The sequence below is a fragment of the Burkholderia sp. BCC0405 genome (assembly GCF_902833075.1).
GTDB lineage: Bacteria > Pseudomonadota > Gammaproteobacteria > Burkholderiales > Burkholderiaceae > Burkholderia.
This window is the reverse complement of the sequence record NZ_CADFEO010000020.1, coordinates 1-55525: the sequence shown is the minus strand read 5'-3', so window position 1 is coordinate 55525 and position 55525 is coordinate 1. Positions and strand designations below refer to the sequence as shown.

At 67.1% G+C, this 55525-nt stretch carries 53 protein-coding genes, 1 tRNA gene and 2 pseudogenes (1 of these 56 cut by a window edge); 35 read left to right on the top strand and 21 right to left on the bottom strand.

All coding sequences use genetic code 11. The features are described from left to right. Positions 1 to 222 carry the end of a response regulator transcription factor gene (locus tag HWX36_RS27900; RefSeq protein WP_006401494.1) on the top strand. The gene continues 471 nt to the left of window position 1, outside the view, so only the last 222 of its 693 coding nucleotides appear in the window; its start codon lies beyond the left edge, outside the window; its stop codon occupies positions 220 to 222. Between the two features lie 118 nt (positions 223 to 340). Further along, positions 341 to 1825, top strand: coding sequence for a sensor histidine kinase (locus HWX36_RS27895; protein WP_175956626.1), 1485 nt, complete (start codon positions 341 to 343; stop codon positions 1823 to 1825). A gap of 128 nt (positions 1826 to 1953) precedes the next feature. On the opposite strand, the gene HWX36_RS27890 is transcribed toward HWX36_RS27895, so the two are convergent. The 7 genes and pseudogenes from HWX36_RS27890 to mnmC all read right to left on the bottom strand — a co-directional run bounded on the left by HWX36_RS27890 (position 1954) and on the right by mnmC (position 10849). Further along, positions 1954 to 2484 carry an SET domain-containing protein-lysine N-methyltransferase gene (locus HWX36_RS27890; RefSeq protein WP_175956624.1) on the bottom strand — a complete coding sequence of 177 codons (531 nt, stop codon included), beginning with the start codon at positions 2482 to 2484 and terminating at the stop codon, positions 1954 to 1956. Between the two features lie 180 nt (positions 2485 to 2664). Further along, complete coding sequence (locus HWX36_RS27885) at positions 2665 to 3777, bottom strand: NADH:flavin oxidoreductase/NADH oxidase (RefSeq protein ID WP_175956614.1); 1113 nt, start codon at positions 3775 to 3777, stop codon at positions 2665 to 2667. Between the two features lie 224 nt (positions 3778 to 4001). Then, positions 4002 to 4711, bottom strand: a pseudogene (locus HWX36_RS27880) (glutamine amidotransferase). A gap of 28 nt (positions 4712 to 4739) precedes the next feature. Further along, positions 4740 to 5378: a MarR family winged helix-turn-helix transcriptional regulator gene (locus HWX36_RS27875; protein WP_043184842.1), complete on the bottom strand. Its 639-nt coding sequence runs from the start codon at positions 5376 to 5378 to the stop codon at positions 4740 to 4742. A 508-nt stretch (positions 5379 to 5886) separates the two neighbouring features. Beyond that, positions 5887 to 7002: a YbdK family carboxylate-amine ligase gene (locus tag HWX36_RS27870; RefSeq protein WP_021160413.1), complete on the bottom strand. Its 1116-nt coding sequence runs from the start codon at positions 7000 to 7002 to the stop codon at positions 5887 to 5889. A gap of 14 nt (positions 7003 to 7016) precedes the next feature. Beyond that, on the bottom strand, positions 7017 to 8231 hold the full coding sequence (locus HWX36_RS27865; protein ID WP_175956611.1) for a cation:proton antiporter: 1215 nt from the start codon (positions 8229 to 8231) through the stop codon (positions 7017 to 7019). Positions 8232 to 8902: 671 nt separating this feature from the next. After that, complete coding sequence (gene mnmC, locus HWX36_RS27860) at positions 8903 to 10849, bottom strand: bifunctional tRNA (5-methylaminomethyl-2-thiouridine)(34)-methyltransferase MnmD/FAD-dependent 5-carboxymethylaminomethyl-2-thiouridine(34) oxidoreductase MnmC (protein ID WP_175956609.1); 1947 nt, start codon at positions 10847 to 10849, stop codon at positions 8903 to 8905. A gap of 388 nt (positions 10850 to 11237) precedes the next feature. Here mnmC and HWX36_RS27855 point away from each other — a divergent pair, with 388 nt between their 5' ends. Continuing rightward, positions 11238 to 11516 carry an HU family DNA-binding protein gene (locus HWX36_RS27855; RefSeq protein ID WP_006401505.1) on the top strand — a complete coding sequence of 93 codons (279 nt, stop codon included), beginning with the start codon at positions 11238 to 11240 and terminating at the stop codon, positions 11514 to 11516. A gap of 118 nt (positions 11517 to 11634) precedes the next feature. On the opposite strand, the gene HWX36_RS27850 is transcribed toward HWX36_RS27855, so the two are convergent. Continuing rightward, the gene (locus HWX36_RS27850) at positions 11635 to 12960 is read right to left on the bottom strand and encodes a GTP-binding protein (protein WP_175956607.1); all 1326 of its coding nucleotides are present in this window, start codon (positions 12958 to 12960) and stop codon (positions 11635 to 11637) included. Between the two features lie 159 nt (positions 12961 to 13119). After that, positions 13120 to 13569, bottom strand: coding sequence for a lytic transglycosylase domain-containing protein (locus HWX36_RS27845; protein WP_175956606.1), 450 nt, complete (start codon positions 13567 to 13569; stop codon positions 13120 to 13122). A 367-nt stretch (positions 13570 to 13936) separates the two neighbouring features. On the opposite strand from HWX36_RS27845, the gene gspD reads away from it, so the two are divergent. The 3 genes from gspD to gspF are packed head-to-tail and all read left to right on the top strand — an operon-like array spanning position 13937 to position 19000. Next, the gene (gene gspD / locus HWX36_RS27840; RefSeq protein WP_175956604.1) at positions 13937 to 16282 is read left to right on the top strand and encodes a type II secretion system secretin GspD; all 2346 of its coding nucleotides are present in this window, start codon (positions 13937 to 13939) and stop codon (positions 16280 to 16282) included. Between the two features lie 5 nt (positions 16283 to 16287). Next, positions 16288 to 17778: a type II secretion system ATPase GspE gene (gene gspE / locus HWX36_RS27835; protein WP_347879233.1), complete on the top strand. Its 1491-nt coding sequence runs from the start codon at positions 16288 to 16290 to the stop codon at positions 17776 to 17778. A gap of 4 nt (positions 17779 to 17782) precedes the next feature. After that, a complete protein-coding gene (gspF, locus tag HWX36_RS27830) occupies positions 17783 to 19000 on the top strand; it encodes a type II secretion system inner membrane protein GspF (RefSeq protein ID WP_059531287.1) in 1218 nt (405 codons plus the stop codon). Between the two features lie 35 nt (positions 19001 to 19035). On the opposite strand, the gene HWX36_RS27825 is transcribed toward gspF, so the two are convergent. Next, positions 19036 to 19446, bottom strand: coding sequence for a general secretion pathway protein GspC (locus HWX36_RS27825; protein ID WP_175956600.1), 411 nt, complete (start codon positions 19444 to 19446; stop codon positions 19036 to 19038). 175 nt (positions 19447 to 19621) lie between these two features. Between HWX36_RS27825 and gspG the strand changes: the two genes are divergently transcribed. The 8 genes and pseudogenes from gspG to HWX36_RS27785 all read left to right on the top strand — a co-directional run bounded on the left by gspG (position 19622) and on the right by HWX36_RS27785 (position 25688). Then, positions 19622 to 20074, top strand: a complete 453-nt coding sequence (gspG, locus tag HWX36_RS27820; protein WP_175956598.1) for a type II secretion system major pseudopilin GspG — start codon at positions 19622 to 19624, stop codon at positions 20072 to 20074. A 39-nt stretch (positions 20075 to 20113) separates the two neighbouring features. Then, positions 20114 to 20683: a GspH/FimT family pseudopilin gene (locus HWX36_RS27815; RefSeq protein WP_175956596.1), complete on the top strand. Its 570-nt coding sequence runs from the start codon at positions 20114 to 20116 to the stop codon at positions 20681 to 20683. A gap of 116 nt (positions 20684 to 20799) precedes the next feature. Beyond that, positions 20800 to 21168, top strand: a pseudogene (gene gspI / locus HWX36_RS27810) (type II secretion system minor pseudopilin GspI); the annotation flags it as partial. Then, on the top strand, positions 21146 to 21835 hold the full coding sequence (locus tag HWX36_RS27805) for a prepilin-type N-terminal cleavage/methylation domain-containing protein (RefSeq protein ID WP_175956594.1): 690 nt from the start codon (positions 21146 to 21148) through the stop codon (positions 21833 to 21835). The pseudogene gspI and the gene HWX36_RS27805, both read left to right, overlap by 23 nt. Before the next feature lie 2 nt (positions 21836 to 21837). Next, complete coding sequence (gene gspK, locus HWX36_RS27800; protein WP_175956592.1) at positions 21838 to 22977, top strand: type II secretion system minor pseudopilin GspK; 1140 nt, start codon at positions 21838 to 21840, stop codon at positions 22975 to 22977. A 26-nt stretch (positions 22978 to 23003) separates the two neighbouring features. After that, on the top strand, positions 23004 to 24365 hold the full coding sequence (gspL, locus tag HWX36_RS27795; RefSeq protein WP_175956590.1) for a type II secretion system protein GspL: 1362 nt from the start codon (positions 23004 to 23006) through the stop codon (positions 24363 to 24365). After that, positions 24362 to 24868, top strand: coding sequence for a type II secretion system protein M (locus HWX36_RS27790; RefSeq protein ID WP_175956588.1), 507 nt, complete (start codon positions 24362 to 24364; stop codon positions 24866 to 24868). The genes gspL and HWX36_RS27790 overlap by 4 nt, the downstream gene beginning before the upstream one ends. Positions 24869 to 24899: 31 nt before the next feature. Next, positions 24900 to 25688, top strand: coding sequence for a type II secretion system protein N (locus HWX36_RS27785; protein ID WP_175956586.1), 789 nt, complete (start codon positions 24900 to 24902; stop codon positions 25686 to 25688). A 22-nt stretch (positions 25689 to 25710) separates the two neighbouring features. Here HWX36_RS27785 and HWX36_RS27780 read toward each other — a convergent pair whose 3' ends face one another. Continuing rightward, positions 25711 to 27261 (bottom strand): efflux transporter outer membrane subunit, encoded by a 1551-nt coding sequence (locus HWX36_RS27780; RefSeq protein ID WP_175956584.1) that lies wholly within the window; start codon positions 27259 to 27261, stop codon positions 25711 to 25713. 263 nt (positions 27262 to 27524) lie between these two features. Beyond that, positions 27525 to 27809, bottom strand: a complete 285-nt coding sequence (locus HWX36_RS27775) for a multidrug ABC transporter ATPase (protein ID WP_011350474.1) — start codon at positions 27807 to 27809, stop codon at positions 27525 to 27527. Between the two features lie 174 nt (positions 27810 to 27983). Here HWX36_RS27775 and HWX36_RS27770 point away from each other — a divergent pair, with 174 nt between their 5' ends. Beyond that, entirely contained in the window at positions 27984 to 28475 is a 492-nt protein-coding gene (locus HWX36_RS27770) for a MarR family transcriptional regulator (protein WP_175956582.1), read from the top strand. Between the two features lie 168 nt (positions 28476 to 28643). Next, positions 28644 to 30206: a DHA2 family efflux MFS transporter permease subunit gene (locus HWX36_RS27765; protein WP_175956580.1), complete on the top strand. Its 1563-nt coding sequence runs from the start codon at positions 28644 to 28646 to the stop codon at positions 30204 to 30206. Positions 30207 to 30266: 60 nt separating this feature from the next. Here the strand turns inward: HWX36_RS27765 and HWX36_RS27760 are convergent, their stop codons facing one another. Continuing rightward, positions 30267 to 31193, bottom strand: a complete 927-nt coding sequence (locus tag HWX36_RS27760) for a LysR family transcriptional regulator (RefSeq protein WP_175956578.1) — start codon at positions 31191 to 31193, stop codon at positions 30267 to 30269. 140 nt (positions 31194 to 31333) lie between these two features. On the opposite strand from HWX36_RS27760, the gene HWX36_RS27755 reads away from it, so the two are divergent. From HWX36_RS27755 to HWX36_RS27705, 11 genes are all read left to right on the top strand, one after another. After that, positions 31334 to 31810, top strand: coding sequence for a CidA/LrgA family protein (locus tag HWX36_RS27755; RefSeq protein ID WP_175956576.1), 477 nt, complete (start codon positions 31334 to 31336; stop codon positions 31808 to 31810). Positions 31811 to 31823: 13 nt separating this feature from the next. Next, positions 31824 to 32546, top strand: a complete 723-nt coding sequence (locus tag HWX36_RS27750) for an LrgB family protein (RefSeq protein ID WP_175956574.1) — start codon at positions 31824 to 31826, stop codon at positions 32544 to 32546. 188 nt (positions 32547 to 32734) lie between these two features. Then, positions 32735 to 33271: a flagellar basal body-associated protein FliL gene (fliL, locus tag HWX36_RS27745; protein WP_175956572.1), complete on the top strand. Its 537-nt coding sequence runs from the start codon at positions 32735 to 32737 to the stop codon at positions 33269 to 33271. Between the two features lie 22 nt (positions 33272 to 33293). Then, complete coding sequence (gene fliM, locus HWX36_RS27740; protein WP_175956570.1) at positions 33294 to 34292, top strand: flagellar motor switch protein FliM; 999 nt, start codon at positions 33294 to 33296, stop codon at positions 34290 to 34292. Further along, on the top strand, positions 34285 to 34776 hold the full coding sequence (gene fliN / locus HWX36_RS27735; protein ID WP_175956568.1) for a flagellar motor switch protein FliN: 492 nt from the start codon (positions 34285 to 34287) through the stop codon (positions 34774 to 34776). Before fliM ends, fliN begins: the two co-directional genes overlap by 8 nt. After that, positions 34773 to 35348 carry a flagellar biosynthetic protein FliO gene (gene fliO / locus HWX36_RS27730; RefSeq protein ID WP_175956566.1) on the top strand — a complete coding sequence of 192 codons (576 nt, stop codon included), beginning with the start codon at positions 34773 to 34775 and terminating at the stop codon, positions 35346 to 35348. Before fliN ends, fliO begins: the two co-directional genes overlap by 4 nt. A 36-nt stretch (positions 35349 to 35384) precedes the next feature. Continuing rightward, complete coding sequence (gene fliP / locus HWX36_RS27725; RefSeq protein ID WP_175956564.1) at positions 35385 to 36146, top strand: flagellar type III secretion system pore protein FliP; 762 nt, start codon at positions 35385 to 35387, stop codon at positions 36144 to 36146. 19 nt (positions 36147 to 36165) lie between these two features. Then, positions 36166 to 36438, top strand: coding sequence for a flagellar biosynthesis protein FliQ (gene fliQ / locus HWX36_RS27720; protein WP_006491272.1), 273 nt, complete (start codon positions 36166 to 36168; stop codon positions 36436 to 36438). A gap of 23 nt (positions 36439 to 36461) precedes the next feature. Continuing rightward, entirely contained in the window at positions 36462 to 37244 is a 783-nt protein-coding gene (gene fliR, locus HWX36_RS27715) for a flagellar biosynthetic protein FliR (RefSeq protein ID WP_175956562.1), read from the top strand. 326 nt (positions 37245 to 37570) lie between these two features. Then, on the top strand, positions 37571 to 39589 hold the full coding sequence (locus HWX36_RS27710; protein WP_175956560.1) for a site-specific DNA-methyltransferase: 2019 nt from the start codon (positions 37571 to 37573) through the stop codon (positions 39587 to 39589). After that, positions 39589 to 42615: a DEAD/DEAH box helicase family protein gene (locus tag HWX36_RS27705; RefSeq protein ID WP_175956558.1), complete on the top strand. Its 3027-nt coding sequence runs from the start codon at positions 39589 to 39591 to the stop codon at positions 42613 to 42615. The genes HWX36_RS27710 and HWX36_RS27705 overlap by 1 nt, the downstream gene beginning before the upstream one ends. A gap of 90 nt (positions 42616 to 42705) precedes the next feature. Here HWX36_RS27705 and HWX36_RS27700 read toward each other — a convergent pair whose 3' ends face one another. The 4 genes from HWX36_RS27700 to egtB all read right to left on the bottom strand — a co-directional run bounded on the left by HWX36_RS27700 (position 42706) and on the right by egtB (position 45812). Then, positions 42706 to 42960 (bottom strand): hypothetical protein, encoded by a 255-nt coding sequence (locus HWX36_RS27700; protein WP_175956556.1) that lies wholly within the window; start codon positions 42958 to 42960, stop codon positions 42706 to 42708. A gap of 42 nt (positions 42961 to 43002) precedes the next feature. After that, positions 43003 to 43290 carry a hypothetical protein gene (locus tag HWX36_RS27695; RefSeq protein WP_175956554.1) on the bottom strand — a complete coding sequence of 96 codons (288 nt, stop codon included), beginning with the start codon at positions 43288 to 43290 and terminating at the stop codon, positions 43003 to 43005. 301 nt (positions 43291 to 43591) lie between these two features. Continuing rightward, positions 43592 to 44605, bottom strand: a complete 1014-nt coding sequence (gene egtD, locus HWX36_RS27690) for an L-histidine N(alpha)-methyltransferase (RefSeq protein ID WP_175956552.1) — start codon at positions 44603 to 44605, stop codon at positions 43592 to 43594. Further along, positions 44589 to 45812: an ergothioneine biosynthesis protein EgtB gene (gene egtB, locus HWX36_RS27685; RefSeq protein ID WP_175956550.1), complete on the bottom strand. Its 1224-nt coding sequence runs from the start codon at positions 45810 to 45812 to the stop codon at positions 44589 to 44591. The genes egtD and egtB overlap by 17 nt, the downstream gene beginning before the upstream one ends. Positions 45813 to 46361: 549 nt before the next feature. On the opposite strand from egtB, the gene HWX36_RS27680 reads away from it, so the two are divergent. After that, positions 46362 to 46838, top strand: coding sequence for a carboxymuconolactone decarboxylase family protein (locus tag HWX36_RS27680; RefSeq protein WP_175956548.1), 477 nt, complete (start codon positions 46362 to 46364; stop codon positions 46836 to 46838). Further along, the gene (locus HWX36_RS27675; protein ID WP_175956546.1) at positions 46838 to 47719 is read left to right on the top strand and encodes a sigma-70 family RNA polymerase sigma factor; all 882 of its coding nucleotides are present in this window, start codon (positions 46838 to 46840) and stop codon (positions 47717 to 47719) included. Before HWX36_RS27680 ends, HWX36_RS27675 begins: the two co-directional genes overlap by 1 nt. 78 nt (positions 47720 to 47797) lie before the next feature. Here HWX36_RS27675 and HWX36_RS27670 read toward each other — a convergent pair whose 3' ends face one another. Together HWX36_RS27670 and HWX36_RS27665 are read right to left on the bottom strand one after the other, a co-directional pair. Beyond that, positions 47798 to 48322, bottom strand: a complete 525-nt coding sequence (locus HWX36_RS27670; protein WP_175956753.1) for a DUF2628 domain-containing protein — start codon at positions 48320 to 48322, stop codon at positions 47798 to 47800. Positions 48323 to 48630: 308 nt separating this feature from the next. Beyond that, a tRNA-Val gene (locus HWX36_RS27665) sits at positions 48631 to 48707 on the bottom strand. A 596-nt stretch (positions 48708 to 49303) separates the two neighbouring features. On the opposite strand from HWX36_RS27665, the gene HWX36_RS27660 reads away from it, so the two are divergent. From HWX36_RS27660 to HWX36_RS27645, 4 genes are all read left to right on the top strand, one after another. Further along, a complete protein-coding gene (locus tag HWX36_RS27660) occupies positions 49304 to 49564 on the top strand; it encodes a hypothetical protein (protein ID WP_175956544.1) in 261 nt (86 codons plus the stop codon). A 31-nt stretch (positions 49565 to 49595) separates the two neighbouring features. Beyond that, positions 49596 to 49925 carry a hypothetical protein gene (locus HWX36_RS27655; protein WP_175956542.1) on the top strand — a complete coding sequence of 110 codons (330 nt, stop codon included), beginning with the start codon at positions 49596 to 49598 and terminating at the stop codon, positions 49923 to 49925. Between the two features lie 18 nt (positions 49926 to 49943). Then, positions 49944 to 50201: an Imm74 family immunity protein gene (locus HWX36_RS27650; protein WP_175956540.1), complete on the top strand. Its 258-nt coding sequence runs from the start codon at positions 49944 to 49946 to the stop codon at positions 50199 to 50201. Between the two features lie 81 nt (positions 50202 to 50282). Next, positions 50283 to 50999, top strand: coding sequence for a hypothetical protein (locus HWX36_RS27645; protein WP_175956538.1), 717 nt, complete (start codon positions 50283 to 50285; stop codon positions 50997 to 50999). Positions 51000 to 51962: 963 nt separating this feature from the next. Here the strand turns inward: HWX36_RS27645 and HWX36_RS27640 are convergent. Both HWX36_RS27640 and HWX36_RS27635 read right to left on the bottom strand, forming a co-directional pair. Further along, on the bottom strand, positions 51963 to 52721 hold the full coding sequence (locus HWX36_RS27640) for an anti-sigma factor (protein ID WP_175956536.1): 759 nt from the start codon (positions 52719 to 52721) through the stop codon (positions 51963 to 51965). Continuing rightward, the gene (locus HWX36_RS27635) at positions 52718 to 53239 is read right to left on the bottom strand and encodes a sigma-70 family RNA polymerase sigma factor (protein WP_175956534.1); all 522 of its coding nucleotides are present in this window, start codon (positions 53237 to 53239) and stop codon (positions 52718 to 52720) included. Before HWX36_RS27635 ends, HWX36_RS27640 begins: the two co-directional genes overlap by 4 nt. A gap of 156 nt (positions 53240 to 53395) precedes the next feature. Between HWX36_RS27635 and HWX36_RS27630 the strand changes: the two genes are divergently transcribed. Then, on the top strand, positions 53396 to 54490 hold the full coding sequence (locus HWX36_RS27630; RefSeq protein ID WP_175956532.1) for a catalase family peroxidase: 1095 nt from the start codon (positions 53396 to 53398) through the stop codon (positions 54488 to 54490). Continuing rightward, a complete protein-coding gene (locus HWX36_RS27625; protein WP_175956531.1) occupies positions 54490 to 55020 on the top strand; it encodes a cytochrome b in 531 nt (176 codons plus the stop codon). Before HWX36_RS27630 ends, HWX36_RS27625 begins: the two co-directional genes overlap by 1 nt. The last annotated feature ends 505 nt before the right edge of the window (positions 55021 to 55525 follow it).

The following is a 55525-nucleotide window of genomic DNA, read 5'->3' as shown; positions in this document are numbered from 1 at the left end:
TTCGCGGTGCTCGAGATGCTGCTGCTGCGCCACGGCCGCGTCGTCAGCAAGGCCCAGCTGCAGGATCACCTCACGCACTTCGGCGGCGATCTCGGCGACACCGCGATCGAAGTCTACGTGCACCGCGTGCGCAAGAAACTCGAGCAGTGCCGTGTCGAAATCGTCACGGTGCGCGGCTTCGGCTACCTGCTGCAGGAAATCCGCCAGACGGCGAGCGTCTGAGCGGCATCGCACGCCGGGCGGCCGCGCGCCGCCCGCGTGTGCGCGCTGCTCCGCGTCGCCGCCCGGCGCAAGACCGCGCCGCTCCCCGTGAGCGGCGCTTATCCATTTGCCCGTCGAAATGTCTCCTGATCCGGCTGTAACCACCAGCCTGCGCCGCTCGCTGCTTCGGCGTCTCGCCGCCCCGCTGTCGATGCTCGCGCTGATGAGCGGCCTGATCGCCTACTGGCTCGCGTGGCAATACACGCAGCACGTGATCGACCGCTCGCTCGCCGATCTCGCGACCGCGATCTCCAAACAGATCCAGATTGCCGGCCCCGACGCGCCGTTCACGGTGCCGCCGCTCGCGCAGGCGATGTTCTCCGATCCCGCCGAGGCGCTGATCTACCGGATCAGCGACGGCGAGCAGGAACTCGCCGGCGATCCGAAGCTGCCGCTGCAGGGCATCAACGTGCGCCGCATGCATCACGCATACGTGTTCGAGGCCGAATACGACAACCGTGCGGTGCGGGTTGCGCAGGTGCGCGTCGACGACGTCGACGGCGGCAAGCCGATGGTCGTGGAGGTCGCGCAGCCGGTGCGGCACCGCTACCGGATCGCGGCCGAATTCCTCGTCGCGATCATGATGCCGCTGCTGTTGCTGCTGCTCGCGGGCTGGGGCATCGTGTGGCGCGTCGTGAACCAGCAGCTCGGCCCGCTCACGCACCTGGCCGATTCGCTGAACCGGCAGACCCACACGTCGCTGGAACCGGTCGACGAAACCGAGGTGCCGCTGGAAATCCGGCCGCTGACGAGCGCGATGAACGCGCTGCTCGGCCGCCTGAAGACCGCGCTCGACGCGCAGCGCAAATTTATCGCCGATGCAGCGCACCAGTTGCGCACGCCGCTCACGGCCGTGAAGCTGCACGCCGAGCAGGCGGCCGTCGCGCGCGACCCGCACCAGACCTACGCTGCCGTGCGCGAGCTGCGCGCGGCGGCCGACCGCGCGGTGCGGCTGTCGAATCAGTTGCTGTCGCTCGCCCGTGCGGAACCGGGCGAACAGGCCGCGCGGTTCGTCGACGTCGACCTCGCGGCGATGGCGTTCGAGACGGGTGCCGAATGGGTACCGCGCGCCCTTGCGTCGCACGTCGACCTCGGCTTCCAGCGCACCGACGATCCCGGTGACGACGGGAAGCTGATCGTGCGCGGGAATCCCGTGCTGTTGCGCGAGGTGATTGCGAACCTGCTCGACAATGCACTGAAGTACGTACCGCTCGCGCGGCCGGACGGCGCACGGATCACGGTAAACGTCGCGCGCGGCGCACTCGAGGACGGCCAGCCGGCCGCCGAGATCGTCGTCGAGGACAATGGCCCCGGCGTGCCCGCCAACCAGCAGGCCGACCTGTTCAAGCGCTTCTTCCGCGGCGACGCGCAAAGCGGCAACGGTGTCGAGACGGGCGCCGGGCTCGGCCTCGCGATCGTGCACGACATCATCGCGATGCACGGCGGCACCGTCTCGTACGAGGATGCATCGGAAGGCGGCTCGCGCTTCGTGGTGAGGGTGCCGCTGACCGCGCGCACCGAGAAGCCGGCCAGCGAAACACCGGCCGCCGCGTCGACGCACTGAGTGGCTCGCGGCGGGCGGCCGCCGCTCGGGCCGCGCGCCGGATGAGGAAGGCGGGAAGCACGGCCGCGCGATGCGGCGGCCTTCTGCTGAAACGGCTGGCGGCAGCGCACGATGGGCCGCCGCCTGCGTCACTTCTTGCTTTTCTTGTCCTTCGACCGGGACTCGGACTTGCCGTCCTTCTTGTTCTTCTTCTTTTTCTTCTTCGCGCTGTCGTCGGGCGTCGCGAGCAGCGTGCCGCGGCACGACGCCGCGCCGCAATGGCACGCGTATTCGCGCTTGAGCGACTTCGTCAGCTTCGCATCGATCACGAGGCCGTAGTCGTAGAACAACTCTTCTTCCGGCCCGATGTCGCGCAGCGCGTGGATGTACACGCGGCCTTTGACTTCCTCGGCTTCGCAGTTCGGCGCGCACGAGTGGTTGATCCAGCGCGCGCTGTTGCCGTCGATCTTGCCGTCGATCACCCCACCCTCGTCCAGTGCGAAGTAGAACGTATGGTTCGGTTCGCTCGGGTCGTGCGGGTGGCGGCGCAGCGCCTCCTTCCACGAAATTCGTTCGCCCTTGTATTCCACTACGCGCTCGCCGGCCTTGATCGGCGCCACGGCGAACACGCCCTTGCCGTGTACTCCCGAGCGGCGCACCGCGATCCTGCGTGAACTCATCGAACGAATCCTTGTGAAGACGACTTGAATGGAATGCAGCCGCGATCGCGGCCTGGCGTCGCGCCAAACGAAAACGCGGCACCGGTCGGTGCCGCGTCGGGGCATGCGGCGGATTACCCGCATCCTACACGTTCACGATTGCTTCGTTCAACATCACGCTCAATATTGCGCGCGCGGCGCTCAACGCTGGCCGAATGCGATGTCGCCGAACAACGCCTTGTGCTCGCGCGGCTGCGAGCGCCAGTATTGCGGCGGCGCCGTCACCTGCGCGCCGAGCTCGGCCGCCGCGTGCCACGGCCAGCGCGGGTCGTACAGCATCGCACGCGCCATCGCGATGAAATCGGCATCGCCGGCCTCGATCAGCCGGTTCGCATGCGCGGGCTCGTTGATCAGGCCGACGGCGATCGTCGGCATGCCGACCGCGCGCTTCACGGCCTGCGCGAACGGTACCTGGTAGCCGGGCGACAGCGGAATCTTCTGCAACGGCGACACACCGCCGGACGACACGTCGATCCAGTCACAGCCGCGGCGCTTCAGTTCGTGCGCGAACGCGATCGTATCGTCGAGCTCCCAGCCGCCTTCGACCCAGTCGGTCGCGGACACGCGCACGCCGACCGGCCGGTCTTCGGGAAACGCCGCGCGCACGATCTCGAAGATCTCCAGCGGAAAGCGCATGCGATTTTCGCGCGAGCCGCCGTATTCGTCCGTGCGCCGGTTCGCGAGCGGCGACAGGAACTGGTGCAGCAGGTAGCCGTGTGCCGCGTGCACCTCGATCGCATCGATGCCGAGCCGTGCCGCCCGCTTCGCCGCGGCCGCGAACGCTTCGCGGATCCGGTTGAGGCCCGCGGCATCGAGGGCGAGCGGCGGCGTCTCGCCATCCTTGTGCGGCACGGCCGACGGCGCATGCGGCAACCAGCCGCCGTCGGCGACGGACACGAGCTGACCGCCCTGCCAGGGCACGTTGCTCGACGCCTTGCGCCCCGCGTGCGACAACTGCATCGCGACGCGGACCGGCGAATGCTTGCGGATCGCGGCCAACACGGGCTTGAGCGCGGCTTCGGTCACGTCGTCCCAGAGGCCGAGGTCGCCATGCGTGATGCGCCCGTCGGGTTCCACGGCGGTCGCCTCGATGCAGAGCAGCCCCGCGCCCGACAATGCGAGATGGCCAAGGTGAATCATGTGCCAGTCGGTCGCCTCGCCGCGTTCGGCCGAGTACTGGCACATCGGGGAGATCACGATACGGTTCGGAAGGGTCACGCCGCGCAGCGTGAACGGGGAAAACAGCGCAGTCATGGAGGCCGCTCGCCAGGAAGGGAAAGAGCGAACGAGCGTAGCACGCAGGCCGCAAGCGTGCTGACGGCGCACCCGGCAGTAAGCGGATGGTCAGGTGCGGCCGGCAGTGGGTTGCCGGCGATGCGGGAAAGGTGGCAAACAGCGCGCATACGGCGATGCGCCGGCCTGCAACGGATGCGGGCCGGGCAACCCGTTCGCGGCGAACGGCAGCGTCGCTGACGGCGTCAGAGTCCGACGCTGTCGAGCCACTCCGCGAACATGCGCCGCGCGGCCGCTTCGAGCCCGGGGCCGTACTGGGCGGTATCGGCGCGCAACTGGCGCGCGTCGATGCCGGGCGTCGCCGCGATTTCGCCGGCGTTCGCGATCAGCCACGGTTCGAAGCGGTCGGTGCGAATTTCCGGATGGCATTGCAGCGCCAGCACATGCCGGCCCCATGCGAATGCCTGGTGACGGCAGGCCGGTGTCGACGCGAGATGAATCGCCCCGCCCGGCAGGTCGAACGTGTCGCCATGCCAGTGCAGCATCGACGTCGCCGCGCCATCGAGATGGCGCAGCGGCGATGCGCGCCGGCATCGGTGAGCGTCAGCGGCGCCCAGCCGAGTTCGTGCTGCGCGGCCGGATAGACACGCGCACCGAGCGCCCTGGCGATGAACTGCGAGCCGAGGCAGATCCCGAGGATCGGCAGCCCGGCGTCGATGCGCTTGCGCACGAGCGCCGCGAGCGGCGCGATCGTCGGATACTGCGCATCGTCGTACACGCTGAGCGGCCCGCCGAGCACGACGAGGAGCGACGGCTCGAGCACGTCGAGCACCTCGACCCGCGACGACCCGACGTCGACGTAGCGCACCCGCCGGCCTCGTTCGCCGAGCACCTGCTCGAAGCTCCCGAGATCCTCGAAATGCACGTGGCGGATCGCCACGACTTCAGCGTTCATCATCGGCCTCCCGGTCGATCGACGGACGTCAGCCTGCGAAAATCTTCCAGGTCTTCTTCTGCGTCGCCGCGTCGGCTTCTTCCTGCACGGAGCAGTCGAGACGCAGATCGCTGTCGGACATCGAGATATCGAGCGCCGCGCAGTGATGCACGGTCTTCTTCGACAGCTTGCCCGGCTGGAAGTGGGCGCACGTCACGCACATGCGCTGCGGCGGCGTCGCACCGGCCACCTGCAGTTCGCGCAGCGTCTTCAGCAGCGCGCGATACAGCGCGCCCTGCTCGTCCGCGCCGAGCTTGCCGACCGCTTTCGTCAGGAATTCAGGCCATTGCAGCGCCTTCTTCGCGGCCGTCCGGCCGCGAGCCGACAGGCGCACGGCCAGGGCGCGGCCGTCGTCCAGCGCACGGCGCTTCTCGACGAGACCCTTGGTCTCGAGCGTGCTCACCGCATCGCTCGTGGTCGCTGCGGTCAGCTGCGTCTCGCGCGCGATCTCGCCGAGCCGCATCGGGCCCTTGCGCTGCAGCAGCAGCACGAGAATCTCGCCCTGCGTCGGCGTGAGGCCCGCGCCTTCCGCCCAATCCCATGCCTGGCTTCGCATGGCCGTACTCAACCGCAGCAGGCTGTGGGTCACACGTCCCGAAGCCTGGTTCCCGTAAACGCCTTCGCTCATAGTCTTTTCGCTTTGCCGCCGCCCGGTTTGCCGAGCGGCCGTAGTGTGGAGATCGAATGTCTATCTCAAAACAGACACGCTCTTGCGAGTGCATCAGCACGGCCGTCGCGAGGGCACACGCGGCGGTCGCGTTCGCGGCGACCGGTAAGACACGCATCGTTCCGGTGTCCGCAAAGCCGACATTCTAAGCGAGAGCGGAAAATCGCACAGCTAAGTTATCCCCTTCATTCTGTGGAAAATCACTGGATAACCAAAATTTTTCGTTGTGCCTGCAATGCCGGACACCCGCCGAACGGTGCATGCGAACATTTTCCTGTTCGGATCGGCCATCGGGCCAAGCGCAATGATCCACCGGGTTATCCCGCGCACAGATCGTTGACTTTGCAGCGGAATATCAGGTTATCCACAGATTTTCAGGACAACCGGCAACGATTTCGGCCGCAATCGGGGCCGCCGGTCGTTCAGTGAATCGCGACTCGGTCGAGCCCGTAATCTGCAAAACATTTTTTCACTCGCGCCAACGTAAGCACTGCTGGCGGACCGTTTCATTGAGCGATTTTTCCTGTTTGAAAACGGTTCTCAACCACGATGCGTCGTTCACGCGCGCCTGGGCGAGCGCGCCGATCTCGTCGAGTGCCGCGCGCGAACCGAGCGCGGCCGCATGCGGCGCGATCCGGTCGAGCGTGTCGAGGATGTCTTCGGCGATCGTGCGGCGCTCACCCGTCTGAGGATTCACGCAGGTGCCCTCGAGCCCGAAGCGGCACGCCTCGAAGCGGTTGAACGTGTAGACGAGGTAGTCGTCCTCGGACAGCTTCAGCGGCCGGTCGGTCAGCAGGTAGCGCGCGAGCGTCTGGATGTAGCAGGCGATCGCCGCCGCACGGTCGACCGACAGCGGCGTGTCCATCACGCGCACCTCGATCGTCCCGTAGCCCGGTTTCGGCCGGATGTCCCAGTAGAAATCCTTCATCGAGTTGACGACACCGGTGTTCACCATCTTCGTGAAGTACTCCTCGAAGCTGTCCCAGGTCAGCACGAACGGCGCGCGGCCCGACAGCGGGAACGCGAACACCGAATTCAGGCGTGCCGAATGGAAGCCGGTGTCGACGTTCTGCACGAACGGCGACGACGCGGACAGCGCGATGAAGTGCGGAATGAAGCGCGACATCGAGTGCAGCAGGAACAGCGCGCTGTCCGGATCGGGGCAGCCGATGTGCACGTGCTGGCCGAACACGGTGAACTGCTTGGCGAGATAGCCGTACAGCTCGGAGATGTACTGGAAGCGCGGGGCATCGTAGATCTGCCGGTCGCTCCATTGCTGGAACGCATGCGTGCCGCCGCCGGCCAGCCCGACGTTGAGCTGGTCGGCCGCCTTCACGAGCACGTCGCGGATCGCGTGCAGCTCGCTCACCGCCTGCTCGTGCGAATGGCAGATGCCGGTCGACAGCTCGATCATGCTTTCGGTGATTTCGGGCGTGATGTTGCCCGGAAAGGTCTCGCCCTGGATCAGGCGCATCAGGTCGGATGCCGCTTTGGTCAGGTCGTAGTTGTGCGTGTTGACGACCTGGATCTCCAGTTCGACGCCGAACGTAAACGGTTCGGAATTGACGAAGGTTTCGAGTGCCATGGCAGGTTCCGGAATCAGTTGCTGTCGCTGCGCTCACCGACCGCCGACAGGCAGCGGTACACGATGAACGGGCTGACGAGCTGCAGGATCACGATCGTGCACATCACGATCGCGCGCAGGTGCGGGTCGAAATTCGGATAGAGCTGGTAGGTGTCGTCGACGAGCAGGTACGACAGCGCGGACATCGGCGTAAGCGCAATGCCGAGCGCGATGCCCTGTTTCATCCCGATGCCGCTCGGCTTCGCGAACGCGACGACGCCGGTCAGCTTCGCGACGAGCCGCGTGACGATCAGCACGATCGCGAGCAGCCCGCCGAGCGCGATGTCGCCCCACGTGAACGACGTGAGCGTCAGCACGAACAGGACCACCGTCAGCAGCCAGCCGGCCGTGCCGAAGTGCTCGGGCCACAGCTGCGGACGCGCTTCGAGGTTCTTCACGATGATGCCCGCGAGCAGCAGCGTGAGCAGCGTCGACAGCTTCAGCGCCTGGGCCACCGCGATCGCCAGCATCACGAGCCCGAACAGCGCGACGAACGAATGCTCGTCGCGCATCGTCGACGTCATGTGGCGGAACAGGAAATTGCACGAACGCGCGACGAGGTACGCGACGATGAACGAGCCGGCGATCAGGTAGAGCGGCTGCAGGATCGTCGCGAAAACGTTGCCGTACGCCTCCTGGTGGAGCCAGCTCGTCACGAGCTTGGTCAGCACGATCGCGTACACGCTGTTGAGCGCGGTGAGCGTGATGAGACGCTGCGACACCTGCCCTTCCGCGCGCAGTTCGGTCTTGAGCTGGATCACCATCGACGGCGACGTCGCGATCGCGATTGCCGCCAGCACCACCGCGACCATCCCCGACACGCCGAGCGCAAGCATCACGAACAGCACGAGCACGAACGTCAGCGTGGCTTCGGCGAGGCTCGACGCGATGAGCCACGGATTGCGCCGGATCCAGCGCAGGTCGAGGCGGCTGCCGAGCTCGAACAGCAAGAGGCCCAGCGCGACGTCGATCAGCAGTCGCGACGTTTCGTCGGTGCTTGCATCGATCACGCCGAATCCGAACGACCCGGCGACGAGACCGATCACCGCATAACCGGTGATGCGAGGCAGACGCCATGCGCGATAGCAAAGCTCGCCACACAGGCCGGCCGCAAACAGCGCGAGCCCGGCCCAGAACACGGCATCCGGCGTAAGCGGCCAGTTGGGCAGGAATGAGAACGCCGACTTCATCGTGGTGACTTCTCCTTTGGAAGCGACCGCCAGCGACACGGGGTCAAGCGTCAGAAATGGATGCGCGCCGGCTGGGTATCGCCCCGAATGTGATTGTTGTGTCGACGACGGCGGGACATGGGATCCGCCTTTTCCGCCACAGGGCGGAAAGTCGTTCAGGTTGCCGATCTGGATTGTCGGCCTGGTGTGTGAACGGACTGCGCAGTCTCGAAGATTCAGATTCGAAATCGTGCCGACCGTTCCATTGAAGCATGTCCGGCGCCTGGCCGGATGAACGCGAAGGAAACCGATTGTGCCACAGCTTTTTCGGTCTGGAACCCATTGAATCGACTCGCGGCGCTGTGCGGCACCGCAGCCCTTTGGTTTCAAAGGTTTACCTGTATATATACGTAGTAGAAGTTAACAAAGGACGCACAGTTCTGTGGATAACTTCGGTTTACGTTGACGTATCAAGGTGTTGCAGAACCCATAACCCGTTGCACAGACTGTTCGCGCACAGCGGTTTGAGTTGAGCAACTTTCGGGCCGACTCACAGCTGTGCCGAGTTGCCCAGTTTACGTCCACTGTGATTACACACGAAGTGCGCGCGGATTTCGCGCGGTTATCCACAGTGCCGCGTGGATAACCTTGCGCAAAAAAGTCGGGAAACTGTGAGCGGATCGAGTGAGCGATCAGCCGGCCTGGCCGACGCGGCGTGCGCGCAACGCGCGGATCAGGAAGCGTGCGGGGTCGACGGCATCGGCGAGTTCGCGCTCGAGCGGCCACGGCTCGCCTTCGAGTTGCGAGGCAATCAGTTCGGCGCCGAGCGCGGCCCATACGAGTCCGCGCGAGCCGAAGCCGAATGCGCCGTAGAGCCCGGGCATGCGCGGCAGGTCGCGCGCCTGCGCACCGCGCAGTGCGCGTGCATGGGCGACGGCGCCCGCTTCGTCCGCGAGCGGGCCGAGCAGCGGCAGGCGGTCGCCGACGACCCAGCGGAACGCGACGCGGCCGCGCAGTGTGCCGGTGTCCGGCAGGTCGCCGATCAGGCCCGGCAGCAGATGCCGCACGCGCTCGAGGTTTTCGAGGTGGCCGGCCGCGCGCAGCGCGGGATCGATGTCGTCGGGTTCGAACGTCGCGCCGATCAGCAGCGCGCCGTCGTCGAGCGGCACCGCGTAACCGTCGCCGATCGTCGGGCACGGCAGCGGTGCCGTGCTGCCGGCTGGCAGCAACGTGAGCTGGCCGCGCACCGGCTGCAGCGCGACATGCTGCAGCCCGGCGAGACGCGCGGCGTCGCCGGCATTCGCGAGCACGACGACGGGCGCGTCGGCCAGCGTGCCGCCCGTATCGTCGAGTGCATGCCATGCGTCGCCCCGACGTTCGAGTTTTGCAACGCGGGTGGATGCGAGCAAGCGCACGCGCTCGCCGGCCGCCGCATATTGGGCCGCGCAAAGGCCGGCCGGCCAGACGGCGCCGCCGTGCGGAAACAGCAGGCCGCCCTGCGCGACCGGCAGGTTCAGATGAGCGCGCGCGGCATCGACGTCGAGCAACGACACGTAGTCGGACGGCGCACCGAACGCATCGAAGGCATCGCGCATCCGTTCGAAGTCGTCGGCCGATTCGGCGAGATGGATCATCCCGTGCGTGCTGCGCGCGAATGCATGGCCGGCGCGTTCGAGTGCGCGCCAGCGCGCGATCGCATGCAGGAAGCCGCTGCGCGTGAGCCGGCTCGCGACGTTGTCGTCGCGTGTCATCAATGGATGGAATACGCCGGCCGGATTGCCCGACGCTTCGCTCGCGATGCGGTCGTGCCGCTCGATCAGCGTGACTTCCCAGCCGCGCGCGGCCAGGCGTTCGACGACCGCGCACCCTGCCAGGCCTGCGCCGATCACGATCGCGCGACGCGTCGCGACAGGCAAGGCGAGCGGCGGCTCGTGCCGGCGCGCGCGCCAGCGCGGCGCATATTCGCCGACGAGCAGATCGTCGGCCTCGCGAGACGTGAAACCCGATGTGTCGAGCGCGTGTTTCAACGCGTCCGAATGCGCATGCGCTGCAAACGTTGCGTGTTCGCCGGCGATTTTCGAGAGCGCACGGACCACGCCGGTCGACTGGAGATCCGCGTCGCTCGATGATGTGAGGCCGTCGAGACAGAACGCGTCGGCGCGCGCAACGATCCTGCCCAGCATGTCGATCGCATCGCCGAACGCGAGCGTGAGCACCACGCGCCCTTCGTCGAATTCGAGCCGGTGCAGCCCTGGCACAAGCATCGGCCACGCGTCGGCAAGGGCATCGACTTCCGCCGATATGGTTGTGTCAGCAACGATATGCGAAGCTGCGCGGCGCAGGTCGTCGCGCGCAAACGGATGCGGTTCGACTGCGACAAAATGCAGCCGCTCGCAGCGCGCGGGATCGTCGCGCCACGCGGCCCAGGCCGCGAGGAAGCTGCCGCCCGCGCCGAATCCGGTCGCCACGATCGTGAACGTGCGGCGGCCCTGCCAGCGCGCCGGCAGCCCGTTGCCCGCGACGAACACGCGATGCGCAAGTGCGCCTGATGCGCTGCGCTGGAGATCGCCGAACTCGGGCGAGACGAGCGTGCCGTCGTCGCGAAGCGCGAGCGTGGCGGGAACAAGTCGGTCGGTCATGCGAAACAAAAAACGTGGCAGCCAAGCCTGGCAAGGGATTGCGCGGGGCCGTCCGACCGGTCGTTGGAAAAAGCCAACGGCGCGGCGCACGGGCGGACCGCGCTGCGTATCCTGTCCGGTTGGCGCGGGTCAAAAAACGGGCAGTCGGTGATTCATTCGGCGAAATACCGATGAAAATCTTTGAAACCCTTGTCGTTATTGGGTTTGCGCTGCGCTATCATAGCAACGCCGTACCGCGGGGTGGCCGCCGGCTAACCGGAGGGCGCGTCGCGCGGGCCAGGATTCGGCGCTGTGTCGTCGGAGTCTGACTCTCGACGGCACGGTTCGCGCACGTATAATCGGCGCGTTCGCGCTGTTCGTGTCAACCTAACCTGATAAAGGAACCTTAATGAACAAACAGGAACTGATCGACGCCGTCGCCGCCCAAACGGGCGCCAGCAAGGCTCAAACCGGCGAAACGCTGGACACGCTGCTCGAAGTCATCAAGAAGGCCGTGTCGAAGGGTGATGCGGTTCAGCTGATCGGCTTCGGCAGCTTCGGTTCGGGCAAGCGCGCAGCACGTACGGGCCGCAACCCGAAGACCGGCGAAACCATCAAGATCCCGGCAGCCAAGACGGTCAAGTTCACGGCTGGCAAGGCGTTCAAGGACGCCGTCAACAAGCGTTAAACCAGCGCCTGTTCCAAGAAAAACCCGCCTTTCGGCGGGTTTTTTGTTGGGCGCGCGCGGCATTTTCGCCACAGTCCGCGCCCCTCTTGCAAGATTTAACGGTTGTTTTTACAACGCGTTACGCATGCACGATCTGCGTGTCGCCGTGATCGTCGTCGTCGTGCGAATCGACATCCCACGCCGGGAACGGATCGTCGAACGCCTGCCATCCGGCCGCGCCGAGCGCGAATTCCGCATCGGTCAGCAGGCACGCGTCGAGCTTCGCGCGCCATGCCTTCGCGTCGAGCGCGATGCCGATCAGCACGAGTTCCTGCCGGCGGTCGCCCACCGCGCGATCGTCGAGATCGCCGTGCCATTCGGCGCGGATTTCGCCGAGCAGCTCGTCGTCGTCCGGCCACTCCGCGCGATCCTGCGCCGCCCACCAGAGCCCCGCCGGGCCATGCCGGCATACGCCGCCCGCCTGCGACAGCGAACCCGCGATGTCGTTTCGCGTCGCGAGCCAGAAGAAGCCCTTGCTGCGCAGCACGCCCGGCCACTCCTGGTGCAGCAGCGCCCAGAGTCGAGCCGGATGAAACGGCCGGCGTGCACGGTAAACAAAATTGCCGATGCCGAATTCGTCGGCTTCGCTGTGCACATGCGCATGATGTTCGTCATGGCCGTCCGGGTCGTCGCGATGCGCGTGATCGTGATCGTGATCGTGATCGAGCGACGCGAGCCAGCCCGGTGCGTTCGCGGCCTCGTCGAAATCGAAGCGGCCCGTGTTCAGCACTTCGTCGAGCGGCACGTTGCCGAACGTCGACACAACCTGGTGCGCGCGCGGATTGAGTCGCGCAAGAATGTGCTGCAGGCGTGCAAGGTCGTCCGCGTCGACGAGGTCGGCCTTGTTGATCACCAGCACGTCGCAGAACTCGATCTGCTCGATCAGCAGCTCGACGAGCGTGCGGTCGTCCTCTTCCGATGCGGCGATGCCGCGCGCCGCGAGCGCATCGTCCGAGCCGTAGTCGCGCAGGAAGTTGTACGCGTCGACCACGGTGACGAGCGTGTCAAGCTGCGCGACCTTCGACAGCGACGTGCCGTCGTCGTCGACGAACGTGAAGGTTTCGGCGATCGGCATCGGCTCCGCGATTCCGGTCGATTCGATCAAGATCGCGTCGAAGCGGCCTTCGGACGCGAGCGTGCGGATCTCGACGAGCAGGTCGTCGCGCAGCGTGCAGCAGATGCAGCCGTTCGACATCTCGACGAGGCGTTCCTCGACGTGCGACAGCGCCTGTGCGTCGCGCACGAGCGATGCGTCGATGTTGACCGCCGCGAGATCGTTGACGATCACGGCGACTTTCAGGCCCGCGCGGTTCGCGAGGATGTGATTGAGCAGCGTGGTCTTGCCGGCGCCGAGGAAGCCGGACAGCACGGTGACGGGCAACGGCTGGTTCATTGCCGGATTCATAGCGATATGCACCAACGGAAAGATTGAAAAAGCGGCCGCGACGCCCTTCCGGGGCGCGATCGTCCCGCGGGCGGGCGAAATTGCGGCGTGAGATCCGCATTGTGCATCAAACGCGCGCCGGCCGGCCGGTACGGCGTCAGGCCGCGCTGCGGCGCCGCGTCATTGCGCGGGCGGCAGCAGCTTCCACTGGGTCAGGATGCCGGCGATCTGCCGCGCGTACTTGTCGCGCAGCGACGGAGTTTCCGAATGATAGGCGCCGACGGCCTGCCACGTGTTGCCGTAGCGGTTCATCTTCTGCTTGAGATGCCACGCGGCGATGTACACGTTCTTGCACGGCTCCATCAGCGTATCGCGGCCGATCCCGTAGCGCGACAGCGTCGGCAGGTGGATCGAATTGATCTGCATCAGGCCGTAGTCGACCGAGCCGTTGGTGTTCTTGTTCAGCGCGCCGGGCCGGTTGCGCGACTCCTGCCACGCGATCGCGCGCAGGATCAGCGGATTGACCTGCTGATATTTGGCCGCTTCGTCGAAACAGTCAGCGCGAGCGTTCGCGCTGGCGAAACACACGCCGGCGGCGATCAACGCGATCGAAACGAACCGTCTGTTCATGGTGCGAAATCGACAAGAAAATACGTGAGGGTGGGGAAAACCCGCGCCTGTTATTCGTGCGACAAGAATCATGCCGCACGTATCATACCGACAGTCCGTCAGCTTGAGACATACAGGAATACGGCAGCCCGGTTATACCGCATTTCCGTGTCGATTCATCGTGAAATGGCGGCGATGGTCGGCATGCCGGGGATAGCACGGAATATTACATATTCCATACGGTTCGCCGGATACATGTCGTATGTGAGACAGTCTTCGGATCAATGTGATATTTCGGACATGAAAAACTGCTAATGTCGCCTCTTTCGGACTTGGATCCCAGCACTACCGCCGGAAGTGGCCTGAGCCGGCATCGACCCATTCATCCATGACAAGAAATCGCTTCGTTATGCGGCGCGTCGCCACGACCCTGATCGTCGCCGGCGTCATCGTCTCGCAGGCCGCCTACGCTCAGGTCACGCTCAATTTCGTGAATGCGGATATCGACCAGGTCGCCAAGGCGATCGGCGCCGCAACCGGCAAGACCATCATCGTCGACCCTCGTGTGAAGGGGCAGCTCAACCTCGTGGCCGAACGGCCGGTGCCGGAAGACCAGGCGCTGAAGACGCTGCAGTCTGCGCTGCGCATGCAGGGCTTCGCGCTCGTGCAGGATCACGGCGTGCTGAAGGTCGTGCCCGAGGCCGACGCGAAACTGCAGGGCGTGCCGACCTATGTCGGCAATGTGCCGCAGGCGCGCGGCGACCAGGTGATCACGCAGGTGTTCGAGCTGCACAATGAATCGGCGAACAACCTGCTGCCCGTGCTGCGGCCGCTGATCTCGCCGAACAACACGGTCACTGCCTATCCGGCGAACAACACGATCATCGTGACCGACTACGCGGACAACGTGCGGCGCATCGCGCAGATCATCGCCGGCGTGGACAGCGCCGCGGGCGCGCAGGTGCAGGTCGTTCCGCTGCGCAACGCGAACGCGATCGATCTCGCCGCGCAGCTGCAGAAAATGCTCGACCCGGGCGCGATCGGCAACAGTGATGCGACGCTGAAGGTGTCGGTCACGGCCGACCCGCGGACCAACTCGCTGCTGCTGCGCGCGTCGAGCGCGTCGCGCCTCGCGGCCGCCAAGCGGCTCGTGCAGCAGCTCGATGCGCCGAGCGGGGTGCCCGGCAACATGCACGTCGTACCGTTGCGCAACGCCGATGCGGTGACGCTCGCGAAGACGCTGCGCGGGATGCTCGGCAAGGGCAGCGGCAGCGACAGCGGCTCGTCGGCGTCCTCCAACGATGCGAACAGCTTCAACCAGAACGGCGGCTCGTCGTCGAGCGGCAACTTCTCGACCGGCACGTCCGGCACCCCGCCGCTGCCGTCGGGCGGCCTCGGCGGCTCGTCGTCCTCGTCGGGATACGGCGGCTCGTCGGGCAGCGGCGGCGGTCTCGGCACCGCCGGCCTGCTCGGCGGCGACAAGGACAAGGGCGATGACAACCAGCCCGGCGGGATGATCCAGGCCGACGCGGCGACCAACTCGCTGATCATCACCGCGTCCGATCCGGTTTACCGGAACCTGCGCTCGGTGATCGACCAGCTCGACGCGCGGCGCGCGCAGGTCTACATCGAAGCGCTGATCGTCGAGCTGAACTCGACGACGCAGGGCAACCTCGGCATCCAGTGGCAGGTGGCGAGCGGCCAGTTTCTCGGCGGTACGAACCTGAACCCCGGGCTGGGCCTGGGCAACAGCATCGTCAACCTGACGGCGGGCGGCTTGACCAACGCCGCCGGCGGGGTCACCGGCGGCGGGCTGGCCAACAATCTCGGGGCGCTGAGTCAGGGGCTCAACATCGGCTGGCTGCACAACATGTTCGGCGTGCAGGGGCTCGGTGCGCTGCTGCAATACTTCTCCGGCGTGAGTGACGCGAACGTGCTGTCGACGCCGAACCTGGTCACGCTCGACAACGAGGAAGCGAAGATCGTGGTCGGCGAGAACGTGCCGATCGCAACCGGTTCGTATTCGAACCTGACGAGCGGCACGACGAGCAATGCGTTCAACACCTACGACCGGCGCGACGTCGGCCTGACGCTGCACGTGAAGCCTCAGATCACCGAAGGCGGGATCCTGAAGCTGCAGCTCTACACCGAGGATTCGGCGGTCGTCGCCGGCACCACGAGCGCGCAGACCGGCCCGACCTTCACGAAGCGCTCGATCCAGTCGACGATCCTGGCCGACAACGGCGAGATCATCGTGCTCGGCGGCCTGATGCAGGACAACTACCAGGTGTCGAACAGCAAGGTGCCGCTGCTCGGCGACATTCCGTGGATCGGCCAGCTGTTCCGGTCGGAATCGAAGCAGCGCCAGAAAACCAACCTGATGGTGTTCCTGCGCCCGGTGATCATCAGCGATCGCAGCACTGCGCAGGAAGTCACGTCCAACCGCTACGACTACATCCAGGGCGTGACGGGCGCGTACAAGTCGGACAACAACGTGATGCGCGACAAGGACGATCCGATCGTCCCGCCGATGCCGATCGGCCCGAGCCAGGGCGGCACGGCCGCGGGCAACCTGTTCGATCTCGACAAGATGCGTCGCCAGCAGCTGCAGCGCCAGGTGGCGCCGGTTCCGGCCCAGCCGTTGCCGGAGGCGACGCCCGCGCAGCCGCAGAGCGTGCCGCTGCAGGCGGTGCCGCAACAGCCGCTCACCGCCGCGCCGGGAGCCTCGCAGTGAGCGACGTGCTCGCGTCTCCCACCCACGACGGCGCGCCGGCGGAGCGGCAACCGCCGTCGCCGCTCGCTGCGCGCCTGCTGCCGTACGGCTTCGCGAAGAGCGGCCAGGTGCTGATCGCGCACCAGCTCGACGACACGCTCGAGGTGTGGATCAGCGAACGCACGAGCGACGCCGCGCTCGCGGAGATCGCGCGCAACTTCGGCTCGATTTCCGTGCATCGCGTGCCGGCCGACGAGCTCGCGCAGGCGATCAACCACGCATACGCGCGCCAGGACGGCAGTGCCGCGCAGGTGGTCGGCGAGGTCGAAGGCGAAGTCGACCTGTCGCGGCTGATGCAGGACATCCCCGAAGTCGAGGATCTGCTCGAATCGGAAGACGACGCGCCGATCATCCGGATGATCAACGCGCTGCTCACGCAAGCGGCGCGCGAACAGGCGTCGGACATTCACATCGAGCCGTTCGAGAACGCATCCGTCGTGCGCTTTCGCGTCGACGGCACGCTGCGCGACGTCGTGCGGCCGAAGAAGGCGCTGCACGGCGCGCTGATCTCGCGGATCAAGATCATGGCGCAGCTCGACATCGCGGAGAAGCGCCTGCCGCAGGACGGCCGCATCACGCTGCGCGTCGGCGGCCGGCCGGTCGACGTGCGGGTGTCGACGCTGCCGACCGGGCACGGTGAGCGTGCGGTGCTGCGTCTTCTGGAAAAGGATGCGAAGCGGCTGAACCTCGAAGCGCTCGGGATGGGCCGCGACACGCTCGTGCAGTTCGACAAGCTGATCGCGCGCCCGCACGGCATCGTGCTCGTCACGGGCCCGACGGGTTCGGGCAAGACGACCACGCTGTACGCGTCGATGTCGCGGCTCGAAACCGCGACGACCAACATCATGACCGTCGAGGACCCGATCGAATACGACCTCGGCGGCATCGGCCAGACGCAGGTGAACGAGCGGATCGGGATGACCTTTGCCCGTGCGCTGCGCTCGATCCTGCGCCAGGATCCGGACGTGATCATGATCGGCGAGATCCGCGACCTCGAAACCGCGCAGATCGCCGTGCAGGCATCGCTGACGGGCCACCTCGTGCTCGCGACGCTGCACACGAACGACGCGGCCTCGGCCGTCACGCGCCTGACCGACATGGGCGTCGAGCCGTACCTGCTCGCATCGTCGCTGCTCGGCGTGCTCGCGCAGCGGCTCGTGCGGCAGCTCTGCCCCGTCTGCAAGGAAGAGCGGCACGAGGACGGTCGCACCGTGTGGCATCCGGTCGGCTGCGACAAGTGCGGGCATTCGGGTTATGCGGGCCGGCGCGGCGTGTACGAACTGCTGCTGGTCGACGATTCGATCCGCTCGCTGATCCACCGCAACGCGGCCGACGCGGAGATTCTCGCCGCCGGTCGCGCGGAAGGGATGCGCACGCTGCGCGACGATGCCGAGCGCTGGCTCGCGTCGGGCGCGACGTCGCTCGAGGAAGTGCTGCGCGTGACGGGAGGCGCATAGCGCGATGCCGGCATTCCGTTTCGAAGCAATCGATTCGGCGGGACGCGCGCAGAAAGGCGTCATCGATGCCGACAGCGCACGTGCCGCGCGCGGCCAGCTGCGTACGCAGGGGCTGACGCCGCTCGTCGTCGAGCCGGCCGCCAGCGCGACGCGCGGGGCGCGGTCGCAGCGGCTCGCGTTCGGCCGCAAGCTGTCGCAGCGCGAGCAGGCGATCCTCACGCGCCAGCTCGCGAGCCTGCTGATCGCCGGGCTGCCGCTCGACGAGGCGCTCGGCGTGTTGACCGAGCAGGCCGAGCGCGACTACATCCGCGAACTGATGGCCGCGATCCGCGCCGAGGTGCTCGGCGGCCATTCGCTCGCGAATGCGCTGGGCCAGCATCCGCGCGATTTCCCGGAGATCTATCGCGCGCTCGTCGCGGCGGGCGAGCACACCGGCAAGCTCGGCATCGTGTTGTCGCGCCTTGCCGACTACATCGAGCAGAGCAACGCGCTGAAGCAGAAGATCCTGCTGGCGTTCACGTATCCGGGGATCGTCACGCTGATCGCATTCGGCATCGTCACGTTCCTGCTGAGCTATGTCGTGCCGCAGGTCGTCAACGTGTTCGCGAGCACGAAGCAGCAGTTGCCCCTGCTCACGATCGTGATGATGGCGCTGTCGGATTTCGTGCGGCACTGGTGGTGGGCGATCCTGATCGCGGTCGCGCTCGTCGTGTGGTTCGTGAAGGCGACGCTGTCGCGCGACGGGCCCCGCCTCGCATTCGACCGCTGGGTGCTCACCGCGCCGCTTGCGGGCAAGCTCGTACGCGGCTACAACACGGTGCGTTTCGCGAGCACGCTCGGCATCCTCACCGCGGCGGGCGTGCCGATCCTGCGCGCGCTGCAGGCGGCCGGCGAGACGCTGTCGAACCGCGCGATGCGCGCGAACATCGACGACGCGATCGTGCGCGTGCGCGAAGGCTCCGCGCTGTCGCGCGCGCTGAACAACGTGAAGACGTTTCCGCCCGTGCTCGTGCACCTGATCCGTTCCGGTGAAGCGACGGGCGACGTGACGACGATGCTGGATCGCGCGGCCGAAGGCGAGGCGCGCGAACTCGAACGCCGCACGATGTTCCTGACGAGCCTGCTCGAGCCGCTGCTGATCCTGGCGATGGGGGGCATCGTGCTCGTGATCGTGCTGGCGGTGATGCTGCCGATCATCGAGCTGAACAACATGGTGCAGTGACGGCCTGACCGTGGGTCGGGCCGTCGCCTTCGGCTTCAGCGCATGTAGATCGCCGGGGACGGCGTGTTGGCGGGAAGCTGGACTTCGGTGCGGGCACCGTTGCGCTCGACGATGATCGAGCGGGGGCGAACTTCGGCGAGCCTCGCGCCGGACGTGACGTCCGCGCCGAGCGACACGGCGCGCGGCGGTTCACCGCCGACACCGACGATCGCGGCGCCGCCGTGGTCGAGCGCGAGGATGCCGAACAGGTGGATGTCCTGCACGGGATTCTTGTCGAGCTGACCGCCGAAGAGCGCCGCGGCGTCCTCGGTGCGGATCGGCAGCCGCGCGGCGGCGGCGGGCAGCGGCGCTTCGCGGGCGGACAGCGTGACGACCCAGTAGGTGGCCGTCGCGCACAAACCCGCGAAGAGGGCTAGGGAGAGGATCCGGATCGAGAGCGCGTTCATGCGCGCTATTGTACGGATGTATATGAAATTTGCGTTGGGTGAAAGCCCTCGGCAATGCGCGCCTTACAATGCGTGCTCCGCGCCCGCGGGTTCGGAAGGTTGCCGTCAGGCAATCGTCCGGTGCGCCGGGTGCGTCACTCAACCAACGACATTTTTTGGAAAGAGGTAGTCAGTCATGCAAACGTGGATCACTCGCCGCAACGCGGCCGTGCGTCGTCAGCGCGGTTTCACGCTGATCGAAATCATGGTGGTGGTCGCGATCCTCGGGATCCTGGCGGCGCTGATCGTGCCGAAGATCATGAGCCGCCCGGACGAGGCACGCCGCATCGCCGCGAAGCAGGACATCGGCACGATCATGCAGGCGCTCAAGCTGTACCGTCTCGACAACGGCCGCTACCCGACCCAGGAGCAGGGCCTGAACGCGCTGATCCAGAAGCCGACCACCGATCCGATCCCGAACAACTGGAAGGACGGCGGTTACCTCGAGCGCCTGCCGAACGATCCGTGGGGTAACGGCTACAAGTACCTGAACCCGGGCGTGCACGGCGAGATCGACGTGTTCAGCTACGGCGCCGACGGCAAGGAAGGCGGCGAAGGCAACGATTCCGACATCGGTTCGTGGCAATGAGCCTTCACTGACCGGCCCGACGCATCGTTCCCTTTCTCCATGCTCGCCATTCGCACGACCTCCCGCTGCGGCCGCGATTGCCGTGCGCGTCGCGGCGCGGCTTCGTCCGTGCCGGCGCGTGCCGACGGCGTGCGCGCGTTGCACGGGGCGCGGCGGCATCGCGCGCGCGGCTTCACGCTGCTCGAAATGCTGGTCGTGCTCGTGATCGCGGGGTTGCTCGTGTCGCTCGCGTCCTTGTCGCTCACGCGCAATCCGCGCACCGACCTGCGCGAGGAAGCGCAGCGCATCGCGCTGCTGTTCGAGACGGCCGGCGACGAAGCGCAGGTGCGTGCCCGGCCGATCGCGTGGCAGCCGACCGCGCACGGCTTCCGTTTCGACGTGAGCTCGCCCGATGGCTGGCGCACGCTGCGCGACGACCTGCTGCGCCCGCGCGACTGGGACGGTGGCGTCACCGGCGCCGACATCGACTATCCGGGGTCCGACACGCATGCGAATCGCGTCGTGTTCGGCACCGAGAGCATCGACACGCCGGTGCGCGTGACGCTGCATTCGGCCGTCGGCAGCGCGACGATCGTCGGCACCGGCAATGGCCGCTACGAGGTGCAATGACGATGCGTCGTCGCCTGCCCTCTTCCGTTTCTTCATCGCGCCCCCCAAGGGCACTTCCTTCGGGGCACCCCGGGCGTGCTTCCTCCGGAGCCCGGCCTGCGGCCGGCCTCGCCGGGGCGCGCGGTTTCACGATGATCGAGGTGCTGGTCGCGCTCGCGATCATCGCGGTCGCGCTCGCCGCGTCGATCCGCGCGGTCGGCACGATGGCGACCAACGCGTCCGATCTTCATCGCCGGCTGCTCGCCGGCTGGAGCGCCGACAACGCGCTCGCGCAGATGCGGCTTACGCATGCGTGGCCGGAGATCGGCGAACAGAGTTTCGACTGCTCGCAAGGCAACGTGCAGCTCGTCTGCACGCAGCGCGTGAGCACCACGCCCAACCCGGTGTTCCGGCGCGTGCGGATTTCGGTGAGCATGCCGGGGCACACCGGCGTGCTCGCGCAGATGGTGACGGTGGTCGCGAATGAAACCAGCCGTCCGCTCTGACGCGCCGATGCGACGCCCGCTCGCCCGCCCCGCCCGCGGCTTCACGCTGATCGAGCTGATGATCGCGATCGCGATCCTCGCGGTGGTCGCGATCCTCGCGTGGCGCGGGCTCGACCAGATCATGCGCGGTCGCGACAAGGTCGCGGCCGCAATGGAAGACGAGCGCGTGTTCGCGCAGATGTTCGACCAGATGCGCATCGACGCGCGGCTCGCCGCGACCGACGACGAGGCCGGCCAGCCGGCGATCGGCGTCGCCGGCAATACGCTGCAGATCGTCCGCGAACTCGAGGTGCCGGGCGTCGCGCCGCGGCTGCAGGTGGTCCGCTACCGGATCGCCGGCGGGCGCGTCGTGCGCTATGCGTCACCGCCGATCGACGACGCGAACCGGCTGCGCAGCATGCTGAAGGACAGCAGCGTCGAAGGCTGGAGCTGGGTCGCGCTGATGGGCGGCGTCGGCGCGATCGATGCGAAGCTGTACGTGCCGCGCGTGGGCTGGACCACCAACCTGCAGACGGCCGACGAAGCGCTCGCGCAGAACAACGACGCGCTCAAGGTGCCGCAGATCGGCAACGCGCCGCCTGCGCGCGCGGTGACGGGGCTGCAGGTCAGCATCGGCGCGACGTCGCTGCGCGTGCCGGTCACGCGCATCTTCCTCGTCGGGGAATGACGATGCGCGCGCGCCCTCACCGCTCATTATTCGCCGCCCGTGCTGGCGGTCGCGCACGCGTACGCGTACGCGGCCGCCAGCGCGGCGCGGCGATCATCACCGCGCTGCTCGTGGTCGCGCTGTCGGCGATCCTCGTCTCGGGCATGCTGTGGCGCCAGCAGGTGCAGATCCGCCGCATCGAGAACCAGCGCGTGATCGCGCAGGCGCAATGGGTCGCGCGCGGCGCGCTCGACTGGACGCGGATGATCCTGCGCTCCGAAGGCGATACGGCGCCGGGCATCACGTATCTCGGCGGGATCTGGGGCGTACCGATCGCGAAGACGAAACTGTCGGACTTCCTCGGCCGGATCGGCGCGCCCAACGACACCGGCGGCGAAGACACCTATATCTCCGGCTCGATCGAGGATGCGCAGGCGAAGTTCAACCTGCGCAACCTCGTGGCGTCGCCGGCGCCCGGCGTGCTGCAGCTGAACGTCACGCAGGTCCAGGCGTTCCAGCGCCTGCTGACGACGCTCGGCTACGACGGCGCGTTCGCGAAGCGCATCGCGCTGCAGGTGCGCGCGGGCCTGCTGAATTCGGCGACGCGTTTCCAGATGCCGACGCTGCCGGGTGGCGGCACGGCGCCGCCGGTCACCGCGCCGGTGACGACCGATCAGCAAGGCGGCGGCGGCTTCACCGACGATCCCGGCATGACGGGCGGCGACCGCGGGCCCGCGCCGCTGATGATGACGGGCGTCGACAGCCTGCTCGACGTCGACGGCGTGACGCCCGAGATGGTCGCGCGGCTGCGCCCGTTCGTCACCGTGCTGCCAACCACGACGCCCGTAAACATGAACACCGCGCCGGCCGAGGTCATTGCGGCGCTGATGCCGGGGATGAGCGTGTCGTCCGCGCAGGCGCTCGTGTCGCGCCGCGAGACCGTGTTTTTCCGCAACCTCGCCGACGTGCAGCTCGCGCTGCGCGGCGCCGGTGCGCCGCCGAACGTGACGCTCGACTCGAGCGTCGTCGACGTCAATTCGAGCTATTTCATCGTGCATGGCCGGATCCAGCACGAACGCGCGGAGGTCGATCGCACCTCGCTCGTGTATCGTGATCCGACCACGCACTCGACACGGGTCGTGCGCATCCGCGACCAGCTATAACGACGCCAATCGGGAGAGGAGCTCTTGTGAGCACGTTGATTGTTTCTTTGCCGCCGCGCGAGCCTGCCGTGCCGTTGCAGGAATGGCAGTGGCCCGAACTGCCGTTCACGCTCGTCGACAAGGCCGGCCATGTGCAGCGCGCCGGCCGCGCCGCGCTCGCGCTGCTGCCGCGCGCCAGTGCGACGGTGCTGATCGTCGCCGCGCGCGACGTGCTGCTGCTGGCCGCGACCGTGCCGCCGCTGAAGGGACCGAAGCTGCGTCAGGCGCTGCCCAACATCGTCGAGGATCAGCTGATCCAGGATCCGCTCGGCTGCCATATCGCGCTCGATCCGGACGCGCTGCCCGACGGGCGCCGCGTGCTGGCCGTCGTCGATCGCGCGTGGTTCCGCACGATCTGCGACGCGTTCACGGCGGCCGGCCACCGGCACCTGAGCGCGGTGCCCGCGACCCGCTGCCTGCCGGCGCCGCACGTAATCGCTGCGCCGGCTGACAGCGAGGTCGATGCCGCGGCGGTTGCTGCGGACGCCGTCGAGGCGCCGCCGGCCCGCCCGGCGACGGTGGCCGCGGTGCTCGGCCTCGCGGCATCGGTCGAACAAGTGCTCGTCGAGGCCGGCGCGCAACCGGCCGCCGCCGGTGCGCCGCGCCTCGAACTCGCGGTCGCACGCGGTGCGCTTGGTGAAGGCTTCGCGGCGCCTGCGTCGCGCGCGGCCGGCACGCTGGCCGCGCTGGCAGGCGGCGGCGACGTCGAACTGTACGAACTCGGCGAACCGGGCGCGGAGCCGCGCCTGGCATCGGTCGGACGCACCGACGGCGGCCCGCTGCTGCCGGGCGCCGCACCGCTGTCGTTCGACGCGTTCGCACGGCGCGCGCTGACCGAGAAGTTCGACCTGTGCCAGTTCGAATTCGAATCGCAGCCGTGGCGCTTCGACCGCGCGACGGTGAAGCGCCTGCGGGTGCCGCTCGCCCTCGTCGCGGCGACGCTCGGCGTGGCGGTGATCGGGATGAACCTGCACTGGTGGAAGCTGTCGCGCGAGCGCGATGCGCTGTCGGCGCAGATCACCGAGACGCTGCTGTCCGCGTTCCCGAAGACGACGACGGTGCTCGATCCGCCCGCGCAGATGCAGCGCCAGCTCGACCAGTTGCGCCTGGCGGCCGGCGAGCTGTCGCCGAACGATTTCCTCGCGCTGTCGAGCGGGCTGTCGCGTTCGATGGGCGCGCTGCCGCTGAACGGCATCGCGTCGCTCGACTATCACGACCGGCGGCTGGACGTCGGCTTCAAGCCGGAGGTCAAGGTCGATCCCGATTTCACGCAGCGCCTCGCACGTCACGGACTGTCCGGCGAAGTCGACAGCAACACGGGCAAATGGACGATCCGGAGCCGCTCATGAAGATGGAACAACTGAACCAGACGCTGGCCCAGTTCTGGGGCGAGCGCACCCAGCGCGAAAAAACGCTGCTCGGCTGGGGCGGCGCCGTGCTGGCGGTCACGATCGCGTATTCGGTGCTGTGGTCGCCCGCGCAGGAAGGCCGCGCGCGGATCCAGCGCGAACTGCCGACGATGCGCGGCGAGCTCGCGCAGATGACCGCGCAGGCGAACGAGGCGAAGTCGCTGGCGGCTGCCGCGCAGGGCGTGGCGCCGACTGGCCTCGCGCTGAAGGACGCGCTGACCGCGTCGCTCTCCGATCACGGGCTGCAGGGCGCGCAGGTGCAGATCGTCGGCAACGGCGTGCAGATCCAGATGAAGAACGTGTCGTTCCCGGCGTGGACGCAGTGGCTCGACGATGCGCGCCGGCAGTTCAAGGTGCAGGTCGGCGAGGCGCATGCAACGGCGCTGAAGGACGACGGCCAGGTCGACCTGACGGCCGTGATGCAACCGTCTACGCAGAAATGACGCAGTGGATGACGCAAGTGGCGGTCGGCCGATGAGGCCGGGGATCAAGCGGCTCGCCACCGTATTGCCGTGGGTACTGGCGGGTGGCCTGGCGACGGCGGTGACGCTCGTCGCGCTCGCGCCGGCCGCGTGGATCGCGCCGCAGTTCGCGCGCGCGACCGGCGGGCACGTGAATCTCGTCGATCCCGACGGGTCGCTGTGGCACGGCTCCGGCACGCTGATGCTCGCGCCGGGGGCCGACCAGAGCGCGGCGACGCTGCTGCCGGGCCGGGTCGAATGGACCACGGGTTTCTGGCCGCTGCTGACCGGGCGCGTGCGGATGCGCATGCGGCAGACCGAGGCGATGCCCGATGCGGTCACGCTCGATGCGACGTGGCGCGGCGCGGTGCTGTCGGCGGGTACGATGGCCGTGCCCGCGTCGCTGCTCGCGGGGCTCGGCACGCCGTTCAACACGCTCGACCTGCAGGGCGACGTGCGGCTCGGCTGGAGCGACTGGCGGCTGATCGGCAACAACGCGTTCGGCCAGCTGACGGTGACGATCGACTCGATGAGTTCGCGCGTATCGCGCGTGAAGCCGCTCGGTTCGTACCGCGCGGTGCTGCAGGCGAAGGGGGCCGGCGCCGATCTCGACCTGTCGACGACGCAGGGCCCGCTGTTCCTCGACGGCCACGGCAACTTCGGCCCGGGCCAGGGATCGTTCCGCGGCACCGCGCATTCGGCGCCCGAACAGCAGGCTAACCTCGCGGGGCTGCTGAACCTGCTCGGCCACCCGATCGGGAACAACGAGGTTTCGCTGATCTTCGGCGACGCGCAGCGCTGACGCGCGCGTTGGCCTTCCCTTCCTACTTCTGTGCGAGCGGCACGACGACCGACGGTGCGGCGGCCGCGGGCGCGGCCGCACCGGACGCCGGCACGGGTGCCGGCGCCGCCATGTCGCCGTTCTCGCGCGCCATCTCCGCTACGTTCCAGCCGCCGCCGAGCGCCTTCACGAGCCCGACCGACGACACCATCCGCTGCCCGGCAATCGTCGCGAGCTTCTGCTGCGCGGTGAACGCGGTGGTCTGCGCGGTCAGCACGTTCAGGTAGGCGACCGTGCCGGCCTTGTACTGGTTCGTGACGATCGCGAGCGCGTGCTCGGCGCTGTCGACCGCCTGCCGCTGCACGTCGACTTCCCGCGCGAGGATGCGCTGCGACGCGAGGTTGTCCTCGACGTCCTGGAAGGCCGAGAGCACCGTCTGCCGGTACGTCGCGACGTCCTGGTCGTAGGTTGCGCGGGCCGCTTCGGTTTGCGCGGCGCGCAGGCCCGCGTCGAACAGCGTCGCGGCGAGTTGCGGACCGACGGTCCAGAAACGTGCCGGCAGCGTGAACAGTTGCGACCACACCGAACTCTGGAAGCCGCCGCTCGCCGACAGCGTGAGCGTCGGGAAAAACGCCGCGATCGCAACGCCGATCTGTTCGTTGGCGGCCGCCGCGCGTCGTTCGGCCGCCGCGATATCGGGCCGCCGCTCGAGCAGCGTCGACGGCACGTCCACCGGTGTGACGGGCGGCACGGCCGTCAGCGGCGCCGGCGGCAGCGAGAACGTCGAAGCCGGCTGGCCGATCAGCGTCGCGATCGCATGCTCGTACTGCGCGCGCGCAACGCCGTTGTCGATTGCGGCCGCCTGTGCGCTCTGCAGCTGGGTCTGCGCCTGGATCACGTCCGCGCGGGCCGCGACGCCCTGCGCATACTGGTTTTCGGTGAGCTTGAGCGACTGCTCGTACGACTTCACGGTGTCGTCGAGCAGCTTCTGCAGCGCGTCGGCGGTGCGCAACTGGTAGTACGTCTGCGCGAGCGTCGCCTGCGCGGAGAGCCGTGCATTCGCGAGATCGGCGGCTGCAGCGGCCTCACCCGCCCGTTGCGCGCTGACGGTGCGGCTCACCTTGCCCCACAGGTCCGGCTCCCATGATGCGTCGAGGCCGACGCTGTAGTTCGTACCGATCGGGCCGGCGCTGACGCCGCTGCTGGCGGCCGACGACGACACCGCGGAGCGCGAGCGCGTCGCCGAGCCCGTGAAGCCGACGGTCGGGAAATACGCGGCGCGCGCTTCGGCGACGAGCGCGCGCGCCTGACGGTACGCGGCCGCATATTGCGCGACGGTCTGGTTCGACGTGTTGAGCTGGTTCATCAGCGATGCGAGCTGCGGATCATCGTAGACGCTCCACCACGCGCCGCGGTCGGTGCGGTCGGCAGGCTGCGCGACCTTCCAGCCGGCCGGCGCTTCCTTGTACGCGGCGGGGATCGACGTGTCGGGCCGGTGATAGTCGGGCCCGACGGCGCAGCCGGCGAGCAGCACGGCCGTCGCGACGGCGGCGCTCAGCGGGCGAAGGGCGCGCGGGAGGGAGGTGTACGGCATGGTGGTTTTCCTGTCTGGGCGCGGCGAGCAGCGTCGCGCGGTGCGGTCGTCGTGCCGCTGGCGGACAAATGGTAACTGACGGCGGGGAAGCTGCGCAGTCCCAAGGGTACGGTGCGCGGCAACAGGAATGTGTTACGGGCGCGAGCGGCCGGTTTACCGGCCATTACGGCTCGCTGACGGGAAGCCGGACGCGTGACGTCGGCCGTTGCGCGACGCGGCCGGCGCCCAGTCGGAGCAGTCGGGAAGGCGGGAGCCGCGCGATGTCAGTGGCAGCGCGCGGGCAGCGGAAGCGGTTCGGCGGCGGACCGCCATGTCGACGGCTCCGTCGCGGCCGGCTGGCCCGTGCGGCGCGCGCCGTCTTTCGCATTGCGCTGCCGGCGATGATCGAACCATGCGAACCCGAGCGCCGCGAGCGAGCCGCCCGGCACCACCAGCATCGTCACGTACAGCGCGATCTTCCAGCCGCGGTGCGGCCCGGAAAACGCATGATGGGCGGTATCGGTCAGGTTGCGGCGCAGCGCGCCGGCGGCATTTTTCAGGAACAGCATCGCGAACATCCTCGGGGTGCCCGCAGCGCGGGCGAATCGGTCAGAACATAGTCTCCGGCAGTGCAACATGCACGTCGTAACTGGTTGCCTCAAATAATATTGACTAAGCAATCAATTTTCAAGATACTGGGCGCGTTTAAATCTGAAACGCACTATTGCTGCGTGCGCAATCGCATGACCGGCGGCCTCTACGATCCCGAGAACATCGCGCTGGAAACGAGCCTCGGCTATTACCTGTCGAAGGCGAAGCAGGCGCTCGTCGAGCGGATGGATCGTGCGCTCGAGCCACTCGACCTCACCGCGCAGCAGATCGGCGTGATCCTGCTGCTGTCGCGCGGCTATGCGCGCACGCCGTTCGAGCTGTCCCGCAGGATGTCGTACGACAGCGGTTCGATGACGCGGATGCTCGACCGGCTCGAACGCAAGGGGCTGGTCGCACGCTCGCGCAGCGAGCAGGATCGCCGGATGATCGAGCTGACGCTGACCGAACGCGGCGCCGAAGCCGCCCGGGCGCTGCCGTCGCTGATCGCGACCGCGCTCAACGCGCAGCTCGACGGTTTCTCGGCCGACGAGCTCGCGACGCTCATCGGCCTGCTGCAGCGCTTCATCGCCAATGGGCCCGGCTCGACCGGTTGCCCGAAACCCGACGACGAGGCGGACAGCTGATGCGCGCGGAGGTCCCATGTCCACGTTAAGCGTTCGCTTATTTGTCTGTCTGGGCAGAAGATGACAGGGCACGCGCTCCCCTTTTCCCTTTATCCGTTCCACCCGGCCGGGCTGCGCTGCGGCGCACACCCGTGCGTTGTGCCGGCGCGTCGCGTCTAGGAGATTTCGATGTCCGCCACCACGGCATCCGCCGCCTCCCCCGCCGCTGAACCCGCACCGCTGTCCGGCGGTGCACTCGCGCTGCTCACGGTCGGGCTCGCGCTCGGCACCTTCATGGAAGTGCTCGACACGTCGATCGCGAACGTCGCGGTGCCGACCATCTCGGGCAGCCTCGGCGTCGCGACGAGCGAAGGCACCTGGGTGATCTCGTCGTACTCGGTCGCCTCCGCGATCGCGGTGCCGCTCACCGGCTGGCTCGCGCGGCGGGTCGGCGAGGTGCGGCTGTTCACGCTGTCGGTGCTCGCGTTCACGATCGCCTCGGCGCTGTGCGGCCTCGCGACCAACTTCGAGACGCTGATCGCGTTCCGGCTGCTGCAGGGCCTCGTGTCGGGGCCGATGGTGCCGCTGTCGCAGACGATCCTGATGCGCAGCTATCCGCCCGCGAAGCGCGGGCTCGCGCTCGGGCTATGGGCGATGACGGTGATCGTCGCACCGATCTTCGGCCCGTTGCTGGGCGGCTGGATCAGCGACAACTACACGTGGCCGTGGATCTTCTACATCAACCTGCCGATCGGCGTCTTCTCGGCGACCTGTGCGTATTTCCTGCTGCGCGGCCGCGAGACGAAGACGTCGAAGCAGCGGATCGACGCGATCGGCCTCGCGCTGCTCGTGATCGGCGTGTCGTGCCTGCAGATGATGCTCGACCTCGGCAAGGACCGCGACTGGTTCAACTCGACGTTCATCGTCGCGCTCGCGCTGATCGCGGTCGTGTCGCTCGCGTTCATGCTCGTCTGGGAGGCGACCGAGAAGGAGCCGGTGGTCGACCTGTCGCTCTTCAAGGATCGCAACTTCGCGCTCGGCGCGATGATCATCTCGTTCGGCTTCATGGCGTTCTTCGGCTCGGTCGTGATCTTCCCGCTGTGGCTGCAGACCGTGATGGGCTACACGGCGGGCAAGGCCGGCCTCGCGACCGCGCCGGTCGGGCTGCTCGCGCTCGTGCTGTCGCCGCTGATCGGCCGCAACATGCACCGGCTCGACCTGCGGATGGTCGCGAGCTTCGCGTTCATCGTGTTCGCCGGCGTGTCGATCTGGAACTCGACGTTTACGCTCGACGTGCCGTTCAGCCATGTGATCCTGCCGCGTCTGGTGCAGGGGATCGGCGTTGCGTGCTTCTTCGTGCCGATGACGACGATCACGCTGTCGAGCATCCCCGACGACCGGCTCGCGAGCGCGTCGGGGCTGTCGAACTTCCTGCGCACGCTGTCGGGCGCGATCGGCACCGCGGCGAGTTCGACGTTCTGGGAGAACGACGCGATCTACCACCACGCGCGGTTGTCGGAATCGGTGAGCGTGTATGCGCAGAGCACGACCGACTACCAGGGCGCGCTGTCGCAGCTCGGCATCGTCGGCCAGACGGCCAATGCGCAGCTCAATCAGCTCGTCACGCAGCAGGGCTTCATGATGGCGACCAACGACTTCTTCCTGCTGTCGGCGTTCATGTTCGGCGCGCTCGCGGCGCTCGTGTGGGTCACGAAGCCGAGGAAGGGCGCCGGGCCGGCGATGGGGCACTGACCGCGCGGCGGGCGGCCGTTGCGCCCGCCTCGTCCGCTTTGCCGCCCGCCTCGGCGGGCGTCACTCCCGCGCCCGCAACCCGCCGAACGCGAGGTCGTCACCCGGCGCGATCGGCAGCGTCGCCCGCGCCACTTCAAGCCACGCGCGCGCCGCGTGCGACAGATACCCCTTCTTCAGCCAGCCGAGCGCGATCGCCCACGTGATCTCCGGCTCGACGATCGGCCGGCACGTGAACTGGCCCGCGTCGAGCCGCCGGCAATACGGCTCGGGCAGCAGCGCGATGCCGACCCCCGCGTGCACGAGCGCGGCCATGAAATCCCAGTGGCCGCTGCGGCTCACGATCGACGGCGTGAAGCCGACCTGCCGGCACGCATCGAGCACCGCGTCGTGCAGCGCGAGGCTTTCCGCGTAGAACACGAACGACTCGCGCGCGAGATCCGCGAGCGGCACGGCCGCGTGATCCTCCCAGCGCGATTCGCGCGGTGCGACCAGCCACAGCGGCGCACGCACCATCGGCAGCACGTCGAAGGTGCCGGGATCGACCGGCTCCAGCAGCCCGCCCAGTTCCAGCTCGCCCGACATCAGCGCGGCCTCGATCATCCGTGCGCCCTGCTCGAACAGCTTCAGCTCGATGTTCGGGTAGCGCTGCTTGTACGCGGCGATGATCGGCGTGAACAGCGAGCCGCCGAGCGGCGGGACCCCGATCGTCAGCTCGCCGCGCCCGAGCGTGCCGAGGTCGTTCAGCTCCGACTGCAGCTGCGCCTGCGCGGCGAGCACGTCCTGGCCGCGCTGGAACACGATCCGCCCCGCGTCGGTCAGCACCATCTGCCGGCCGTCGCGCAGCAGCAGCGGCGAACCGATCTCGTCCTCGAGCGCCTTCACCATCTTGCTGATGGTCGGCTGGGTCACGAACAGCTTGTCGGCGGCCGCCGTGAAACTCTGCTGGCGAACCACCTCGACGAAGTACCGCAGCGCGCGCAATTCCATCGACGACTCCCCAAATTGGTGCGGCGATCAATAAACGAATTCCGAATTGGAATGATAAGGATAGAGACAAGTCATTTTATTTATGGTTAGGGGAAACCCTATACTCGCACCATCAACGGAATATCTGTAGGGAGCCCGCCATGACCAAGCCGACCGCCGCACTTGCCGCCCGCCCCGCCGCTTCGGGCAGCCTGGCGCACACGGGCCGGATCGCGCTGCAGGCCGCCGCGCTCGGCGCGCTGTGGATGGTGGTCGACTGGGGCGTGCGCAAGATCGGGCTGCCGATCCCGTCCGGCGTGATCGGCCTCGCGGTGCTCCTCGTGCTGCTGTTCTCGGGCCGCGTCGCGCCCGCGTGGGTGAAGGACGGTGCGAACTGGCTGCTGTCCGACATGCTGCTGTTCTTCGTGCCGGCGGCCGTCGCGGCCGTGCAGTACGGCGGGCTGTTCCGCGAGGATGGCTGGCGCATCGCGCTGGTGATGCTCGCCGGCACCGCGTTCGTGATGGTCGCCGTGGCCGTCGCGGTCGACCTCGCCGCGAAGCTCGAGCGCCGGCTCGCCGCGCAGCGCGTGTTCGCCGAACGCCGCCGCACGCGCCTGAGCGCCGCGTCGGCACACTGAGCCGGAGCCTGCCATGCCTGCCGCATTGACGAACCTGTCCGCCGACCAGGCGAACACCGCGATCTCGTTCGGCTGCTTCGTGCTGACGATCGTGTTGTATTTCGCGTCGAAGCGGCTCTACGCGTTCAAGAAGACGCTGCTGTTCTCGCCGCTCGTGTTCGTGCCGGGCGTGCTGGTCCTGCTCGTGCTGCTGACCGGCATCCCGTATTCGGTCTACTTCCACGACACGCGCTGGCTGATGTGGCTGCTCGGCCCGGCGACGATCGCGTTCGCGGTGCCGATCTACGACTATCGCGACCTGATCCGCCGCCACTGGCTGTCGCTGTCGGTCGGCGTCGCGGTCGGGATCGGCGCGGGCGTGTGCGGGTCGCTGTTGCTCGCGAAGCTGCTGCACCTGTCGCCGGAGCTGCAGCGCTCGCTGATGACGCGCTCGGTGTCGACGCCGTTCGCGCTCGCCGTGTCGGACAAGATCCACGCGCCGAAGGATCTCACCGCGCTGTTCGTGATCGCGACCGGCATCTGCGGGATGCTGCTCGGCGAGCTGGTGCTGGCGCTGGTGCCGCTGCGCACGCGCCTCGCGCGCGGCGCGCTGTTCGGCGCGGCCGCCCACGGCGTGGGCACCGCGAAGGCGCGCGAGATCGGCAGCGAGGAAGGCGTCGTGTCGAGCCTCACGATGATGATCGCCGGTGTTGCGATGGTGCTGATCGCGCCGCTGTTGACGCTGCTGCCGATCTGAGCGGGCGGCCGGCGCGCGGCACGCTCCGTGCGGCGGGAACGGCGCCTCTTCCCGGCCACGCATGCCTCGGCCGCCAGCCCGGCGGCCCTTTCCGCCCCCGCTTACCCTGCACCCGGCCGACAATCGGCTGAGATAGCCGCAAATCCCCCCTCTTTTCCGCCCATCGGGCTCGGCCCGGATGCCGAACAATGCATGCTACGAGACATCACGCACGCATTCACATGGCCTCCACGACCGCAAACCCGACCGCCGACAAGCCGGCTTCGTCCGGCAAGTTCAAGCGCATCGCGCTCATCGCCGTCATCGCGCTGGGCGCGGCGGCTGCCGCAGCCGGCGGCATGTACGTGTTCCTGAGCAAGGAAGGCGTCGGCCATGCGAGCGCGCCCGCCGGGCCGGCGCCGCTTGCCGCGCCGGTGTTCTTCCCGCTCGACCCGCTGACCGTGAACCTGCAGTCCGACGACGGCGCGCAGCACTACCTGCGCGTCGGCCTGTCGCTGAAGCTCACCGACCCGAAGGCGCAGGAGCAGCTGACCGCGCGGATGCCGGAGATCCGCAGCCGGATCCTGCTCGCGCTGTCGAACAAGCACCCCGAGGATCTCGCGACGCCGGACGGCAAACGTTCGCTCGCGAAGGAACTGCGGGACCTGATCGAGCAGCCTACGCAGCCGGGCAACCAGCGCGCGAAGGTCGACGACGTGTTGTTCACCGAATTCGTCGTCCAGTAACGCGGCCGCGAAAGGAGCGCGTATGGGTCACCAGGAGTTCATGTCCCAGGAGGAGGTCGATGCCCTCCTCAAGGGCGTCACGGGCGAAGCCGATGCAGTCGACGAGCACCGCGACACATCGGGCGTCCGCCCCTACAACATCGCGACGCAGGAGCGAATCGTCCGCGGCCGGATGCCCGGCCTCGAGATCATCAACGATCGCTTCGCGCGCCTGCTGCGGATCGGCATCTTCAACTTCATGCGGCGCACGGCGGAAATCTCCGTGAGCCAGGTGAAGGTGCAGAAGTACAGCGAGTTCACCCGCAACCTGCCGATCCCGACGAACCTGAACCTGGTGCACGTGAAGCCGCTGCGCGGCACGTCGCTGTTCGTGTTCGACCCGAACCTCGTGTTCTTCGTCGTCGACAACCTGTTCGGCGGCGACGGGCGCTTTCACACGCGCGTCGAGGGCCGCGATTTCACGGCCACCGAGCAGCGGATCATCGGCAAGCTGCTGAACCTCGTGTTCGAGCACTACACGACCGCATGGAAGAGCGTGCGGCCGCTGCAGTTCGAATTCGTGCGCTCGGAGATGCACACGCAGTTCGCGAACGTCGCGACGCCGAACGAGATCGTCATCGTCACGCAGTTCTCGATCGAGTTCGGGCCGACGGGCGGCACGCTGCACATCTGCATGCCGTACTCGATGGTCGAGCCGATCCGCGACGTGCTCGCGTCGCCGATCCAGGGCGAGGCGCTCGAAGTCGACCGCCGCTGGGTGCGCGTGCTGTCGCAGCAGGTGCAGGCCGCCGAGGTCGAGCTGACCGCGAACCTCGCCGAGATCTCGTCGACCTTCGAGAAGATCCTGAACCTGCGCGCGGGCGACGTGCTGCCGCTGGAAATCGAGGACACGATCACCGCGAAGGTCGACGGCGTGCCGGTGATGGAATGCGGCTACGGAATTTTCAATGGTCAATATGCGTTGCGCGTGCAGAAGATGATCGGCGCGGGCGATTCGATGAAGGAAGGTGGATATGAGTGAGCTGAACCAGACGCCCGAGGACGACGCACAAGCGATGGCCGACGCGGCCCTCGCGGCATCGGCCGCCGCTGCGCAGGCGGCGCCGGCCGCGGCGGAAGAAGATCCGGGCATCGACGACTGGGCGGCCGCACTCGCCGAGCAGAACCAGCAGCCGGTGCAGCCGGGCGCGACGGGCGCCGGCGTGTTCCAGCCGCTGTCGAAGGCCGCGGCGAGCTCGACGCACAACGACATCGAGATGATCCTCGACATCCCGGTCAAGATGACCGTGGAGCTCGGCCGCACGAAGATCGCGATCCGCAACCTGCTGCAGCTCGCGCAGGGCTCGGTGGTCGAGCTGGACGGCATGGCCGGCGAGCCGATGGACGTGCTCGTGAACGGCTGCCTGATCGCGCAGGGCGAGGTCGTGGTCGTCAACGACAAGTTCGGTATCCGCCTGACCGACATCATCACGCCGGCCGAGCGCATCCGGAAGCTGAATCGATGAACGTCGCAGCGCCCGGCCGCCGCGTGCGCGTCGCGCGCGTGACGGCCGCCGCGGCCATTGCGGCGTCGCTTGCCTGCGCGCCGGCCGGCGCCGCCGACATGAACGCGGTGAACCACGCCGGTTCGATCGCATCGAGCGTGATGGTCGGTTCGGCCGCACCGTCGCTCGGCTTCGGCGCGGTGCTGCAGACGCTGGTCGGGCTCGCGGTCGTGATCGGTCTCGTGTTCGCGTGCGCGTGGCTCGCGCGCCGCTTCGGCTTCCAGCACGCACGCCACGGCGGCCCGCTGAAGATCGTGTCGAGCGTCGCGGTCGGCGCGAAGGAAAGCGCGACGATCGTCGAGATCGGCGACACCTGGCTCGTGCTCGGCGTCGCGCCGGGCAACGTGCGATTGCTGCATACGCTGCCGGCCGGTTCGGCGGCGGCCACCGCGACAGCGGCGGCGGCCTCGGCCGACGCACCCGCCGGCGGCGCCCCGTCCCAAGGCGGCCTGCCCGGCACGTTCGGCGCGCGGTTTCGCGACGCGCTCGCGGGCGAAGCCGCGAAGCGCCTCGGTCGCGGCAAGGACCGCTGACATGGCGCCGCGCCCTCTTTCCGACCCCGCATCCCGATGAAACACGCATTCCTGCATCGCGCGGCGCGCTTCGCGCCCGTGCTGATCCTCTGCCTCGCGCCCGCGCTCGCCCATGCGCAGGCGAATGGCCTGCCCGCGTTCAACGCGAGCCCGGGCCCGCACGGCGGCACCACGTATTCGCTGAGCGTGCAGACGATGCTGCTGCTCACGATGCTGTCGTTCCTGCCGGCGATGATGCTGATGATGACGAGCTTCACGCGCATCATCATCGTGCTGTCGCTGCTGCGCCAGGCGCTCGGCACCTCGACCACGCCGCCGAACCAGGTGCTCGTCGGCCTCGCGATGTTCCTCACCTTCTTCGTGATGTCGCCGGTGCTCGACCGCGCGTACAACGACGGCTACAAGCCGTTCTCCGACGGCTCGATGCCGATGGAGCAGGCGGTGCAGCGCGGCGTCGCGCCGTTCAAGACTTTCATGCTGAAGCAGACCCGCGAGACCGATCTCGCACTGTTCGCGAAGATCTCGAAGGCCGCGCCGATGCAGGGCCCCGAAGACGTGCCGCTGTCGCTGCTGGTGCCCGCGTTCGTCACGAGCGAGCTGAAGACCGGCTTCCAGATCGGCTTCACCGTCTTCATCCCGTTCCTGATCATCGACATGGTCGTCGCGAGCGTGCTGATGTCGATGGGGATGATGATGGTGTCGCCGTCCACCGTGTCGCTGCCGTTCAAGCTGATGCTGTTCGTGCTGGTCGACGGCTGGCAGCTGCTGATCGGCTCGCTCGCGCAGAGCTTTACGTAAGCGGCGGAGGAAACGCGCGATGACGCCCGAACAAGTGATGACCCTGGCGCACCAGGCGATGATGGTCGGCCTGCTGCTGGCCGCCCCGCTGCTGCTGGTCGCGCTCGCGGTCGGCCTCGTCGTGAGCCTGTTCCAGGCCGCGACGCAGATCAACGAGGCAACCCTGTCGTTCATCCCGAAGCTGCTCGCGGTCGCCGCGACGCTCGTGATCGCCGGCCCGTGGATGCTGACGACCATGCTCGACTACCTGCGGCAGACGCTGCTGCACGTCGCGACGCTCGGCGTCGGCTGAGCCGCGCGCACCACCCGGCGGCGATGTTCTCGGTTACCTACGCGCAGCTCAACGGCTGGCTCACGGCGTTCCTGTGGCCGTTCGTGCGGATGCTCGCGCTCGTCGCGACCGCGCCCGTCGTCGGCCACGCGGCGGTGCCCGTGCGCGTGAAGATCGGCCTCGCCGCGTTCATGGCGCTGGTCGTGGCGCCCACGCTCGGCGCGATGCCGGACGTCACCGTATTCTCCGCACCAGGGATCTGGATCCTCGTCACGCAGTTCCTGATCGGCGTCGCGATGGGTTTCACGATGCAGATCGTGTTCGCGGCCGTCGAGGCGGCCGGCGACTTCATCGGGCTGTCGATGGGGCTCGGCTTCGCCACCTTCTTCGATCCGCACACGAGCGGCGCGACGCCCGTGATGGGCCGCTTCCTGAATGCCGTCGCGATGCTCGCGTTCCTCGCGGTGGACGGCCACCTGCAGGTGTTCGCCGCGCTCGCCGCGTCGTTCCAGTCGCTGCCGGTGTCGGCCGACCTGCTGCACGCGCCCGGCTGGCGCACGCTCGCGGCGTTCGGCGCGACCGTGTTCGAGATGGGGCTGCTGCTCGCGCTGCCGGTGGTCGCGGCGCTGCTGATCGCGAACCTCGCGCTCGGCATCCTGAACCGCGCGGCGCCGCAGATCGGCGTGTTCCAGATCGGCTTTCCGGTGACGATGCTGGTCGGGCTGCTGCTCGTGCAGCTGATGGTGCCGAACCTCGTGCCGTTCGTGTCGCACCTGTTCGACATGGGCGTCGATGCGATGGGGCGGGTGCTGATCGGGTGGCGGTGATGCGCAGGGAACCCGGTTCCTTCCGAACCGCGCGAGCCGGATGCAGGCACGCCGGCGCCCGGCACCGACCGTGCCCTTTTTTTCGTCCTTTCCGGCGGGCCTCCGGGGACGCCCGCCAGGCGCCCGCCGGCCGGCCATGCGACAACCGGCCCGAAGCCGCTTGCGGCCCGTCCGGCGGGCGATCGCGGCCGATGTCCGCACGCTCGCCCCACATCGGCGCTTGACCTCGGCCGACCGACTCGCTAGCGTTTCGGGTTTGCCCGGGCGGCCATTGCCGCCGGTGCCGTGAGCGCGCCCGACGTCCTGGCGCGCGCGGCCGGGCTCCGATGGAAAAGACGATGCACAAACTCGATGCGGCCAGCCCGCAGGCGATGTCGACGGATTTCACCGCCGACAACGTCGCGCGCCTGAAGGCGCTGTTCCCCGAACTCGTGACCGAAGGCCCGGCGGGCGCGTCGGTCGACGTCGACGTGCTGAAGGCGCTCGTCGGCGAGCGCATGGTCGGCGACGCCGACGAGCGCTACGGCTTCCACTGGCACGGCAAGCGCAGCGCGCGCCAGGCCGCGCTCACGCCGTCGACGGGCACGCTGCGCCCCTGCCCCGACGACAGCGTCGCGTGGGACGACACGCGCCATCTCGTGATCGAGGGCGACAACCTCGACGTGATGAAGCTGCTGCACAAGAGTTACGCAGGCAAGGTGAAGCTCGTCTACATCGACCCGCCGTACAACACCGGCAGCGATTTCGTCTATCCGGACGACTTCACCGACAGCATCCGCCACTACCTGGCGATGACCGGGCAGACCCAGGGCGGCGTGAAGCGCAGCACCAACACCGAGGCGAACGGCCGGTTCCACACCGACTGGCTGAACATGACGTATCCGCGCCTGAAACTCGCGCACGCGCTGCTGTCCGACGAAGGGCTGATCGCCGTGCACATCGACGAGCATGAAGTGCACGCGCTGGTGCTGATGCTGCGCGAGATCTTCGGCGAGGAGAACGAGCTCGGCGTCGCCGTGTGGGACAAGCGCAACCCGAAGGGCGACGCGCGCGGCATCGCGTACCAGCACGAATCGCTGGTGCTGTTCGCGCGCAACGCCGAGACGCTGCTCGAGCGGGCGCCGCTCAGGCGCCCGAAGCGCAACGCGCAGCGCATGCTCGACGCCGCGCACGACGCCATGTACCGCAGCGGCAACGCGAAGGACGCGCAGAAGGCGTACCGCGCGTGGATGAAGGCGCAGACCAACCTGTCCGGCGGCGAGGTGATGTATGACCGGCTGTCGGAAGAAGGCCGCGTGTACCGCCTCGTGTCGATGGCCTGGCCGAACAAGAAGAAGGCGCCGGACGAGTATTTCACGCCGCTGATCCACCCGGTCACCGGCAAGCCGTGCGCGATGCCGGCGCGCGGCTGGCGCAACCCGCCTGCGACGATGCAGGCGCTGATCGAGCGCGGCCAGATCGAATTCGGCGCGGACGAAACCACGCAACCGCAGCGGATCTACTACCTCGACGAGAACATGTACGAGAACGTGCCGTCGGTGCTGCCGTTCGCCGGTTCCGACGACGCGCTGCTCAAGACGCTCGGGATTCCGTTCGACCTGCCGAAGCCGGTCGATTTCGCGGCGGCCGTGATCGGCTGGTGCACGCGCGGCGACGACATCGTGCTCGACTGCTTCGCGGGCTCCGGCTCGACCGGCCACGCGGTGATGCAGGTGAACGCAACCGACGGCGGCGCGCGCCGCTACGTGCTCGTGCAACTGCCCGAAGCGCTCGACCGCCGCGACAAGACGCAGCAGAGCGCGGCCGATTTCTGCGCGAAGCTGAAGAAGCCGCTGACGCTCGCCGAAATCACGAAGGAACGCCTGCGCCGCGCGGCCCAGCAAGTGGCGCGCGATTTCCCGGAAAGCTATGGCGACCTGGGCTTTCGCGTGTACCGGCTCGACACGACCAACGTGATCGAGTGGGATCCGCGCCGCGACGACTTCGACCACGCGCTGTTCGCGTCCGTCGAGCACGTGAAGACCGGCCGCACCGAGGACGACCTGCTCGCCGAGCTGACGCTGAAGCTCGGCCTCGACCTGTGCACGCCGGTCGAGCATCACCAGGTGGCGGGCAAGACCGTGCACCTGATCGGCCATTCGATCGTCGCGTGTTTCGATGCACGCATCACGCGTGACGACGCGGGGCCGCTGGCCGACGGCATCGTCGACCTGCTCGATGCGACCGGCACGACGCACGACGTCACGTGCCTGTTCCGCGACAGCGGCTTCGTCGACGACGTCGCGAAGCTCAATCTGGCCGCGCTGCTCGAACAGCACGGCGTGAAGCGCGTGCGGAGCCTGTGATGCGGCTGCATTTCGAAGCGGATCTCGACTACCAGCGCGAGGCGATCGACGCCGTCTGCGACCTGTTTCGCGGCCAGGAATCGTATCGCGGCGACTTCAGCGTGCTCGCGAACGCCGCGCCCGGCACGACGGCCGCCGCGCAGGGCTCGCTCGGCTTCGCGGTGTCGGAACAGGGCGTCGGCAACCGGCTGTCGCTGACCGACGACGCGCTCGCGCGCAATCTCGCCGACGTGCAGCTGCGCGGCGGGCTGCCGCCGTCCGGCCTGCCCGGCTCGCGCGACTTCACCGTCGAGATGGAAACCGGCACCGGCAAGACCTACGTGTACCTGCGCACGATCTTCGAGCTGAACCGCCGCTACGGCTTCACGAAGTTCGTGATCGTCGTGCCGTCGATCGCGATCAAGGAAGGCGTGCACAAGACGCTCTCGATCACCGAGGATCACTTCCGCGCGCTGTATGCGGGCGTGCCGTACGACTACTTCCTGTACGACTCCGCGAAGCTCGGCCAGGTGCGCCACTTCGCGGCGAGCGCGGCGATCCAGATCATGGTGATGACGGTGGCCGCGATCAACAAGAAGGAAATCAACAACCTCTACAAGGACAGCGAGAAGACCGGCGGCGAGAAGCCGATCGACCTGATCCGCGCGACGCGGCCGATCGTGATCGTCGACGAGCCGCAGAGCGTCGACGGCGGGCTCGAAGGCCGTGGCCGCGAAGCGCTCGCCGCGATGGCGCCGCTCTGCACGCTGCGCTATTCGGCCACGCACGTCGACCGTCACCACATGGTGTACCGGCTCGACGCGGTCGACGCGTACGAGCGCAAGCTCGTCAAGCAGATCGAGATTGCATCGGCGATCGTCGAGGATGCGCACAACAAGCCGTACGTGCGGCTCGTCGGCGTGTCGAACCGGCGCGGCGCGATCAGCGCGCGCGTCGAGCTCGACGTCGCGACGGCGGCCGGCGTGAAACGCCAGATCGTGTCGGCCACCGACGGCGACGATCTCGAACGCCTGACCAAGCGGGCGCTGTACGCGGGGCTGCGGATCGGCGAGGTCCATGCGGTGAAGGGCGCCGAATACGTCGAGCTGCGCCATCCGGAAGGCGAGGCATTCCTGTCGCTCGGCGAGGCGTTCGGCGACATCGACACGCTCGCCGTGCAGCGCGAGATGATCCGCCGCACGATCCGCGAGCATCTGGACAAGGAATTGCGTCTGGCCGAGCGCGGCGTGAAGGTGCTGTCGCTGTTCTTCGTCGATTCGGTCGAGCGCTACCGCCGCTACGACGAGAACGGCATGCCCGTGAAGGGCGACTACGCGCTGATCTTCGAAGAGGAATACGCGCGTGCGGCACGCGTGCCGGCCTACCGTGCGCTGTTCGACGGTGTCGACGTCGCGCTCGAAGTCGGGCGCGCGCACAACGGCTACTTCTCGATCGACCGCAAGGGCGGCTGGACCGACACGAGCGAAAGCAGCGCTGCGGCGCGCGAAAACGCGGAGCGCGCGTACGGCCTGATCATGCGCGAGAAGGAAGCGCTGCTGTCGTTCGACACGCCGCTGAAATTCATCTTCTCGCACTCGGCGCTCAAGGAAGGCTGGGACAACCCGAACGTGTTCCAGATCTGCACGCTGCGCGACATCCAGACCGAACGCGAGCGCCGCCAGACGCTCGGCCGCGGGCTGCGCCTCGCCGTCGACCAGGACGGCGAACGCGTGCGCGATGCGGGCGTGAACACGCTCACCGTGATCGCGACCGAGCGCTACGAGTCGTTCGCGGAGAACCTGCAGAAGGAAATCGAGGCCGATACGGGCATCCGTTTCGGGATCGTCGAGGAACACCAGTTCGCGGCGCTGCCCGTGCAGGAAGGCGACGGACCCGCGCATGCGCTCGGCATCGAGCTGTCGCGCGTGCTGTGGAACCACCTGCACCAGCAGGGTTACGTCGACGCGCAGGGCAAGGTGCTCGACCGGCTGAAGGATGCGCTGCGCCAGAGCGCACTGGTGCTGCCGGATGCGTTCGAGATGCTGCGCGGGCCGATCGTCGCGACGCTGCGCAAGCTGTCGGGCCGCTTTGCCGTGCGCAACGCGGACGAGCGCCGCGCCATCGCGCTGCGGCGCGATGCGTCGGGCAAGGCCGTCGTGTTCGGCGAGGATTTCCGCGCGTTGTGGGACCGCATTCGCCATCGCACCGTCTACAGCGTCGAGTTCGACAACGCGAAGCTCGTGCGTGACTGCGCGGCCGCGCTGCACGACGCGCCGGACATCGCGCGCGCCCGGCTGCAGTGGCGCAAGGCGGAGATCGACATCGGCAAGGCCGGCATCGAGGCGATCGAGGTGGCCGGCGCCGGCACGGTGCTGCTCGACGAAGGCGAGCTGCCGCTGCCCGACCTGCTCACCGAGCTGCAGGACCGCACGCAGCTCACGCGCCGTTCGCTCGCGACGATCCTGGCCGACAGCGGCCGGCTCGAGGATTTCCGCGTGAATCCGCAGCAGTTCATCGCGGTCGCGGCCGATGCGATCAACCGCTGCAAGCGGCTCGCGCTCGTCGCGGGCATCGCGTACCGCAAGCTCGGCGAGCGCCATGTGCATGCGCTCGAATCGTTCGAGAGCGAGGCGCTGACCGGCTACTTGCGCAACCTGCGGCCCGATGCGCAAAAGTCGATCCACGAAGCGGTCGTGTGCGAGACGGACGCGGAGCGCGCGTTCGCCGATGCGCTCGAGGCGCACGACGGCGTGAAGCTGTACGCGAAGCTGCCCGCGTGGTTCCGCGTGTCGACGCCGCTCGGCAGCTATCACCCGGACTGGGCCGTGCTCGCGGAACAGGACGATGGCGAACGGCTGTACTTCGTCGTCGATACGCCGAATGCGGACGGCAACGTGCCGAGCGAGCACGAGCGCGCGAAGCTCGCGTGCGGCGAAGCGCATTTCCGGGCGCTGGTGGAAGGCGATGGCGCCGCGCGCTTCGTGCGCGTCAGGCAGGCGGAGGCGTTGTTTGAACCGGCGGAGCCGCCGGCGGGCGCCGGGCGGTAAAACGAAGGGCGGCCATGAGCCGCCCTTTTTTCATGAAGTGTGCGCCGGTCGGGGCAGCCGCCGCGGCGCCCTCCCCGATGACGATGGCGTTTACTGCGCCGGTTGCATGCCCTGCGCGGCCGCCTTGCGCTGCGCGGCCTCTTCCTGCACGTGCTTCTTCGCCATGTGGTGACCGACGATACAGCCGCCAACCGCGCCGACCACCGCGTGGTGCCCTGCGTAGTGGCCGGCCACACCGCCGACCACCGCGCCCTTCATGCAGCCCGCCGCGTGCGCGCTGCCGATGGTGGCAAGCGCAACGATGGCGGCGGTCGCGCACATCCTGATGTGTCGAGTAGGCATCATGTGTTCATTCTCCTCTTGTAGTGATCAAGTCGAGCCGCTTCGTTAATCCCAGCGGGCGCCGCGCCAGCCGCCGCGATCGTGCCATTCGTGCTCGCGCCATTCACGGCGGCGCCACTCGTGTTCGCGCCATTCGCGCGCACGCCAGTCGTCGTAGCGATAGCCGACCGGTGCATACGCAACCGGCGGAGGCGGCGCCACGTAGACGGGCGCCGGCGCCGCATACGCGGGTATGCCGATCCCGACCGACAGGTCGACGTGGGCCGATGCGACGCCCGAAGCTGCCAGCGCCGCTACACCGAGAACTGCACCGAGAATGAGTTTCTTGTTCATCTCGCGACTCCCTGCACGTGTCGTGCGTCATGTGAATACGGTTCGGAGTCTAGGCACGAGGTGCAGACACAGGTGAAACGGGTATGCGAGACCGGTAACGGCTGTTTACAGCCGTCCATAAAGCCTTGCGGCACAAGGAAGAGGCGGAATTCCACGCACCGTTGCAGCGGTGCATCGGGCCGGCAAAAAGGGCTGTCCGGGACGGAACCGGGCGATCGGAGCACGCCGGCTTGCACGAGAACTCGAATACGCCGAAAGCGAACCGCCCGCACCGGACGCGAGCGGTTCGCAAGCGCGCACATCACGCGCGGATATCGTCGACGCTGCGCAGCCAGTGCACGCTGAACAGGCTGTCCGCGTCGGTCCACACGGTATCGGGCTCGAATCCTGCACGGCGCGCGATCGCGTGAAAACCGTCGATCGTGAACTTATGCGAATTCTCCGTGTGGATGCGCTCACCGGCGTCGAAGCGGAACGCGTGGCCACGCACGTGCACGGTCTGCGCGATGTCGCTGACGAGATGCATCTCGATGCGTTGCCGCGTGCTGTCGTAGAACGCGCAATGCGAGAACGCGTCGACGTCGAAATCCGCGCCGAGCTCGGCGTTCGCGCGCACCAGCAGGTTCAGGTTGAACTGCGCGGTCACGCCCTGCGCATCGTTGTACGCGTCGTGCAGCGTGCGCTCGTCCTTCACGAGATCCGCGCCGACCAGCAAGCCGCCGCCACGCAGCAGCCGCGCGGCGTCGCGCAGGAACGCATCGGCTTCTTCCGGCGCGAAGTTGCCGATCGTCGAACCGGGAAAGAAGCCGATGCGCCGCCGCGGCGTCTCGGCCAGCCCGGCCAATTGCTCGGCCTTCGTGTAGTCGGCCGCGATCGGCGCGACGTCGAGCCATGGATACGCCGCACGCAGCCGCGCGGCGGCGTCGTGCAGGTAGTCGGCCGAGATGTCCACCGGCACGTAGCGCGCCGGCGCGTTCGCGTAGTTGCCTGCGAACGCGTCGAGCAGCACGCGGATCTTCTCCAGCGAGCCCGCGCCGAATTCGACGATGTCCGCATGCGGGCCGACGCGCCGCACGATCTCGGCCGCGCGATCGCGCAGGATGCCCAGCTCGGTGCGGGTCGGATAGTACTCGGGCAGCGCGCAAATGCGGTCGAACAGCGCGGAGCCGGCCGCATCGTAGAAGTATTTCGGCGGAATGCTGCGCGGCGTACGCGACAGCCCGTCGATCAGGTCGCGCTCGAACGCGCTCGGCCGCGAATCGCGGGCGGGTTGCTGGCCACCGCTCGTGGCCGTCTGGTCAGACGTCTCGCGCAAGTCGCACTCCCGTGAATTGCCAGCGCGCGGCCGGCGGAAAGAAATTGCGGTACGTCGGCCGTTCGTGCCCGGGCGGCGTCGCGATGCTGCTGCCGCGCAGGACTTGCTGGCCGACCATGAACTTGCCGTTGTATTCGGCAGCCACACCCGCAAGCGGCCGAAAGCCCGGATACGGCTCGTAGGACGAGCGCGTCCATTGCCACACGTGCCCGAGCATCTGCCGAATGCCTTCGGCGGGGAACGCGGCTTCCCATTCGAATTCGGTCGGCAGGCGCGCACCGGCCCAGTCCGCGTACGCGGCCGCTTCGTAGAAGCTCACGTGGCACACCGGTGCGTCGGGTGCGAGCGGTTCGACGCCGTGCAGGCCAAACGTGCGCCGTACCCGCGTGGCGGCCGCATCGTCGTCGTCGGGCATCCAGTACGCCGGCCCTTGCCACCCTTCCCGCTGCACCGTGGCCCAGCCGTCCGACAGCCAGAACTCGGGGCGCGTATAGCCGCCGTCGGCGACGAATGCCGCGAATTCCGCATTCGTCACGAGACGGCTCGCGATCTCGTACGGCCGCACGAGCGCCGTATGGCGCGGCCGTTCGTTGTCGAACGAGAACGCGTCGCCATCGTGGCCGATCTCGACGAGCCCGCCCGGCTGGTGCAGCCAGTGCAGCGCGCCGGCGTCGCCCACGGCCATCGCGCCGGCATCCATCCCGTTGCGCGGCCGGAATGCCGGCTTCAGCGGGTTGCACGAGAACGCGTGCAGCATGTCGGTGACGATCAACTCCTGGTGCTGCTGCTCGTGATGCAGGCCGAGCTCGATCTCGGGCGCGATCGTCTCGAGCAGCGCCGCATCGGCACCGGCCAGTGCGTGCAGCATCGCGTCGTCGACGTGTTGTCGGTACGCATGCACCTCGTCGAGCGACGGGCGCGTGAGCAGCCCGCGTTGCGGCCGCGGATGGCGCGGGCCGAGCGCTTCGTAATAGGAATTGAAGAGGAACTGGAATGCCGCGTCGAACGGCGCGTAGCCGGCCACGCGGCGCATCAGTACGACGGTTTCGAAAAACCAGGTCGTATGCGCGAGATGCCATTTCGTCGGACTGGCGTCGGGCATCGACTGCACGGCCTGGTCTTCGGCGGACAGCGTCGCGGTCAACGCGACGCTATGAGCGCGCACGTCCTGGTAACGGCGCTGAAGCTGTGATGCAAGGAGGCTCATCGGTTTACCGTCCACGTCGCGATTCGCTGCGTTGCGTTGCCGGAAAAGGGAAAGCCTTGCGCGTGATGCGCGCGGCTGACGTGCGACCTGCTGCTGCGTCGTCGGGCAACCGGCGCGCGCGCCGGGCCGCAGATGCGGCGTCACTTCACCTGCCCGTGCAGAACAGTATGGTCTAGAAATGTGAATGCTGCTGATCGAGATGCGCACGAAACGGCGGAGAAATGTAAATGAAAGCAACCGATCACCTGCCAATTGCTGACATCCGCGCGTATCGAGGTGCATGCGGAGACGCATACATCGGCCGTTGTGATCGACGCATGCGGCAGCCGTGATCGTCACCATGACGTGAACGGGGAATCGTCTGACCAGCACGGGCGCACGAAGCATGCCCGCCGCGTTTTTCGGGTTCGACGCGTACCCTGCCCGGCCTCGCCGGCGGCCCTCCGCGCCGATCCGCGCGCCGGCTTCGAGAAAAATTTTGCGTCGATGTCACACACGCGGGGCGCTCGCTCGTCATATCACCGGAACCCACACGAAAGGAGAAGGACCATGACTGCGAAGCTCAATCCGTTTGCCGCCGCGCCCGCCCTGATGAAGAACTGGATGACCGTCTCGGTCGCCGCCGCGCAGAGCCTCGAGCCGACGCTGATCGAGCTGGTAAAGATCCGCGCGTCGCAGATCAACGCGTGCGCGAACTGCATTAACATGCACACGGCCGAGGCGCGCGAGCAAGGCGAGACCGAGCAGCGCATCTACCTGCTGTCCGCGTGGCGCGAAGCGCCCTGCTACACCGAACGCGAACGCGCGGCGCTCGGCTGGACCGACGCGCTCACGCGGCTGTCGGAGGGCCACGCGGCGCATGAAGCGGCCTATGCGGCGCTGAACGACCACTTCAGCCAGGAGGAACAGGTGAAACTCACGCTGATGATCAACGTCATCAACGGCTGGAACCGGCTCGCGGTCGGCTTCGGGCTGTGGATCGATCCGGCCGATGCAAAGGCCGCCGCGGCGAAGATGGTGGCCTGATGCCGAACCTCGACCCGGCCAAGGGCTGCGCCGAAGAACGGGCCGATGCGGCGACGAGTTTCGACCCGCTGCGCCGCACGCTGATCCGCGTCGCGTACCGGATGCTCGGTTCCGTCGCGGATGCCGAGGACATGGTGCAGGAGGCGTTCATCCGCTGGATGGCCGTCGACCGCACCGAGGTGCGCGTCCCTGAAGCGTTCCTGCGCCGCATGGTGATGCGCATGTGCCTCGACCAGCTGAAGTCCGCGCGGCACCAGCGCGAGACCTATATCGGCCCGTGGCTGCCCGAGCCGGTCGTCGAGGAAGACGAACAGGAAGACGTCACGCTGCCGCTGCTGCTCGCGCTCGAACGGCTTTCGCCGCTCGAACGCGCGGCGTTCCTGCTGCACGACGTGTTCGGCCTCGAGTTCGACGAAGTGGCCACGACGATCCAGCGCGACCCGGCCGCATGCCGGCAACTCGCTGCGCGAGCGCGTACGCATATCCGCGAGGCGCGGCCGCGTTTTCATGTCGAAAAGCAGCGCGGGATCGAATTGGCGGAAGCGTTCTTCGCGGCGTCACGCAGCGGCGACATGCGCGCGCTCGGCGCGATGCTCGCCGAGGACGTAAGCCTCCATGCGGACGGCGGCGGCAAGCGCTCGGCTACTGGCACGCCGGTATTCGGCTTTGAGCCGGTGATGAAGGTGCACGAGTACCTGGCCGGGTTGTTCGCCACGCATGCGTCGAAGCTCGTGCGTGCGGGGTTCGTCAACGGGCTGCCGGGTTTCGTCACGCTGGAATCCGATGGCGAACTGCAAACGACGGCGCTCGAGATCGAGGACGGGAAGATCGTCGCGATCTATGTCGTGCGGAATCCTGACAAGTTGAAGCACTTGCACTGAGTGCGGCGGGATCGCGCGTCGGGTGCCGTGCGCATGCACGGCCGCGATGTGCCCTTTTCTCCGTCCTGCCGCCCTGCTTTACTGGCCACCGGTTCCTGCGGTCAGTACGGTCCCGATCGCGATCACCAGGAAACCGAGCAACGGCGTCGCGATCGCGAAACCGGCTGCCGCGAGCCGGTTCGTGCCGCCCTGCGCTTCCAGCAGCGCGAGCAACGATTCGCGGGACGTCGCGCTCGGGCGCAGTTTCTCGATCTTGCGTTCGACGTGCGTCCTGTAGAGACTGTTCCCGCACCAGCCGAGCGCGACCGCGATCCCGATGGTGACCGGGTCGAACGTGCTCGATTCGAAGTATTTCGGGAAGAACAGCAGTTCGACCAGCGTGATCGCGACCGTCGCACCAAGAACGGCCGCCGCCTGCCAGTACATGCATCGATACGCCATCCAGACCGGGCCCAGGAAACAGGCTGCCCAGTTCCACGACTGCCGGTTCTTTCGCGACGCGGCGATCGCCCATTTCTTCTCGAACCACGCGGCTTTCTTGCCGACGTAAGCGGCGATCTCGTCGTTGCTCGCGGATGAGGTGGCGGTCGTGACGTCGGACATGGTCATGTGCTCTCGGTCGCGCGGATCGCGCGTCGTTGTTTCGATGGATTGGAAATCGGGCGACGGTCGGAACGGCCGCTTCGATGCGCACATGATTCTACGCGCGGCGCAGTGCCCGTTGTTTAGCGAACCGAAGTGTCGGTGAGAAAGGATTCGATGCCGTGGATCGCGCAACGCATCGGGGCAGCATGCGTTGTTTCGGCCGGAAAAAGAAAAACGCCACGCGAAGTTGCCGCGTGGCGTTTGTATGTTGGCGAGCCGCATTGCCTGTAGGCAAGTTGTGCTGCCAGACCCCTTCATTTGTTCGTTGGTAGGCTCGATTGGATTCGAACCAACGACCCCCACCATGTCAAGGTGGTGCTCTAACCAACTGAGCTACGAGCCTAAGAAGCCGCGAATTATAGAGAGGGTTTTTGAGGAGCACAAGCCCCTTCGTGAAAATTTTTTGAATCGGGGTGCGTGGAGGCCGACGATCGATGTTGCCTGGCGATGCCGGGAACGTTGGCTTCATCTGTTCGCATCACAGCAAAACGCGTCGATGCGCTGTGGTGTTATCCACATTGCCCTCTGGATAACCCTCCGGCAAGCCTCTGGATTCACAGTGGAACGATTGAGGATATGTCGCCGCGGCTGTGAATTGACGAAAAGTTGTTCTGTGCTACTCGAAGCTGTTCACGTGGCTCACCCAGGGTTATGCATTCTGCTTCCTGTCGCGAATTCATGGGCTTAGGAACGTTATCCACTGTGAGGCACAGGGTTTGTTAACTATCACTACGTATGTATACGAACTCTGTTAACACCTTTGGATAAGCACAGTCCGTCGACTGTGATCCGCGCAGGATATGCACTGCGCGCAGGGATCGGATAAACGAAGCGGCAAGCTGTGAGGTGCATCGGATGATGTGTGAGCCGCCGTATCCATAGATCTGTAGAATCGCCGACATTCAGGATGAGAGGGCTTGGCGCACAGGCTCACGACACATGACCGATGCTTCGTTGACGCGGGTCGACGCACTCGATATCGATGCCGTCGTACACCGGTTGCAGCAACAGCCAGGCGACATCGTGTTCGAGCAACGCGTGTCGATGCCGGAAGCCGAAGTCCTGTGTTGCCGCTACAAGGGCGAGCGATTCAACGTGAAGTTCGATCTCGACTACGGGGTGTTCGTCGATCGCATCGGGAAGCTGTTCGGCGAGGACATCGAGGAAATCGTTAGATGGCTCACGAAAGAAGCAGGGTGATGGCAGCGGGCGAGACCTGACGAGGGGATCAATGAAGGTACCTGTCGACGAGGTGCTGGTGACGGATATCGCCGGCGACGTTGCGGTTGTCGTGACCGATGTGATGGCTACCGCCGATGTGTTGGTACGGTTGGGCTTCGTTCGACGATCCGGTCGCTGGGAACGCGCGATCGCAGACGATACCGACCGCCAGGCTCTCGTTGCCGCGCTTGTTGATCTGGATGTGCTGTTCTCCGCGGGTCGCGACTGGAGCCCCCAGGCGCTTGTCGAGTATTACCGGGAGATCGGCGTCGTGCGGCGCGGATACCGTTCGGTTGCGTGGCGCGGGCCGACGCAATACGTCGTCGAGCAGCGTGACTGAATCACGCGAGGCAAGGCGATGACGTACAAGGTCCTGATGGTGTCGCGCGGCGAGATTGTGCTGTCCGACGGACAGCGCACCGTGCGGGCGCCTGGCGAAGCACTGCTGCCCGGCGTCGACAACGGGCCCGCATTCGTCGTCTACGTCGATTCAATGAAGTACGTCGAGCCGATAACCGATGGCGAGACGATCGATGCCGTCACACGCCAGGCCGTGATTTCGGCGATCACTGCATATTTCTCGTCGCGACGCGCGACGGTCGAGTTCGAACCCTGAGCCATCGATGAGGATGACCGACACGATGAAACCGAAGAACGACCCGGGCGACACGAGCACTGCCCGCAACCGGAGCGGGTAATGGGCCCCATTCACTGCGGTCGGCACGGACGCGATAACGGGATCACGACATCGAAGGGCATTGCCGCGCGCATTCGGCAGCGCGGGCAGTTCTTGTCCGGCGAGCTCGTGAAGGTTTCGCTCGATCGCCCGAAATACAGCCGGGAAATGTGGATGCTGCGTGCCGAACTCGACGAGCACGAGGTCGACGCGACCTTTGTCGACAACGTTGCGCATGTGAAGGCGTTTCCAAAAATTGCGGCGCTGGAGCGCTTGCGCGCGCATCTGTGTTCGGCATGCCTGGACGAGCTGCTCGTCCGCTCCGGCGAAGCACCCTATAAACCGACGACGAAAGAGCAGGCGTTCGACACGTCCGTCGTCGCGGCGAATGCGAAGTGGTCGCGCGGCGACGCGCGCTGCGAGTTGCACGGGTTGATCCGGCCGACGCGGACCTCACCGGATATCGAGGCCGCGATCTTGTCGATCGACGTGATCCGCGATTGTCACGTCGTGCAGGTGATCAATGCCAGCGCGCAGCACGAAGCTAAGCATTGGTTTGACGAAGCGTTCTTGCACAAGGTGCTCGGGACGGATATCGACATCGTTGAATCGACGTTACGCATCGATGATCGGGCCATGTTTATGCAGATGTGGAACGCCGGTGAGCTCGTGTGTCCGGACTGCCTGCGGGAGGTGCTGGAACGTAGCGGTCTGCGCAACAAGGACACGCGGACGTGAGCGTAGCGGAGCAATCGTGACGGACACGGTCGAGCAAGATGCCGTTCGGCATGCGCGGGCTCGGCAATGCGAGTCCGCTCGGGACGTTGATCAAGTACGTCGTTTCTCCGGAGACCGGTGAGATTCTCAGGGGTTATAGGATCAAGTGACTTCGGAGGCGGCGAAGGTGGTCACCCTTCGTATGTGGATAACCGCGACACAAAACGACGCGAACGCTGTGCGGGCAAAAGGTGAGCATGCACCCGGATCGCAAGCCAGGTGCGGATACCGGAGAATTCGTTCAGTGACGGGCCGATCCAAATGCGTACGCACAAGACTGCACGGAGAGCCGCCGGCTCTACGATGTGAGCGCTGGCGTAATGCGCATCGCGTTCGTGCGCTTGTCGGCGGGCCGCATGTGGACAACCCGCACGCCCAACCAGTCGAATCGCTGTGAGCCGAACAGGTGAGCGCCGTGCAATCGACCACACGAATCATCCCGAACGCCTTGCCTGGCAGGGCTTTGCCGGAATAGAGCGGACGATGCCGGTAGTTTTTGCGCGATCCGCTGCGATTGATTGCCTTGTGGATATCGAGAAGTCAAAGCACTCGAAGGCCTGTGCGTTCAGTGCGCGAGGGTAATCGAATTCGAAGCGGATGTTCGCGTTATCTCACGGGGTGTGGATATCGCACGCCCAAATAACCCGAAACGCTGTGTGCGCCAAAGGTGGGAGAGTCGACCGGTGACCGGATGCGACACGGCCATGATCGATGTGGATATCCTGTTCCGCAGCGACTCGAAACCCTGTGACTCAAAAAGGTGAGGGTGCCAAAGACGCTTAGATGTGGACAACAGACCGGGAAAGTCAGTCGAACCGCTGTGCAATCCAGCGGTGATCGGGACCACGCCCAAGCCGGCAAAGCCGCATCATTCCGGACGCTTGCGGCCATCGAGCGCCACCAGCCGGGCGCGCATCGTACCACTCAAGTCTGCTGATCGAGCGCCTGCACGACGGCTTTCTCCGCGAGGCTCCCGGCCGGCCCGACCACTGCATAGTTGAGCCCGTTCACCGATCCATACCGTGCGAGCAGCGCACCATCCACGCGTTGCCCGCTCGGCAGCAGTCGATGTTTCGATTCCGCCGGCCGCAGATAGAAGCTCAGCGTCCGCCCGGCTGCATCCTCATAGAGCACCATCGCAGCTGTGGCGCCACTGTCCGTCGTGAACAGCCGTCCGCCGACCGGCTGGAACCCCGCCGCGCTCAGATCCGGCAGCCTCGCCGATGCCCCCACGCGTTTGGTGAGCCATCCCTGCAAATCGCTCGCACCCGTCGGCCGGTAGTCCACCTTCGCCGTCTGATCGACCACCATCATCCGGTAAGCCTCGACCGCATCGCTCATCGGCGCGATGGGCGGCGGCGCGTTCCACCCGCGCGCCTGCCACCCGCCCAACGTCCCCAGCCCGACGCAGAACACGAACGAAGCCGCCATCGCGAACCGCATCCGCGTGCGCTCCGCGCGCCGTCCGCGAATCGCCGCCGGATCCAGCGCGGGGTTGTCCGCCGGCATCCGCACGCTCTCCAGCGCGGCCCGCAACCGCTGCGCATCCTGCTGCCATTGCCTCACCCGTTCCGCGCGCTCCGGATGCAGCGCGAGATAGCGCTCGACCGCGGCGCGCGCCTCGTCGTCGAGCTGGCCGTCGACATAGGCCTGAAGGTCGTGTTCGTTCGGAGGCGTGTTCATTTCTTCATCAGGCGGAGAGAAGGAGCGGGAAGCTCGCCGTCGCTGAGCTGGCGCAGCGCCTGGCGCGCGCGGGAGAGCCGCGACATCACGGTGCCGATCGGAATGTCGAGCAGGTCGGCGACTTCCTGATAGGTGAAGCCCTCGACCGCGACGAGCAGCAGCAGGCTGCGCTGCTCGTCGGAGAGGCGGCCGAATGCTTCGAGCGTCGCGCGCGCCGCGAATTCGCGTTCGGCGGACGGCCAGTGCGCTTCGTCGTCGTCGCGGATGCGCCCAAGCAGCCACGCGTAGCGCTTCGCGCTGCGTTTGCCGTCGAGAAACTGCCGGTACAGGATCGTGAAGAGCCAGCTGCGCAGCGACGCGTCGTCGCGACGGCTCGTCCAGCGCGACAGCGCGCGCTCGAGCGTCGACTGGACGAGATCGTCGGCCGCGTGGACGTCGCGCGCGAGCCAGAGCGCAAAGCGTCGCAGCCTGGGGATGAGTTCGCGCAGCGCGTCGTCGTCGAGGGCGGTGGAGGGCATGGCCGGGCCGGTTGCCGAATGGGTCGAGATGCTGCGTAAGACGCCGGTCGGCGCCGCTTATTCCACCAGCATAGGAAAAAACTTTTCGTGGAATAAAGCGGCGTGGGTGGCGTCCTACGCGGGTTCGACAATGACCTGACGGTCGGGAGCCTATATATGGAGCGATCTTCTTCCTCTTCTTCGCCGCAGCGCGAGCCCGGGCGCGGGTGGTGGCGCTGGGCTGCGATCGGCGGCGCGGTGGCCGGCGTGGCCGTGGCGTTCGGGTATGTCGGCGGCTGGCTCGCGCCGGCGCGTCTGACCCCGCACCGGATCGTCGATGCGCTGCAGACGGCCGGCGGCGGCATTCATCCGGGCTTCCGGCGCAATCACGCGAAGGGCGTGTGCGTGACCGGTTACTTCGAAGGCAACGGCGCCGCGAGCGCGTATTCGGTCGCGCCGTTCTTCAAGGCGGTGCGCACGCCGGTGGTCGGGCGCTTCGCGTTGCCGGGCGGGAATCCGTATGCGCCCGACAGCAGCGTGCCGATCCGCAGCCTCGCGCTGAAGCTCACCGCGCCCGATGGCGAGCAATGGCGAACCGGGATGAACGCGATGCCGGTGTTTCCGGTCGCGACGCCGCAGGCGTTCTACGCGCAATTGCTGGCGACCCGGCCCGATCCGAAGACGGGCAAGCCCGATCCGGCGAAGGTGAAGGCGTTTTTCGGCGCGCACCCGGAGACGGCTGCGTTCCTGCAGTGGATCAAAGGTGCGAAGCCGAGCGCGAGCTACGTCACCGAGAGCTATTACGGCTTGAACGCGTTCTACTTCGTCGATGCGGCGGGCAAGCGCCAGGCGGTGCGATGGCGCGTCGTGCCGGAGCAGACGGCCGGCGCCGGTGACGTCGCAACGGCCGCGGATCCGAACGTGCTGCAGCAGGACGTGACGCAGCGCATCGCGGCCGGTGCGCAGAAGTGGAAGCTGCTGGTCACCCTGGCGGAGCCGGGCGATCCGGTGGACGACGCGACGAAGGTCTGGCCCGCGCAGCGCACGACGATCGACGCGGGCACACTCGTGCTCGACCGTGTGGAGGCGCAGGACAGCGGGCCGTGCCGCGACGTGAATTACGACCCGACGGTGCTGCCGCAGGGGATTCAGGTGTCGGGGGATCCGTTGCTGGCGGCGCGCTCGGCTGCCTACGCGGATTCGTATCTGCGCAGGACGAGTGAAGAGGCTGGGGTGGCGGGCGTGGCCAGGTTGAGTTCGGAGGGACGGTGATGAAGACTTCTGCGACGTTTGGTTTGCCGGCGAGGGTGCTGCACTGGGTGATGGCCGCGATGATCATCGCGATGCTGTTCATCGGGGTGGGGATGGTGGCGTCTGTCTCTGAGCGGCATGCGCTTCTGGTGGCGATTCACAAGCCGCTGGGCATTGCCGTGCTGGTGCTCGTGTGCGTGCGGATCGTGGTGCGGGTTCTGTCGAAGCCGCCGGCATTGCCGGAGGATCTGCCGTGGTGGCAGAAGGTTGCCGCGCACGGGTCGCATCTCGTGCTGTATGCGCTGATGCTCGCGATGCCGCTGATCGGGTGGGCGATGCTGTCGGCGGGCGGGTATCCGGTGACGCTGGGCGGTGGTGTGCAGCTGCCGGCGATCGTGGCGGCGGATCCGGTGACGTTTGCCTGGCTCCGGATCGCGCACCGGGTGCTGGCCTATCTGTTCTTCGCGACGTTCCTCGCGCACTTTGCCGCAGCGCTGTATCACGGGCTGATTCGACGGGACGGCGTGGTGAGGGCGATGGTGGGCCGGTGAGCGGCGGAGGATTGCACTCGATGCGGCGGGGCGGTTCACGGGCAACCGGGCCTGCTCCTGCCGTGGCGCATATACATGGCCGTAGGACAGGTTCAGAGACCCCCGCTACCACATGTCAAAATAATTTCACAAAAGGGGTTGCGGAGACTGAGGCAGGTGCTTAGAATCACGCCTCTTTCGCGCTAACGGAAACGCAGCGCGGGGGAAGAAGGGAAGCGGTGCTGTTGATGTCGGTTTTAACGACTCCAGTGCACATGGAATTAAACCGCAGTCGTCGCAACGAAGTAGTTAAAAAAGTTGTTGACGGATTTAAAAAAACGGTTAATAATCTCGCTTCTCTGCTGCTGAAAACGCAGCGCTGCCGGGAAATGCGAAGTTCCTCGCAGAATGCTCTTTAAAAATTAACAGCCGATAAGTGTGGGCGCTTGATGGAAGCGAGCTGATCCTCGGATCAGATAGCAAAAGTATCAAGAGTCTCACACTAAAGTAAGTCAGGTTTATGAAG

What these genes read in the sequence shown, in the direction of transcription:
- fliQ (WP_006491272.1), top strand. Translation starts at nt 36,166, where the DNA reads ATGACGCCCGAACAAGTGATGACCCTGGCGCACCAGGCGATGATGGTC.
- fliP (WP_175956564.1), top strand. Translation starts at nt 35,385, where the DNA reads ATGAAACACGCATTCCTGCATCGCGCGGCGCGCTTCGCGCCCGTGCTG.
- HWX36_RS27890 (WP_175956624.1), bottom strand. Translation starts at nt 2,484, where the DNA reads ATGAGTTCACGCAGGATCGCGGTGCGCCGCTCGGGAGTACACGGCAAG.
- gspG (WP_175956598.1), top strand. Translation starts at nt 19,622, where the DNA reads ATGCAAACGTGGATCACTCGCCGCAACGCGGCCGTGCGTCGTCAGCGC.
- HWX36_RS27765 (WP_175956580.1), top strand. Translation starts at nt 28,644, where the DNA reads ATGTCCGCCACCACGGCATCCGCCGCCTCCCCCGCCGCTGAACCCGCA.
- fliO (WP_175956566.1), top strand. Translation starts at nt 34,773, where the DNA reads ATGAACGTCGCAGCGCCCGGCCGCCGCGTGCGCGTCGCGCGCGTGACG.
- HWX36_RS27815 (WP_175956596.1), top strand. Translation starts at nt 20,114, where the DNA reads ATGCTCGCCATTCGCACGACCTCCCGCTGCGGCCGCGATTGCCGTGCG.
- HWX36_RS27785 (WP_175956586.1), top strand. Translation starts at nt 24,900, where the DNA reads ATGAGGCCGGGGATCAAGCGGCTCGCCACCGTATTGCCGTGGGTACTG.
- gspK (WP_175956592.1), top strand. Translation starts at nt 21,838, where the DNA reads ATGCGCGCGCGCCCTCACCGCTCATTATTCGCCGCCCGTGCTGGCGGT.
- HWX36_RS27870 (WP_021160413.1), bottom strand. Translation starts at nt 7,002, where the DNA reads ATGGCACTCGAAACCTTCGTCAATTCCGAACCGTTTACGTTCGGCGTC.
- HWX36_RS27825 (WP_175956600.1), bottom strand. Translation starts at nt 19,446, where the DNA reads ATGAACGCGCTCTCGATCCGGATCCTCTCCCTAGCCCTCTTCGCGGGT.
- HWX36_RS27645 (WP_175956538.1), top strand. Translation starts at nt 50,283, where the DNA reads ATGGGCCCCATTCACTGCGGTCGGCACGGACGCGATAACGGGATCACG.
- HWX36_RS27630 (WP_175956532.1), top strand. Translation starts at nt 53,396, where the DNA reads ATGGAGCGATCTTCTTCCTCTTCTTCGCCGCAGCGCGAGCCCGGGCGC.
- HWX36_RS27885 (WP_175956614.1), bottom strand. Translation starts at nt 3,777, where the DNA reads ATGACTGCGCTGTTTTCCCCGTTCACGCTGCGCGGCGTGACCCTTCCG.
- HWX36_RS27650 (WP_175956540.1), top strand. Translation starts at nt 49,944, where the DNA reads ATGACGTACAAGGTCCTGATGGTGTCGCGCGGCGAGATTGTGCTGTCC.
- HWX36_RS27850 (WP_175956607.1), bottom strand. Translation starts at nt 12,960, where the DNA reads ATGAATCCGGCAATGAACCAGCCGTTGCCCGTCACCGTGCTGTCCGGC.
- HWX36_RS27700 (WP_175956556.1), bottom strand. Translation starts at nt 42,960, where the DNA reads ATGATGCCTACTCGACACATCAGGATGTGCGCGACCGCCGCCATCGTT.
- HWX36_RS27875 (WP_043184842.1), bottom strand. Translation starts at nt 5,378, where the DNA reads ATGAGCGAAGGCGTTTACGGGAACCAGGCTTCGGGACGTGTGACCCAC.
- fliR (WP_175956562.1), top strand. Translation starts at nt 36,462, where the DNA reads ATGTTCTCGGTTACCTACGCGCAGCTCAACGGCTGGCTCACGGCGTTC.
- HWX36_RS27775 (WP_011350474.1), bottom strand. Translation starts at nt 27,809, where the DNA reads ATGCTGTTCCTGAAAAATGCCGCCGGCGCGCTGCGCCGCAACCTGACC.
- HWX36_RS27635 (WP_175956534.1), bottom strand. Translation starts at nt 53,239, where the DNA reads ATGCCCTCCACCGCCCTCGACGACGACGCGCTGCGCGAACTCATCCCC.
- fliM (WP_175956570.1), top strand. Translation starts at nt 33,294, where the DNA reads ATGGGTCACCAGGAGTTCATGTCCCAGGAGGAGGTCGATGCCCTCCTC.
- HWX36_RS27625 (WP_175956531.1), top strand. Translation starts at nt 54,490, where the DNA reads ATGAAGACTTCTGCGACGTTTGGTTTGCCGGCGAGGGTGCTGCACTGG.
- fliN (WP_175956568.1), top strand. Translation starts at nt 34,285, where the DNA reads ATGAGTGAGCTGAACCAGACGCCCGAGGACGACGCACAAGCGATGGCC.
- HWX36_RS27865 (WP_175956611.1), bottom strand. Translation starts at nt 8,231, where the DNA reads ATGAAGTCGGCGTTCTCATTCCTGCCCAACTGGCCGCTTACGCCGGAT.
- HWX36_RS27895 (WP_175956626.1), top strand. Translation starts at nt 341, where the DNA reads ATGTCTCCTGATCCGGCTGTAACCACCAGCCTGCGCCGCTCGCTGCTT.
- HWX36_RS27670 (WP_175956753.1), bottom strand. Translation starts at nt 48,322, where the DNA reads ATGTCCGACGTCACGACCGCCACCTCATCCGCGAGCAACGACGAGATC.
- HWX36_RS27755 (WP_175956576.1), top strand. Translation starts at nt 31,334, where the DNA reads ATGACCAAGCCGACCGCCGCACTTGCCGCCCGCCCCGCCGCTTCGGGC.
- HWX36_RS27845 (WP_175956606.1), bottom strand. Translation starts at nt 13,569, where the DNA reads ATGAACAGACGGTTCGTTTCGATCGCGTTGATCGCCGCCGGCGTGTGT.
- HWX36_RS27655 (WP_175956542.1), top strand. Translation starts at nt 49,596, where the DNA reads ATGAAGGTACCTGTCGACGAGGTGCTGGTGACGGATATCGCCGGCGAC.
- gspF (WP_059531287.1), top strand. Translation starts at nt 17,783, where the DNA reads ATGCCGGCATTCCGTTTCGAAGCAATCGATTCGGCGGGACGCGCGCAG.
- HWX36_RS27660 (WP_175956544.1), top strand. Translation starts at nt 49,304, where the DNA reads ATGACCGATGCTTCGTTGACGCGGGTCGACGCACTCGATATCGATGCC.
- fliL (WP_175956572.1), top strand. Translation starts at nt 32,735, where the DNA reads ATGCATGCTACGAGACATCACGCACGCATTCACATGGCCTCCACGACC.
- HWX36_RS27750 (WP_175956574.1), top strand. Translation starts at nt 31,824, where the DNA reads ATGCCTGCCGCATTGACGAACCTGTCCGCCGACCAGGCGAACACCGCG.
- HWX36_RS27790 (WP_175956588.1), top strand. Translation starts at nt 24,362, where the DNA reads ATGAAGATGGAACAACTGAACCAGACGCTGGCCCAGTTCTGGGGCGAG.
- HWX36_RS27695 (WP_175956554.1), bottom strand. Translation starts at nt 43,290, where the DNA reads ATGAACAAGAAACTCATTCTCGGTGCAGTTCTCGGTGTAGCGGCGCTG.
- HWX36_RS27675 (WP_175956546.1), top strand. Translation starts at nt 46,838, where the DNA reads ATGCCGAACCTCGACCCGGCCAAGGGCTGCGCCGAAGAACGGGCCGAT.
- gspD (WP_175956604.1), top strand. Translation starts at nt 13,937, where the DNA reads ATGACAAGAAATCGCTTCGTTATGCGGCGCGTCGCCACGACCCTGATC.
- HWX36_RS27710 (WP_175956560.1), top strand. Translation starts at nt 37,571, where the DNA reads ATGGAAAAGACGATGCACAAACTCGATGCGGCCAGCCCGCAGGCGATG.
- HWX36_RS27855 (WP_006401505.1), top strand. Translation starts at nt 11,238, where the DNA reads ATGAACAAACAGGAACTGATCGACGCCGTCGCCGCCCAAACGGGCGCC.
- HWX36_RS27760 (WP_175956578.1), bottom strand. Translation starts at nt 31,193, where the DNA reads ATGGAATTGCGCGCGCTGCGGTACTTCGTCGAGGTGGTTCGCCAGCAG.
- HWX36_RS27640 (WP_175956536.1), bottom strand. Translation starts at nt 52,721, where the DNA reads ATGAACACGCCTCCGAACGAACACGACCTTCAGGCCTATGTCGACGGC.
- HWX36_RS27770 (WP_175956582.1), top strand. Translation starts at nt 27,984, where the DNA reads ATGACCGGCGGCCTCTACGATCCCGAGAACATCGCGCTGGAAACGAGC.
- mnmC (WP_175956609.1), bottom strand. Translation starts at nt 10,849, where the DNA reads ATGACCGACCGACTTGTTCCCGCCACGCTCGCGCTTCGCGACGACGGC.
- HWX36_RS27805 (WP_175956594.1), top strand. Translation starts at nt 21,146, where the DNA reads ATGAAACCAGCCGTCCGCTCTGACGCGCCGATGCGACGCCCGCTCGCC.
- HWX36_RS27680 (WP_175956548.1), top strand. Translation starts at nt 46,362, where the DNA reads ATGACTGCGAAGCTCAATCCGTTTGCCGCCGCGCCCGCCCTGATGAAG.
- HWX36_RS27705 (WP_175956558.1), top strand. Translation starts at nt 39,589, where the DNA reads ATGCGGCTGCATTTCGAAGCGGATCTCGACTACCAGCGCGAGGCGATC.
- HWX36_RS27780 (WP_175956584.1), bottom strand. Translation starts at nt 27,261, where the DNA reads ATGCCGTACACCTCCCTCCCGCGCGCCCTTCGCCCGCTGAGCGCCGCC.
- egtB (WP_175956550.1), bottom strand. Translation starts at nt 45,812, where the DNA reads ATGAGCCTCCTTGCATCACAGCTTCAGCGCCGTTACCAGGACGTGCGC.